The sequence below is a fragment of the Acidovorax sp. genome, assembly GCF_046339755.1.
In the GTDB taxonomy this organism is placed as follows: domain Bacteria; phylum Pseudomonadota; class Gammaproteobacteria; order Burkholderiales; family Burkholderiaceae_C; genus Acidovorax.
The window spans coordinates 1-47,801 of sequence record NZ_JBKDTZ010000260.1; the positions used below are offsets into that span (position 1 = coordinate 1).

The 47,801-nt window shown below is 66.1% G+C and carries 48 protein-coding genes and 1 pseudogene; 6 read left to right on the forward strand and 43 right to left on the reverse strand.

Annotated features, from left to right (window positions below):
• The coding region (locus tag ACK59X_RS22625; RefSeq protein WP_409960628.1) for a cytochrome b at positions 1–1,124 on the reverse strand (1,124 nt) is incomplete at its 3' end.
• Positions 1,125–1,137: 13 nt separating this feature from the next.
• A complete protein-coding gene (petA, locus tag ACK59X_RS22630; protein ID WP_409960629.1) occupies positions 1,138–1,737 on the reverse strand; it encodes a ubiquinol-cytochrome c reductase iron-sulfur subunit in 600 nt (199 codons plus the stop codon).
• A gap of 145 nt (positions 1,738–1,882) precedes the next feature.
• Between petA and mscL the strand changes: the two genes are divergently transcribed.
• Positions 1,883–2,320, forward strand: a complete 438-nt coding sequence (gene mscL, locus ACK59X_RS22635; RefSeq protein ID WP_409960630.1) for a large conductance mechanosensitive channel protein MscL — start codon at positions 1,883–1,885, stop codon at positions 2,318–2,320.
• 16 nt (positions 2,321–2,336) lie between these two features.
• On the opposite strand, the gene pdxA is transcribed toward mscL, so the two are convergent.
• The 3 genes from pdxA to ACK59X_RS22650 are packed head-to-tail and all read right to left on the reverse strand — an operon-like array spanning position 2,337 to position 5,476.
• Entirely contained in the window at positions 2,337–3,368 is a 1,032-nt protein-coding gene (pdxA, locus tag ACK59X_RS22640; protein ID WP_409960631.1) for a 4-hydroxythreonine-4-phosphate dehydrogenase PdxA, read from the reverse strand.
• Entirely contained in the window at positions 3,365–4,126 is a 762-nt protein-coding gene (locus ACK59X_RS22645) for a Nif3-like dinuclear metal center hexameric protein (protein ID WP_409960632.1), read from the reverse strand. The genes pdxA and ACK59X_RS22645 overlap by 4 nt, the downstream gene beginning before the upstream one ends.
• 21 nt (positions 4,127–4,147) lie before the next feature.
• Positions 4,148–5,476, reverse strand: a complete 1,329-nt coding sequence (locus ACK59X_RS22650) for an MFS transporter (RefSeq protein WP_409960633.1) — start codon at positions 5,474–5,476, stop codon at positions 4,148–4,150.
• Between the two features lie 541 nt (positions 5,477–6,017).
• Between ACK59X_RS22650 and ACK59X_RS22655 the strand changes: the two genes are divergently transcribed.
• On the forward strand, positions 6,018–7,172 hold the full coding sequence (locus ACK59X_RS22655; RefSeq protein WP_409960634.1) for a S1C family serine protease: 1,155 nt from the start codon (positions 6,018–6,020) through the stop codon (positions 7,170–7,172).
• A 247-nt stretch (positions 7,173–7,419) separates the two neighbouring features.
• On the opposite strand, the gene tatC is transcribed toward ACK59X_RS22655, so the two are convergent.
• The 9 genes from tatC to ACK59X_RS22700 all read right to left on the reverse strand — a co-directional run bounded on the left by tatC (position 7,420) and on the right by ACK59X_RS22700 (position 13,482).
• Positions 7,420–8,217, reverse strand: a complete 798-nt coding sequence (gene tatC, locus ACK59X_RS22660) for a twin-arginine translocase subunit TatC (RefSeq protein ID WP_409960635.1) — start codon at positions 8,215–8,217, stop codon at positions 7,420–7,422.
• A 62-nt stretch (positions 8,218–8,279) separates the two neighbouring features.
• Entirely contained in the window at positions 8,280–8,741 is a 462-nt protein-coding gene (gene tatB / locus ACK59X_RS22665) for a Sec-independent protein translocase protein TatB (protein ID WP_409960636.1), read from the reverse strand.
• 22 nt (positions 8,742–8,763) lie between these two features.
• Positions 8,764–9,006, reverse strand: a complete 243-nt coding sequence (tatA, locus tag ACK59X_RS22670) for a Sec-independent protein translocase subunit TatA (protein ID WP_409960637.1) — start codon at positions 9,004–9,006, stop codon at positions 8,764–8,766.
• A 106-nt stretch (positions 9,007–9,112) separates the two neighbouring features.
• Positions 9,113–9,469 (reverse strand): histidine triad nucleotide-binding protein, encoded by a 357-nt coding sequence (locus ACK59X_RS22675; RefSeq protein WP_409960638.1) that lies wholly within the window; start codon positions 9,467–9,469, stop codon positions 9,113–9,115.
• A 43-nt stretch (positions 9,470–9,512) separates the two neighbouring features.
• Positions 9,513–10,553: a patatin-like phospholipase family protein gene (locus ACK59X_RS22680; protein WP_409960639.1), complete on the reverse strand. Its 1,041-nt coding sequence runs from the start codon at positions 10,551–10,553 to the stop codon at positions 9,513–9,515.
• On the reverse strand, positions 10,546–10,932 hold the full coding sequence (locus ACK59X_RS22685) for a DUF4870 family protein (RefSeq protein ID WP_409960640.1): 387 nt from the start codon (positions 10,930–10,932) through the stop codon (positions 10,546–10,548). Before ACK59X_RS22685 ends, ACK59X_RS22680 begins: the two co-directional genes overlap by 8 nt.
• Positions 10,929–11,306 (reverse strand): phosphoribosyl-ATP diphosphatase, encoded by a 378-nt coding sequence (locus ACK59X_RS22690; protein ID WP_409960641.1) that lies wholly within the window; start codon positions 11,304–11,306, stop codon positions 10,929–10,931. The genes ACK59X_RS22685 and ACK59X_RS22690 overlap by 4 nt, the downstream gene beginning before the upstream one ends.
• 4 nt (positions 11,307–11,310) lie before the next feature.
• Positions 11,311–11,709 carry a phosphoribosyl-AMP cyclohydrolase gene (hisI, locus tag ACK59X_RS22695; protein ID WP_409960674.1) on the reverse strand — a complete coding sequence of 133 codons (399 nt, stop codon included), beginning with the start codon at positions 11,707–11,709 and terminating at the stop codon, positions 11,311–11,313.
• A 117-nt stretch (positions 11,710–11,826) separates the two neighbouring features.
• Entirely contained in the window at positions 11,827–13,482 is a 1,656-nt protein-coding gene (locus ACK59X_RS22700; RefSeq protein WP_409960642.1) for an RCC1 domain-containing protein, read from the reverse strand.
• Between the two features lie 162 nt (positions 13,483–13,644).
• Between ACK59X_RS22700 and ACK59X_RS22705 the strand changes: the two genes are divergently transcribed.
• The gene (locus tag ACK59X_RS22705; protein ID WP_409960643.1) at positions 13,645–14,328 is read left to right on the forward strand and encodes a response regulator; all 684 of its coding nucleotides are present in this window, start codon (positions 13,645–13,647) and stop codon (positions 14,326–14,328) included.
• Positions 14,321–16,288, forward strand: coding sequence for a 7TM diverse intracellular signaling domain-containing protein (locus tag ACK59X_RS22710; protein ID WP_409960644.1), 1,968 nt, complete (start codon positions 14,321–14,323; stop codon positions 16,286–16,288). Before ACK59X_RS22705 ends, ACK59X_RS22710 begins: the two co-directional genes overlap by 8 nt.
• Positions 16,289–16,317: 29 nt before the next feature.
• Here ACK59X_RS22710 and ACK59X_RS22715 read toward each other — a convergent pair whose 3' ends face one another.
• Genes ACK59X_RS22715 through ACK59X_RS22755 form a run of 9 tightly spaced genes read right to left on the reverse strand, consistent with a single transcriptional unit; the run spans position 16,318 to position 23,158 of the window.
• Positions 16,318–16,893, reverse strand: a complete 576-nt coding sequence (locus ACK59X_RS22715; protein ID WP_409960645.1) for a hypothetical protein — start codon at positions 16,891–16,893, stop codon at positions 16,318–16,320.
• Positions 16,890–17,690 (reverse strand): imidazole glycerol phosphate synthase subunit HisF, encoded by an 801-nt coding sequence (gene hisF, locus ACK59X_RS22720; RefSeq protein WP_409960646.1) that lies wholly within the window; start codon positions 17,688–17,690, stop codon positions 16,890–16,892. Before hisF ends, ACK59X_RS22715 begins: the two co-directional genes overlap by 4 nt.
• 23 nt (positions 17,691–17,713) lie before the next feature.
• The gene (gene hisA, locus ACK59X_RS22725; RefSeq protein WP_409960647.1) at positions 17,714–18,454 is read right to left on the reverse strand and encodes a 1-(5-phosphoribosyl)-5-[(5-phosphoribosylamino)methylideneamino]imidazole-4-carboxamide isomerase; all 741 of its coding nucleotides are present in this window, start codon (positions 18,452–18,454) and stop codon (positions 17,714–17,716) included.
• A gap of 60 nt (positions 18,455–18,514) precedes the next feature.
• Entirely contained in the window at positions 18,515–19,183 is a 669-nt protein-coding gene (gene hisH, locus ACK59X_RS22730) for an imidazole glycerol phosphate synthase subunit HisH (RefSeq protein WP_409960648.1), read from the reverse strand.
• A gap of 53 nt (positions 19,184–19,236) precedes the next feature.
• Positions 19,237–19,872 (reverse strand): imidazoleglycerol-phosphate dehydratase HisB, encoded by a 636-nt coding sequence (gene hisB / locus ACK59X_RS22735; RefSeq protein ID WP_409960649.1) that lies wholly within the window; start codon positions 19,870–19,872, stop codon positions 19,237–19,239.
• Positions 19,869–20,981 (reverse strand): histidinol-phosphate transaminase, encoded by a 1,113-nt coding sequence (hisC, locus tag ACK59X_RS22740; RefSeq protein WP_409960650.1) that lies wholly within the window; start codon positions 20,979–20,981, stop codon positions 19,869–19,871. Before hisC ends, hisB begins: the two co-directional genes overlap by 4 nt.
• Complete coding sequence (locus ACK59X_RS22745) at positions 20,978–21,436, reverse strand: PIN domain-containing protein (protein WP_409960651.1); 459 nt, start codon at positions 21,434–21,436, stop codon at positions 20,978–20,980. The genes hisC and ACK59X_RS22745 overlap by 4 nt, the downstream gene beginning before the upstream one ends.
• Positions 21,433–21,657 carry a CopG family transcriptional regulator gene (locus ACK59X_RS22750; protein WP_409960652.1) on the reverse strand — a complete coding sequence of 75 codons (225 nt, stop codon included), beginning with the start codon at positions 21,655–21,657 and terminating at the stop codon, positions 21,433–21,435. Before ACK59X_RS22750 ends, ACK59X_RS22745 begins: the two co-directional genes overlap by 4 nt.
• Positions 21,658–21,706: 49 nt before the next feature.
• On the reverse strand, positions 21,707–23,158 hold the full coding sequence (locus ACK59X_RS22755) for a PLP-dependent aminotransferase family protein (RefSeq protein ID WP_409960653.1): 1,452 nt from the start codon (positions 23,156–23,158) through the stop codon (positions 21,707–21,709).
• A 153-nt stretch (positions 23,159–23,311) separates the two neighbouring features.
• Here ACK59X_RS22755 and ACK59X_RS22760 point away from each other — a divergent pair, with 153 nt between their 5' ends.
• Positions 23,312–23,686: a DUF2917 domain-containing protein gene (locus tag ACK59X_RS22760; protein ID WP_409960654.1), complete on the forward strand. Its 375-nt coding sequence runs from the start codon at positions 23,312–23,314 to the stop codon at positions 23,684–23,686.
• A gap of 16 nt (positions 23,687–23,702) precedes the next feature.
• On the opposite strand, the gene hisD is transcribed toward ACK59X_RS22760, so the two are convergent.
• From hisD to ACK59X_RS22820, 12 genes are all read right to left on the reverse strand, one after another.
• Entirely contained in the window at positions 23,703–25,085 is a 1,383-nt protein-coding gene (hisD, locus tag ACK59X_RS22765; RefSeq protein WP_409960655.1) for a histidinol dehydrogenase, read from the reverse strand.
• 33 nt (positions 25,086–25,118) lie between these two features.
• Positions 25,119–25,763, reverse strand: a complete 645-nt coding sequence (gene hisG / locus ACK59X_RS22770; protein WP_409960675.1) for an ATP phosphoribosyltransferase — start codon at positions 25,761–25,763, stop codon at positions 25,119–25,121.
• 190 nt (positions 25,764–25,953) lie between these two features.
• Positions 25,954–27,246 (reverse strand): UDP-N-acetylglucosamine 1-carboxyvinyltransferase, encoded by a 1,293-nt coding sequence (murA, locus tag ACK59X_RS22775; protein WP_409960656.1) that lies wholly within the window; start codon positions 27,244–27,246, stop codon positions 25,954–25,956.
• Between the two features lie 31 nt (positions 27,247–27,277).
• Positions 27,278–27,520, reverse strand: coding sequence for a BolA family protein (locus ACK59X_RS22780; protein WP_409960657.1), 243 nt, complete (start codon positions 27,518–27,520; stop codon positions 27,278–27,280).
• 76 nt (positions 27,521–27,596) lie between these two features.
• A complete protein-coding gene (locus tag ACK59X_RS22785; RefSeq protein ID WP_409960658.1) occupies positions 27,597–28,352 on the reverse strand; it encodes an ABC transporter permease in 756 nt (251 codons plus the stop codon).
• On the reverse strand, positions 28,349–29,305 hold the full coding sequence (locus tag ACK59X_RS22790) for an ABC transporter ATP-binding protein (RefSeq protein ID WP_409960659.1): 957 nt from the start codon (positions 29,303–29,305) through the stop codon (positions 28,349–28,351). The genes ACK59X_RS22785 and ACK59X_RS22790 overlap by 4 nt, the downstream gene beginning before the upstream one ends.
• 67 nt (positions 29,306–29,372) lie before the next feature.
• Positions 29,373–29,648 carry a lipid asymmetry maintenance protein MlaB gene (locus ACK59X_RS22795; RefSeq protein WP_409960660.1) on the reverse strand — a complete coding sequence of 92 codons (276 nt, stop codon included), beginning with the start codon at positions 29,646–29,648 and terminating at the stop codon, positions 29,373–29,375.
• A gap of 13 nt (positions 29,649–29,661) precedes the next feature.
• Complete coding sequence (locus tag ACK59X_RS22800) at positions 29,662–30,309, reverse strand: phospholipid-binding protein MlaC (protein WP_409960661.1); 648 nt, start codon at positions 30,307–30,309, stop codon at positions 29,662–29,664.
• A 118-nt stretch (positions 30,310–30,427) separates the two neighbouring features.
• Positions 30,428–31,258, reverse strand: a complete 831-nt coding sequence (locus tag ACK59X_RS22805) for a VacJ family lipoprotein (protein ID WP_409960662.1) — start codon at positions 31,256–31,258, stop codon at positions 30,428–30,430.
• A complete protein-coding gene (gene mlaD / locus ACK59X_RS22810) occupies positions 31,255–31,746 on the reverse strand; it encodes an outer membrane lipid asymmetry maintenance protein MlaD (RefSeq protein WP_409960663.1) in 492 nt (163 codons plus the stop codon). Before mlaD ends, ACK59X_RS22805 begins: the two co-directional genes overlap by 4 nt.
• A gap of 24 nt (positions 31,747–31,770) precedes the next feature.
• On the reverse strand, positions 31,771–32,553 hold the full coding sequence (mlaE, locus tag ACK59X_RS22815; protein WP_409960664.1) for a lipid asymmetry maintenance ABC transporter permease subunit MlaE: 783 nt from the start codon (positions 32,551–32,553) through the stop codon (positions 31,771–31,773).
• Positions 32,550–33,368 carry an ABC transporter ATP-binding protein gene (locus ACK59X_RS22820; RefSeq protein WP_409960665.1) on the reverse strand — a complete coding sequence of 273 codons (819 nt, stop codon included), beginning with the start codon at positions 33,366–33,368 and terminating at the stop codon, positions 32,550–32,552. The genes mlaE and ACK59X_RS22820 overlap by 4 nt, the downstream gene beginning before the upstream one ends.
• A 441-nt stretch (positions 33,369–33,809) precedes the next feature.
• On the opposite strand from ACK59X_RS22820, the gene ACK59X_RS22825 reads away from it, so the two are divergent.
• Positions 33,810–34,655, forward strand: a complete 846-nt coding sequence (locus ACK59X_RS22825) for a hypothetical protein (RefSeq protein WP_409960666.1) — start codon at positions 33,810–33,812, stop codon at positions 34,653–34,655.
• 173 nt (positions 34,656–34,828) lie between these two features.
• Here ACK59X_RS22825 and ACK59X_RS22830 read toward each other — a convergent pair whose 3' ends face one another.
• The 8 genes and pseudogenes from ACK59X_RS22830 to ACK59X_RS22865 all read right to left on the reverse strand — a co-directional run.
• Positions 34,829–36,307 carry a glutamate synthase subunit beta gene (locus ACK59X_RS22830; protein WP_409960667.1) on the reverse strand — a complete coding sequence of 493 codons (1,479 nt, stop codon included), beginning with the start codon at positions 36,305–36,307 and terminating at the stop codon, positions 34,829–34,831.
• Positions 36,308–36,360: 53 nt separating this feature from the next.
• Positions 36,361–41,097: pseudogene (locus tag ACK59X_RS22835) on the reverse strand (glutamate synthase-related protein).
• Between the two features lie 178 nt (positions 41,098–41,275).
• Positions 41,276–41,980, reverse strand: coding sequence for a transposase (locus ACK59X_RS22840; RefSeq protein WP_409960668.1), 705 nt, complete (start codon positions 41,978–41,980; stop codon positions 41,276–41,278).
• Between the two features lie 101 nt (positions 41,981–42,081).
• On the reverse strand, positions 42,082–43,014 hold the full coding sequence (locus ACK59X_RS22845; RefSeq protein WP_409960669.1) for a class I SAM-dependent methyltransferase: 933 nt from the start codon (positions 43,012–43,014) through the stop codon (positions 42,082–42,084).
• Positions 43,011–43,616, reverse strand: a complete 606-nt coding sequence (locus tag ACK59X_RS22850) for a DUF1415 domain-containing protein (RefSeq protein WP_409960670.1) — start codon at positions 43,614–43,616, stop codon at positions 43,011–43,013. Before ACK59X_RS22850 ends, ACK59X_RS22845 begins: the two co-directional genes overlap by 4 nt.
• 88 nt (positions 43,617–43,704) lie before the next feature.
• Positions 43,705–44,877, reverse strand: coding sequence for a deoxyguanosinetriphosphate triphosphohydrolase (locus ACK59X_RS22855; RefSeq protein ID WP_409960671.1), 1,173 nt, complete (start codon positions 44,875–44,877; stop codon positions 43,705–43,707).
• Positions 44,878–45,010: 133 nt separating this feature from the next.
• A complete protein-coding gene (gene aroB / locus ACK59X_RS22860; protein WP_409960672.1) occupies positions 45,011–46,162 on the reverse strand; it encodes a 3-dehydroquinate synthase in 1,152 nt (383 codons plus the stop codon).
• A gap of 168 nt (positions 46,163–46,330) precedes the next feature.
• Positions 46,331–47,801: putative Ig domain-containing protein (locus tag ACK59X_RS22865; RefSeq protein WP_409960673.1), on the reverse strand; the 1,471-nt coding region annotated here is incomplete at its 5' end.

The window sequence follows — 47,801 nt, forward strand, 5'->3', positions numbered from 1 at the left end:
ACGCCCCAGAACTTGGCGTCGATGGCCAGCATCAGCGCAGCCACCATCAGGGCAGCGACCACGGCACCGGCCTTGATGAAGCTCGGGATCCGGAGTTTGACCGAAGCCAGCACGGCGCCACCGACCACGCACAGGATCAGCGCATACATCATTTCGCTGGTGATGGCGCGCAGCATCGAGTAAAACGGCGTGAAGTACCAGACCGGCGCGATGTGCGCAGGCGTCTTCAGCGGGTCGGCCGGAATGAAGTTGTTGTACTCGAGGAAATAGCCGCCGAACTCGGGGGCGAAGAAGATCACCGCCGTGAAGGCCATCAAGAAGACGCAGACACCGAAGATGTCGTGCACCGTGTAGTAGGGATGGAAAGGCACGCCGTCCAGGGGCTTGCCATTGGCATCCTTGGGGGCCTTGGGGCCCTTGATCTCCACGCCGTCTGGGTTGTTGGACCCCACATCGTGCAGCGCCAGCAAGTGGGCCACGACCAGGCCCAGCAGCACCAGCGGCACGGCGATCACGTGGAAGCTGAAGAAGCGGTTCAGCGTGGCATCACCGACCACGTAGTCTCCCCGGATCAGCAGTGCCAGGTCCGGGCCGACGAAGGGAATCGCGGCGAACAGGTTCACGATCACCTGGGCGCCCCAGTAGGACATCTGGCCCCAGGGCAGCAGGTAGCCCATGAAGGCTTCGGCCATCAGGCACAGGAAGATCGCGCAGCCGAACACCCAGACCAGCTCGCGCGGCTTGCGGTAGCTGCCATAGATAAGCCCGCGGAACATGTGCAGATAGACCACCACGAAGAAGGCCGAGGCCCCCGTGGAGTGCATGTAGCGGATCAGCCAGCCCCAGGGCACATCGCGCATGATGTACTCGACCGACTCGAAGGCCTTGGCCGCATCGGGCTTGTAATGCATCACCAGGAAGATGCCGGTGACGATCTGGATCACCAGCACCAGCAGCGACAGCGAGCCGAAGATGTACCAGAAGTTGAAGTTCTTCGGAGCGTAGTACTCCGACATGTGCACGCGGTAGGCATCGAAGGCCGTCGGGAACCGGTTCTCGAACCAGTTGGTGGTCTTCGCCGCTATCGAGGCGTTGGGGGAGATTTCCTTGAATTCGTGGGCCATTTTTGTGTCTCCCTCAAGCCTTCTTGTCTTCGCCGATCAGCAGGCGGGTGTCCGACAGGTACATGTGGGGAGGCACCTCCAGGTTGTCCGGCGCCGGCTTGGTCTTGAAGACCCGGCCGGCCAGGTCGAACGTGGAGCCATGGCAGGGGCACAGAAAACCGCCCTTCCAGTCATCGGGCAGCGACGCCTGCGCGCCGGTCTGGAACTTGTCCGATGGCGAGCACCCCAGGTGCGAGCAGATGCCCACCGCCACGAGGATCTCGGGCTTGATGGAGCGGGCTTCGTTGCGGGCGTACTCGGGCGTGAGTTCCGAGGGCTTGCGCTCGGACTTCGGATCGGCCAGCTGGCCATCAAGCTTGGGCAGCTCGGCAAGCTGCTCGGGCGTGCGCTTGACGATCCAGACGGGCTTGCCACGCCATTCCACGGTGACTTTCTCTCCGGGCTTGAGCGCGGAAATATCCACCTCGACGGCGGCACCTGCCGCCTTGGCCCGCTCGGAGGGCTGGAAAGTACTCACGAAAGGAACGGCGGTCGCCACGCCGCCCACCGCACCAGCGCAGCCAGACGCAATCAGCCACGTCCTTTTGCTGGAGTCGATTGGGGTGTCACTCATGGGGGTCCTTGATGTACATCGCTATTGGGGTCAACCGCGAATTGTAGCGGAGTGAAAAGGGTCATTCCACGCGGGCAGTCCGCCTTGACAGGGGACAGACCTGGGCAATACTCGCCTTCTTGTCTATTCTCAAGAGGGGTTATCCATGGGCATTGCACAAGAGTTCCGGGAATTTGCCGTCAAGGGCAACGTGATCGACTTGGCAGTGGGCGTCATCATCGGCGGCGCCTTCGGCAAGATCGTGGATTCGGTGGTTTCCGACCTGATCCTGCCCGTGGTCGGGCTGGTGTTCGGCAAGCTTGATTTCTCCAACCTGTTCATCGTTCTGGGCAATGTGCCGGCCGGCACCGCGATGACACTCGACGCCCTGAAGAAAGCCGGCGTGCCGGTGTTTGCCTACGGCAACTTCATCACCGTGGCGGTGAACTTCTTCATCCTGGCCTTCATCATCTTCATGATGATCAAGCAGATCAACCGCCACAAGCGCGAAACCCCGCCCGCGCCAGCAGCGCCGGCCGCGCCGCCCGAAGACATCGCCCTGCTGCGCGAAATCCGCGACAGCCTCAAGAACCGGGCACCCTGAGCACCCGCGCGCATGGCTAGCGCGCCAGCTGGCGCGCCATGCGCACTGCCTCCACCAGGCTGCCGGCGTCGGCGATGCCCTGGCCAGCGATGTCAAAGGCCGTGCCATGGTCGGGGCTGGTGCGCACCAGGGGCAGGCCCAGGGTCACGTTCACGCCCTTGTCGACGCCCAGGTACTTCACGGGGATCAGGCCCTGGTCGTGGTACATGGCCACCACCACGTCGAACTCGCCCGGGTGCCCTGGTGCATGGCGCGCACGCATGAAGACCGTATCGGGCGCGAACGGGCCATGCACGTCCATGCCTTGCGCCCGCGCGGCGGCGATGGCCGGTGCGATGACCTGCATCTCTTCACTGCCGAAGAGCCCGCCCTCCCCCGCATGCGGGTTGAGCCCCGCCACGCCGATGCGCGGCGCGCGGCCCAGTGTGCGCAGCAATGCAGCGTGGGTGATCGCCAGTGTCTGTGCCACGTTGCCAAGCGTCACCGCCTCGATGGCATCACGCAGCGACACGTGGATGCTCACCAGCACCGTGCGCAGTTCATCGTTGGCCAGCATCATGCGCACCGGCATGGCCGCCAGGGGCACCCCCTGGTGCCGCGCGGCCTCGGCCTGCAGCAGTTCGGTATGGCCCGGAAAGTCCACACCAGCAGCCGACAGCGCCTCCTTGTGCAGGGGGGCCGTGACCAGTGCTGCCACCTCACCACACAGCGCGGCGCGGGCGGCCCATACCACACAGTCGGCGGCAGCCCGGCCCGCTTCGGCACCGATCTGCCCCCAAGGCTGCGGCCCTGGCAAGCCAGGCAGAGGCAACACGGGAATGCAGCGCGGCGGCAGCTGCAGGGCCTCGGCAGGCGATGCGATCTGCGCCACGGGCACGGACGGCAGCCCAGGGCGTTCGATGCACTGCGCGGCCCGGCGCAGCGTGGCCAGGTCGCCCACCACAAAACCGCCGTGCAGCTCGCCGGGCGCGTCGCGGAAGGCCTTGGCGACGATCTCCGGGCCGATGCCGGCCGGGTCGCCCTGGGTGATGGCGATGGCAGCGCTCATGCGGGGTTGTCCACCTCGATGAAGAGATGCTCCACACCCGCCTGCTGGGCCACATGCGCGGCCACGGCAGGAGCACCATAGCGCTCGGTCGCATGGTGGCCTGCGGCGATGAAACACACGCCCGTCTCTCGCGCCAGGTGCGCCTGGGGTTCGGAGATCTCCCCGGTGATGAAGGCATCGGCACCGGCGGCAATGGCCGGCTCGAAATAGCCCTGGGCCCCACCCGTGCACCAGGCCACGCGGCGGATCGGCCTGCGCGTGGCCGCCTCGGGCTGCGCCAGCGTCACGGAGCGCCCCAGCGCTGCGGCCACATGGTCTGCCAGGGCCTGGCCATCGGCGAACTGCGCACCCGCCACACAGCCCAGGTCCTGCTCGCCAAAGCGCGCATCGGCCGCCAGGCCCAGCACGCGGCCCAATTGCACGTTGTTGCCCAGCTCGGGATGGGCATCGAGCGGCAGGTGATAGGCAAACAGGTTGATGTCGTGCGCCAGCAGCAGCTGAAGGCGCCGCTTCATCCAGCCGACCACGCGGCCGTCCTGCCCACGCCAGAACAAGCCGTGGTGCACGAAGATGGCGTCAGCGCGCGCATCGATGGCGGCCTCGATCAGCGCGCGGCTGGCCGTGACACCGCTCACGATGCGGGTGATGCTTTCCTTGCCCTCGACCTGCAGGCCGTTGGGGCCATAGTCCTTGAAGCGCGCGGGCTGCAGCAGCCCGTCGAAGAGGGCCAGGAGTTCTTGTCGCTGAATGCTACTCATGCCCCGATTGTGCCAAGACCCTCAGGCTTTGGACGGTTGCCAGCCCTTGATGGCCAGAGGCCACAGCAGTCCGATGGCCGCACCCAGCACGCCCATGGCGGCCACATAGTGGGCCGGCGCCAGCGGGTCCACTTGCTGCCAGGTGGAAATCAGCACGGGCGTGAGGCCGCCGAACACGGCATAGGCCATGTTGTAGGCAAAGGACAGGCCGGTGAAGCGCACGGGCGCCGGGAAGGCACGCACGCCCACCACGGGCAGCAGCGAGATGCTGCCGACGAAAAAGCCCACCAGCGCATAGGACCAGACCAGCGAGGCTTCGGTGCCGGGCAGGCCCAGGTAGAACAGGTAGGCCGTGGCGGTCAAGCCGCCCCAGCCCAGCACCATGGCCGTGCGCGTACCGGCCTTGTCGGACAGCCAGCCCCAGAATACGCAGCCGATGGTCAACGTCACCGTCGCCAGGGCATTCGCCTTCATCGCAGCGGCGGGCACGACATGGACCACCGTCTGCAGGTAGGCGGGCGTGAACCACACCACCACCACCACGGCCGTGGACAGCACCCAGGTCATCAGGGCCACGAGCACGCAGGCTTCGCGGTGGTCGCGCAGGATGGTTTTGAGTGGCAGTTCCCGGTCCGCGGCCTTGCGGGCCTGCATCTCGCGGAAGATGGGGGTCTCTTCGAGGAACTTGCGCAGGTATACCGACACCAGGCCGAACACTCCGCCCAGGATGAAGGGGATGCGCCAGGCCCAGTCGTGCACCTCGGCCTGGCTGTAGGTGGTGTTGAGCCACACGCCCATGATGGAGCCCAGGAAAATGCCTCCGGTGATACCTGATGTGAGGGTGCCGATGGCGAAGCCGTAGTTCCTGGCCGGCGCATGCTCGGCCACGAACACCCAGGCGCCAGGCATCTCGCCGCCGATCGCGGCACCCTGCAGCACGCGCATGGCCAAGAGCAGCAGTGGCGCCGCAATGCCGATGGTGGCGTAGGTCGGCTGGATGCCGATGACCAGGGTGGGCACGGACATCAGAAAGATGGACAGCGTGAACATCTTCTTGCGGCCCAGCTTGTCGCCGTAGTGGGCGATCACGATGCCGCCCAGCGGCCGCGCCAGGTAGCCGGCGGCGAAGATGCCCAGGGTCTGCAGCTGGCGCATCCATTCGGGCATGTCGGCCGGAAAGAACAGCGAGCCGATGACGTTGGCAAAGAAGACAAAAACGACGAAGTCGTAGAACTCCAGCGTCCCGCCCAGTGCGGACAGGCCCAGGGTCTTGTAGTCGCTGCGGTTCAGGGGGCGATGGGAAAGGCCGGCGGACGCGGACGCGCCGTCCGCCGCGGTGATCGAGGTCATGGGAAAGGCTCCAGAAAATGCGTGCACAGGACTGCGGGGTGCGGCGGCAGCGGTGGCATGCCGCAGGCCATCGTTCGTCGGCAGTTTCCGGATGGAGGAGATTGTCGTGGGTGGCCGCGCGGGTAGCAGGCCACAGGAGAACACAGGCAGCGGGAGCAGTCGTGGCGCCATTTTAGGGTTTTCCCTTAGACCGTGCCATCGCAACCCGCTATGCCCCCTCCCACCACTCAGAACGTGTTCACGATCTTTTCGAGGCCGCGTTGCTGCGCAATCGGGATGAGTGGATGCTCCGGATGCGCCGCGTGCGCTCGTGCCCATGCAAGCAGCCGGGGCGCCAACATTCCGAATTCATCGGCCCGATTTCGCCCCAACCCTTCGGGCAAGTGCCTTGCCGCGCCTTGCATCCCATCCCGGCAAGGTACTTGCGCGGCCCCGAAAAGATCGTAAACACGTTCTCAGGCGCCCACCCGGCCTGCGCGGCGCCGCCCGGCAGGCAATGGCGCACAATGGCGGTCCCTGTAGACCCCCTGGCCCCCACTCCATGAAGCGCATTTGGCTGCTGTTTTCCCAAACCGTGACGGTGTTCGTCGCGGCGTATTTCGTCGTGGCCACCCTGCAGCCCGGCTGGCTGGGGCGTGGCAACGTGCGCTCCGGTGCGGGCATCGCCCTCATTGAAGCACCTGCCAGCACGGCCGCCGCAGGCCAGCCCGCGGCCGGCAGCTTCAGCGCGGCGGCGCGCAAGGCAGCACCCGCCGTGGTGAGCATCAACACCAGCAAGGCCGTGCGCCACCCGCGCAGCAATGACCCGTGGTTCCAGTTCTTCTTCGGTGACCAGAGCGGCCAGCAACAGCAGGCGGGCCTGGGCAGCGGCGTGATCATCAGCCCCGATGGCTACATCCTCACCAACAACCACGTGGTGGAAGGCGCGGACGAAATCGAGGTCACGCTCACCGACAGCCGGCGCGCCCGCGCGCGCGTGATCGGCACCGACCCCGACACCGACCTGGCCATCCTCAAGATCGAACTCGACAAGCTGCCCGTGATCGTGCTGGGCAACTCGGATACCCTGGACGTGGGCGACCAGGTGCTGGCCATCGGCAACCCCTTCGGCGTGGGCCAGACGGTGACCAGCGGCATCGTCAGCGCGCTGGGGCGCACCCAGCTCGGCATCAACACCTTTGAGAACTTCATCCAGACCGACGCCGCGATCAACCCCGGCAACTCGGGTGGTGCGCTGGTGGATGGCAACGGCCACCTGATGGGCATCAACACCGCCATCTACTCGCGCTCGGGCGGCAGCATGGGCATCGGCTTCGCCATCCCGGTGTCCACGGCGCGCCTGGTGCTCGACGGCATCGTCAAGGACGGCCAGGTCACGCGCGGCTGGATCGGCGTGGAGCCCAACGAGCTCTCGCCCGAGCTGGCCGAGACCTTCGGCGTGAAAGCCTCCGAGGGCGTGATCATCACCGGCGTGCTGCAGGATGGCCCTGCGGCCCAGGCCGGCATGCGCCCGGGTGATGTGATCGTGAAGGTGGACGGCAAGAACGTGGGCAATGTCTCCGAGCTGCTCACCGCCGTGGCAGCCCTCAAGCCCGGCACGGCCGCTCCGTTCAACGTTCGGCGCGCCGATACGCTGGTGGAATTGAGCATCACCCCGGGCCTGCGCCCCCGGCCGCAACGCAATGTGAGAAGGTAACCCCTGAGGCGCTTCGCGCCTTCCCCCTGAAAGGAGGGCGCCCCCAGCGCAGGCGCTGGATATGCCGCCTTCGCGGCGGGGCGGCCCTTGCGCGGGAGTACTGGCATGGGCCGTGCCGGCTTCCACGGCTGGAGCGGCCATTGCAATGCCGGATGGGGCCGCCTGCAACACCCATAAAAAAAGCAACTGGCGCTCTCGCGGCAGTTGCTTTCTTCATGCCCCTCGGGGGCTGCAGGTCTGATTCCGGTCAGGACGACGACGAAGCGGCTTCATCGGCCTCTTGCGGCGCCTTGGTGTGCTTGATGAAGATCTGTGCGGCCCAGATGCCCACTTCGTAGAGGATGCACATGGGCACGGCCAGCGCGAGCTGGGAGACCACGTCCGGGGGCGTCACGATGGCCGCCACGACGAACGATGCCACGATGAAGTAGCCACGAAAGCTCTTGAGCTTCTCGACGCTGACGATGTTCATGCGCGCCAGCACCACCACGGCGATCGGCACCTCGAACGCCAGGCCGAAGGCCAGGAACATCGACAGCACGAAGCTCAGGTAGGCCTCGATGTCAGGCGCGGCCGTGATGCTCTTGGGCGCAAAGCTCTGGATGAAGGCGAACACCTGGCCGAACACGAAGTAGTAGCAGAACGCCACGCCCACGAAGAACAGCAGCGTGCTGGAGACCACCAGCGGCAGCACCAGCTTCTTCTCGTGCGAATACAGGCCCGGCGCTACGAAGGCCCAGACCTGCCACAGCACGAAAGGCAGCGCCAGCAGGAAGGCCGACATCAGCAAAATCTTGAGCGGCACCATGAAGGGCGAGATCACCGAGGTGGCGATCAGCGTGGCGCCCTTGGGCAGATGGGCCACCAGGGGCGCCGCCAGGAAGTCGTAGAGCGCGCCAGGGCCGGGAAAGAAGAACAGGATCGCCGCCGCGATGGCGATGGCGATGATGGCCTTGACCAGCCGGTCGCGCAGCTCCATCAGGTGCTGCACGAACGGCTGCTCGGTGCCGGCCAGCTCGTCTTCTTTGGAGGGAGTTTCGGACATGTTGGATTTTCAGGGGCGTGGGGGCCGCCCATGCAGCGCGCACCAGAGGCAGCGCTGCATCGTCAATGGAATTTCTGGGGCCGGTAACGGGCGACGCGCGCGGCGCCGGACTGTGCCTTGGTGCGCACACCGCTGCGCGACTTGTACCACTGGGGGGTGGCGCCGCGCTTGAGGCGCCAGTTCTTGCCCGGGTGCTTGTAGGCAGGTACCACCACCGAGGTTTCGAAAGGCTCGGCGGCGCTCATGTCCGTCGCCGCAGCCCAGTCCTTCTCGAATTCGCTGGCGCCGGTCTGGATGGACTGCTGCACGTCGCGTGCGGCGCCTTCCACCGTGTCCTTCATCTTGCGCAGCTCGTCGAGCTCCATGGACCGGTTGACCTCGGCCTTGACGTCGGACACGTAGCGTTGCGCCTTGCCCAGCAAGGTGCCCACCGTGCGCGCCACGCGCGGCAGCTTCTCGGGGCCGATGACGATCAGCGCCACGGCGCCGATCAGCGCCATCTTGGACAGGCCAATATCAATCATGAAGCAGGTGTCCGCTCAGCGGTCAGCTCTTTTGCTTGGCTTCGACGTCGATGGTGGTCTTGTCAGCCGCCTGGCTGGCAGTCACCTGGCCAGCAGGCGGATTGACGGCACCGCTCTCGGCCGTGGAACCGTCCTTCATGCCGTCCTTGAAGCCCTTGACGGCGCCCCCGAGGTCCGAGCCCATGTTCTTGAGCTTCTTGGTGCCGAAGACCATGACGACGATCAGCAGCACGATCAGCCAGTGCCAGATGGAAAAAGAGCCCATGGAAAATCTCCTAACGTATTGCAATCATTTTAGACCCCGGCCGTGACCGGAGTTCACACACCCTGCTTTGGTACAGGGGTCTATCGTGGAAGACCGTCAGTTCGCGTCAGCCTTTGAGCCACGGGCGGGGGCCGCCCATCACGTGGATGTGCAGATGGTGGATTTCCTGCCCGCCTTCAACCCCCGTGTTTACCACGATGCGGAAACCGCCCTCGGGGTAGGGATTGCAACCCTGCTCCTGGGCCAGCTTAGGCGCCAGGACCATCATGCGCCCCAGCACACCGGCGTGCTCGGCCGACACCTGGGCCATGGACGGAACGTGCAGCTTGGGCACCATGAGGAAGTGCACCGGCGCCGATGGATGGATGTCGTGGAAGGCAAAGACCTCCTCGTCCTCGTAGACCTTCTTCGAAGGAATCTGGCCCGCGGTGATTTTGCAGAAAAGGCAGTTCGGATCGTGCATGGTGGAAAAAGGAGAGCGGAAATCTGGCTGCACGAAGGCAGATTCACGAATTGTCGGCGATCTTGATGCTGGGTCGCACGCCCACATCCCGGCGGTGTGCCTTCATCCAGGCCTTGCCCGCATCGCGCCCCAGCGTGAACAGCTGGCGCACGAAGGCCGTGTCGGCGCGCACCTTGCTGTCGGCGCCGAAAGGGGCCAGCACCGCGCCCCCGTCGATGCGGTGCATCAGCACGTTCTTGTAGCGGCGCGCATCGAGCTTGCCCTCGGCCAGCAGCCGGCGCACGAATTCGATGGCGCGCAGTTCGGCCAGCAGGCTGGCATTGAAGGTGACTTCGTTCATGCGCTCCATGATCTCTTGCGCGGTGCCCGGCACCTCGCGGTGCTCGATGGGGTTGATCTGCACCAGCAGGATGTCCGATGCCTCGGTCTGGTAGATCAGCGGGTGCAGCGCCGGGTTGCCCGAATAGCCACCGTCCCAGTAGTGCTCGCCATCGATCTCCACGGCCTTGAACACCATGGGCAGGCAGGCCGAGGCCATCACGGCGTCGGCACTCAGGCGCGGGCCCGAGAAGATCTCGCCGCGCCCGGTGCGCACATTGGTCGCGCACACGAACACCTGGGGAACCACGCTTTCGATGCTGGCACGCCCGGAGCACAGCAGGCCGAAATCGACCTCGCGCTCAAGCAGCTGGCGCAGCGGGTTGAATCCAAGCGGGTTGGTCTGGTAGGGCGAGAACCACTGGGCCATCATGCCCATCAGCGGGTTGGCTGCCGACAAGGGCGTGCCCCAGGTCAGGCTGCCCAGCGAGCCCACACCCTCCCACAGCCGGGCGAGCGACTCGCGCGCCAGGGCGCAGCCCGCGGCACGCGCCTCCACCGGGTCCTTGTGGGCCTGTGCGGCCTGGGCAAAGCCATGCGCCAGGGCCACGGCGTTCATGGCCCCCGCGCTGGTGCCGCTGATGCCATCGAACTGCCACTGCCCGTCTTCGAGCAAGGCATCGAGCACACCCCAGGTCAGCGCGCCGTGCGAGCCCCCACCCTGCAGGGCCAGGTTCAGGCGCCGCAGCACATGGGGCTCAGGCATCCACCACCTGGTTCTTGCTCATGGCCAGCATGCCGCGCACGATGCGGTACAGGAACCACAGCGAAATGATGCCCCAGGCGATCCAGCCGGGCAGGATGAAGACCAGCCACAGCCACGAGGTCAACGCATACAGCACCCCTGCCCAGATCACGGAGCGGATGCGCCAGGAGAAATGGTTTTCCTGCCAGGTGCCCTGTGCATCGCCGCGCTTGACCAGGTCGATCACCAGCGCGATGACCAGCAGCAGGGCACTGGCCTGCGCGCCGGGCAGCACCGCACCCAGCGCCACGACCAGATGCAGCGCATAGCTGATCCAGCCGATGTTTTTGAGGCTTTCGGCCTTCTGGTCGCTGGTTTGCACGTCGATGATGTCGTTCATGGGAACCCTTTCTCCTCTCCGGCACGCGCAACCGCCTTGCGCAGGGCTTTCTCCTCGATGCCGCTGGTGCCCTCGCGGCGTTCGAGCTCGGTGAGCACATCGGCCGGCGTCAAGCCATAGTGGGCCAGCGCGACCATGGAATGGAACCACAGGTCGGCCACCTCGTAGACCAGCTTGCTGGCATCGGCACCATGGTCCACGTCCTTGGCGGCCATCACCACCTCGGTGGCTTCCTCCCCGATCTTCTTGAGGAAGGCATCGGGCCCCTTGTGCAGCAGGCGCGAGACATAGCTCTTTTCGGGGTCGCCCCCGTTGGCGGGCTTGCGGCTCTCGATGACGGCGGCCAGGCGCGCGAGGGAATCGTTGGAACTCATGGTCTTACTTGTAGATGGATTCGGGGTCTTTCAAGACCGGATCGACGGGCGTCCATGCGCCGCCCTTGAGCACGCTGAAGAAGCAGCTGTGGCGGCCGGTGTGGCAGGCGATGCCAGGCGCGTGGCCCAACTGGGTCACCTTGAGCAGCACCACGTCGTTGTCGCAGTCCAGCCGGATCTCGTGCACGGTCTGCACGTGGCCCGATTCCTCGCCCTTGAACCACAGCTTGCCGCGCGAGCGGCTGAAGTACACGGCGCGGCCGAGTTCGGCGGTCTTTTCCAGCGCCTCGCGGTTCATCCAGGCAAACATCAGCACGTCGCCCGTGCCCTGCTCCTGCGCGATCACGGGCACCAGGCCCTGCGCATCCCATTTCACTTCATTGAGCCAGTTCATGGCCCGGATTGTCGGCGATTTGAATGACCGACCCCGGACATGGCATTGCCAGCGCCCGCGCAGGCCAAAGACCCGGGCCCCGCCGGCATTTGCAGGCGGGGCCCGGGCCGGGTCAGCGCAGCCCCTTTAGCGCAAGGTCAGGACATTGGAGTAGCGCCCCGCGCGCAGCATTTCGTAGAGCGCCGCCAGGGAATTCACCCCCAGGCCATACCCCAGGTAGAGGTTGCTGCCCGCCAGGGCACTCAGGTCCATGCCCTTGATGTCGAGCACCGGGGCCGACACCGGCAGGGCGCCTGTGTACAAGGCCGCCAGGCTGGGCACGAAACTGACCGTCGCGCCGTCGAGCATGAGCAGGCGGCCATCGGGCAGCAGCAGGGCCACGAAGATGGCGCCGGGCTGCCCCGCATGGGCGGCAGGCAGGGTGACACCGGCCTTGGCCGTGAGCTGGTTCAGCGGGCCGCTCTGGGCCGTGCTGAAGGCGGGTTCGGTGCCAGGCGCCGGCGTGCCGGTGCCCGGGTTCGTGCCGCCCGGGTTGCCGACATTGCCCGGATTGCTGCTGTTGTCCACGCCGGCATTGGGCGCAATGCGCGTGGGCGTGCTCACGATGCCGTTGGCAGTGGTCACCCCGTTGCCCAGAACCCCATTGTCGGTGCGGCCCCAGGTGTAGACCGAGCCATCGGGCATGAGCGCGGCCGCGGCGAAGGCCCCAGTGAAAACGTACGACACCGGACCGGGCAGGCCCTGTACCCGCACCGGGCCCGCCTTGGCGTTGGCCGGCACGGAATCCCACTTGGTGGACACGGTCGTGCCGTCCCCCAGCAGGCCCCGCTCCCCCTGGCCGCAGGCGAACACGGCGCCCGCCCCGTCCACGAACAGCGCGGCACCACCACCCGCAGCGATCTGGCGCAGGTTGCTCAGGTTCTTGATGGTGTAGGGCTGGGTGGCAGCCAGCGCGCTTTCCTGGCCACAGGTCAACATCCCGGAGTTGGTGTCGCCCCAGGCCAGCGCCTGGCCGTTCTTGATGCCCAGATACAGGCCCGCCGCATTGCCGGTGGCGGTGGCATCGATGAACGCCAACCCATTGGGCTTGAGCGCCGTGGCGGGCAAGGGGTCCGACGCCGCGGTCACCGCCTGCAGGGGGTTGTCGCGCACGCTGTTCCGGCCCCAGCCGACCAGGCTGCCGTCCTGCTTGCGCCCGATCATCTGCGTGCCTGTCACGGCCAGTTGCACGATGCCTGTGGCCCCTGCCACGGGCAGGGGCTGGCCGCGCTGCTGCAGTGTGGTGGGGCCGATCCCCAGGTTGCCATTGCCGCTGTCATAGCCCCAGGCCCAGATCTGGCCGCTGCTGTCCGTGGCATAGAGGGAATAGCCATTGGTCGCGGCCAGCACCGAGACAATGCCCGACAGCCCGGGCACCTGCACCGGTTCGTAGCGGAACTGCCCGCCCGAGGTGTCGGAGCCGATCAGGCCGTCCGACACATTGCCCCAGACCCATACCGTGCCGTCGGACTTCACGGCGGCCGACAGCGCGCCACCGGCCGTCACGGCCACCACGTCGTTGCCAAGGGACGCGATCTTTGCAGGCGCGGGGTTGTTGCGGTCGGCCTGGCCGCGGCCGAGCTGGCCCGAGTCACCGCGCCCCCAGGACGTGACGCTGCCATCGGCGTTGAGCAGCAGCATGTGGTAATCACCGAGGGTGATGTGCGGGACGGCGGCGATGGCCGGCGCCGCCAGGCCCACCAGGGCGCCAGCCAGCGCGATGGTCCGAAGCAAAGCAGACATGGAGGAACTCCTGCGAGGTGAAGGTGGAGCCGATTCTTCCGCGCCAGGCGCCCAGCGTCTGTCCCTCGAACAAGGGACAAAATGCACCAGATGCAAGCAGCTGTGACAGCGCTCGCCGCGTATCATGAAACGCACCGCCGCGCGCCCAAGGCCTCTTTGCCCATGTCCGCTTTGCTCTCTGTCCTCGTGATCGAGGACGATCCCCAGTTCAGGCAACGCCTGTGCGACAGCATCGCCGCCGCGCCGGACCTGCGCCTGGTCGGCGCCGCGGGCGATGCCGGTTCGGGCCTGGCGCTGCTGGCCCGCCACCAACCGCAGGTGCTGCTGCTGGACCTGGGGCTGCCCGACCTGAACGGCATTGAAGTGATCACCCGCAGCACCGACGTGGCCCCCCACTGCGAAGTCGTGGTGGTCACCGTCTTCGGCGACGAAGCCCAGGTGATGCAGGCCCTGGCAGCGGGAGCCACCGGGTATGTGCTCAAGGACACGCCCGCCCTGGACCTGGCCGAGCTGGTGCGTGCGGTGCATGCGGGCGGCAGCCCCATCAGCCCGGTGATCGCCCGGCGGCTGCTGACCCGGCTGGCCCCGGCGGCCTCCTCGCGACAGCGCCAGGGAGCACCCGAAGCCGCGGCCAGCGATTCCGATGCGGGCCTGCTGAGCGAACGCGAGTGCGAGATGCTCGGCTTTGCCGCCAAGGGCTACAGCTACCGCGAAATGGCCCAGATGATGGGGGTGACGCAGCAGACCGTGCTCACCTACGTCAAGCGCAGCTACCGCAAGCTGCAGGTACACTCGCGCGCCGAGGCAGTCTATGAAGCCCGCAAGCGCGGGCTGATGAATGACTGACGGGCTGCTGCGCGCCTGGGCGACCGGCTGGCTGCAGCGGGCCCTGGCATGCTCGCTGGCCCTGGTGGCGATATGGGCACAGGCAGAGCACCCACCCACAGCCCCCGATGCCTCCGACGCCATGGTCACCCAGGTGGAGCGCTGGGTCCCCGCTGCCGAGGCAACCCCATCAATCGGCCCACCGGGGAAGGATGCAGCAGGCCAATGGCAATCGGTTGACCTGCCCCAGGCCGTGCAGCGCAATCCCACCACCCGCGCAGCGGTCAACCTGCCCGTGCCCACGGTCTGGTACCGCACCGCATGCCCCGTGCCCGAGGCCCAGGAAACGCTGGCCCTGTACCTTCCCCGCGTGAGCGGCGGCCCCTTGCAGATCTGGCTGCGCACAAACCAGGCCACGCGGCAGTTGTTGGACAACAGCCCGGCCTGGCCTTCGCAGTGGAACCAGCCCATCGTGCTCAGGCTGCCCAGCGCCGCATCCCGGCAGGCCGGCCCTTGCCATCTGTTCCTCGCGCTGCCTCCGCGTGCGGACGGCAGCTACGCCCTGAGCCGGCTCTGGATGGGCCCCGAGCCCGAGATCCAGGGCCTCTGGGCGGCCCGCCAGCGCTGGGTGGTCACCGTGCCGCTGGCGGCCAGCACCACACTGCTCATGCTGGGGCTGTTTGCCCTGGCCTTCTGGTGGCGCCGACGCCAGGACACGGCTTATCTGTACTTCGGGCTGGCATCGCTGGCCTGGTGGTTTCGCAACCTGCACTACGGCATCGAGCTGCCGCAGGACCTCGACGCCCTGCGCTGGTTCTGGTGGGCCACCGATGCGTCCATGACCTGGGTCATGCTGCTGGTCTACCTGTTCTCGCTGCGCTTCGCGGCGCGCGGCTTTCCGCTGGTGGAGCGGATGCTGCTGGGCTTTGCGCTGCTGGTCTCGGCAGCGTCCATGCCCATCCTGCCCTGGGCGCTCGACACTCCGCTGCTGCTGCACGCGGCCAACACGCTGGTTGCGCTGGGCGTGACCCTGCTCATTGCCTGGTCGGCCTGGCGCGGCAGCCGCGAACTGCGGGTGCTGGCCGTGGCCCTGTGCATCTGCCTGGGCCTGGGCGTGCACGACCTGGCACTGCTGCAGTTGCGCATGTCCCCTGAAAGCCTGTACCTCATGCCCTACGCCATGATGCTGGTGCTGGGTGCCTTCCTGTACGCCGTGAACCGGCGCTACATCGGGGCCCTGGAGCATGCCGAAGGTGCGGCCGCGGAGCTCGCGGACAGGCTGGCCGAACAGCAGCGTGCGCTGCGGGCCAACTTCGCCTTGCTGGCCGAGGTGGAGAACGAGCGCGTGCGCCTGGCCGAGCGCCAGCGGCTCACGCGCGACATGCACGACGGCCTGGGCGCGATGCTGGTGTCGTCCCTGGGCCAGATCGAGCAGGGCCGCCTGTCGCAGGGCGAGATGGCCCAGGTGCTGCGCGAATGCCTGGAAGACCTGCGCCTGACCATCGATTCGATGGAGCCCATCGACCAAGACCTGACCACCCTGCTGGCCACCCTGCGCCAGCGCGTGGGCCATCGCCTGGCACAGGGCGGCATCACCCTGCACTGGCACATGGACGACCTGCCGCCGCTGCCCTGGCTGGATGCCCCCGCCGCGCTGCACGTGCTGCGCATCGTGCAGGAGGCGCTGGCCAATGTGGTCAAGCACTCCGGGGCCCGCAACGTAACGCTGTCGGCCACGCAGGGCGCAGAGACGGGGGTGTGCGTGCAGATCCAGGACGACGGGCGCGGGCTGCAGGCGCGCTCCGACGGGCACCAGGGCCGCGGGCTGGGCCACATCGAGGAGCGCGCGCGCCAGCTCGGCGGCCGGGCGCGGATTTTTTTGGGTGACCGGGGCGGCACCGTGGTGCAACTGTGGCTGCCGCTGCAAGGTCCGCCCCCCACTGCAGAGGGCTTCAGGCATTCGCGCTGGCCGACCGCGTAGGCAACACCAGTGGCGGCCCACTCAAGGCATCAAGGCTTGGCGACCGTCAGGAACACCCATTTGCGGTCCCAGTTCTTGCGCCCCAGGTACTTGATGGCCATGGCATAGCGGCCCGGGGGCAGGAAGTCCTGGGTGAGCGTGTCCTGCTGCGTGACCACCGGCTGGCCGTTGACCCGCACGTCCTGGCGCGCCACCATCTCGGGCTCGCTGTCCAGGTCCTGGCCATCGAGCGCGTAGACCGTGACGTCGGGCTCTTCCTTTTCCTCGCCTACATGGGGCAGGCCCATGGCGTTGGGGCGCGTGAGCACGTCCAGCGCCACCTGGCCATCCACCGGATCGCGCACGATCCAGTAGACGTCGCGCACGTTCTCGTTGAGCTCGGCCAGCAGGGCCTTAAGCTTGTCGAACTCGGCCTTGTCGGTGATCACCTGCACGGCCTTGCCGCCGATGGTGGCATCGAAGCAGCGGCCGATGCGGTCCACACAGGGCAGGCGGTCGAAGTAGCCGCGTGCGTAGGACGGCGCCGGCACCTGCTGGGCACTGGCGGGCATGGCGGCCCAGCCCATGCACAAGGCCATGGCGGCCGTGGCGAGGGCCTTTTTCATAATCGTACCGGGATGCCCCGTGCCGCCATGTGCGCCTTGGACTGGCCCACGGTGTACTCGCCGTAGTGGAAGATGCTGGCGGCCAGCACCGCGTCGGCGCCGCCGAGCTGGATGCCATCGGCCAAGTGGTCGAGGTTGCCCACGCCGCCCGAAGCGATCACGGGCACGCTGACGGCGTCACTCACGGCACGCGTGAGCGCCAGGTCGAAGCCGGCCTTGGTGCCGTCGCGGTCCATGCTCGTCAAAAGGATCTCGCCCGCGCCGCGGCGCGCCATCTCGGTGGCCCAGGCCACGGCGTCCAGGCCGGTGTTCTTGCGGCCGCCATGGCTGTAGACGTCCCAGCCCGGGCCCACGGGTTGGCCGTCAGTGCCGATGCGCTGTGCATCCTCGTCGGAGCGGCGCTTGGCGTCGATGGCCACCACGATGCACTGCGCGCCGTACTTGGCCGACACCGCGTCGATCACCTCGGGGTTGGCAATGGCGGCGGAGTTGAAGCTGGTCTTGTCGGCACCCGCGTTGAGCAGGCGGCGCACGTCTTCCACAGTGCGCACGCCCCCCCCAACGGTGAGCGGAATGAACACCTGGCTGGCCACGGCCTCGATGATGGGCAGGATCAGGTCGCGCCCGTCGCTGGTGGCAGTGATGTCCAGGAAGGTGAGTTCGTCGGCGCCCTGGGCGTTGTAGCGCGCGGCGATCTCGACCGGGTCGCCTGCGTCGCGCAACTCGACGAAATTGACGCCCTTGACCACGCGGCCTCCGGTCACGTCCAGGCAGGGAATGATGCGTTTGGCAAGCATGTGGTCAACGGCCCCGTATGGGCCTATCCATTGAGTTCATCAGCGCGCGCCTGCGCCTTGGCGAAATCGAGGTCGCCACTGTAGATGGCGCGGCCGCAGATCACACCTTCCACGCCCTCGCCCTCGACGGCGCACAGCTGCTCGATGTCGGCCATGTTGGACAGGCCACCCGAAGCGATCACCGGGATGCTCAGCGACTGCGCGAGCTTGACGGTGGCATCGATGTTGATGCCCGAGAGCATGCCGTCGCGGCCGATGTCGGTGTAGATGATGGACTCGACGCCCCAGTCCTCGAACTTCTTGGCCAGGTCGACCACCTCGTGGCCGGTGAGCTTGCTCCAGCCGTCGGTGGCGACCTTGCCGTCCTTGGCATCCAGGCCCACGATGATGTGGCCGCCAAAGGCGCTGCATGCGTCCTTGAGGAAACCTGGGTTCTTCACGGCCGCGGTGCCGATGATCACGTAGCGCAGGCCGCCGTCGATGTACTTTTCGATGGTGTCCAGGTCGCGGATCCCGCCGCCGAGCTGCACCGGGATGTCCTCGCCCACTTCCTTGAGGATGGACTTGATCGCCGTGAAGTTCTTGGGCACGCCGGCGAAGGCACCGTTCAAGTCCACCAGGTGCAGGCGGCGCGCGCCGGCCTCCAGCCACTTGCGCGCCATGGCGGCGGGGTCTTCACCGAAGGTGGTGGATTGGTCCATATCGCCTTGCTTGAGGCGTACACAGTGGCCGTCCTTGAGGTCGATGGCGGGAATGAGCAGCATGGTGGGTTCGGGTGGAAAGGGGCGAGGCCGGGCTCGGCCCGAACAGGGTGGTTGGGGGTTTCAGGGATTCCAGTGAAGGAAATTGCGGTACAGCGCAAGGCCGTGCTCCGCACTTTTCTCGGGGTGGAACTGGGTGGCGAAAATATTATCGCGTGCAACGGCCGCGGCGAACACACCGCCGTAGTCTGCCTCGCCCGCGCAATGGGCCGCATTCTCGGGCCGCGCGTAGAAGCTGTGCACGAAATAGAAGTAGCTGCCGTCGGGCACGCCGGCCCAGACCGGGTGCACCGCGCCCGCGTGGTGCATCTGGCGCACCTGGTTCCAGCCCATCTGCGGCACCTTGAAGCGGCTGCCATCGGGCTGGGTACGGCCGGCCAGATCGAACTTGCGCACCTCGCCGGGGATCAGCGAGAGGCCTGCGGTGTCACCCTCGGCGCTGTGGTCCAGCAGCATCTGCATGCCCACGCAGACGCCGAACATCGGCTTGGCGGCAGCGGCTTCGAGCACCGATTCGAGCAGGCCCGAATCGCGCAGCTCGCGCATGCAGTCGGGCATGGCGCCCTGGCCCGGCAGCACGATGCGCTGGGCGGCGCGCACATCCTCGGGGCGCGAGGTGACGAGCACGGTCCAGCCCGAGCCCTGGGCCGCGGCCTGCACGGCCTGCGAGACCGAGCGCAGGTTGCCCATGCCGTAGTCAACCACGGCGACGGTTTTAGCTTCCATATTCATAGCTATCAGCGCTTGTTCAAAAAGCGATGGTGGCCTTTTTCAGCGGGTGAAGATCAGAGACTGCCCTTGGTGGACGGAATGGTGCCGGCCGCGCGCGGATCGCGCGTGAGCGCCGCGCGCAGCGCACGGGCAAAGGCCTTGAACACCGTTTCGCACTGGTGGTGCGCGTTGATGCCCTTGAGGTTGTCGATGTGCAGGGTCACGCCCGCATGGTTGACGAAGCCCTGGAAGAACTCGTAGGTGAGCTGCGTATCGAAACCGCCGATGCTGCCGGCCGTGAACGGGATGTGCAGGTGCAGGCCGGGGCGGCCCGAGAAGTCGACCACCACGCGGCTCAGCGCTTCGTCCAGCGGCACGTAGGCGTGGCCGTAGCGGGTGATGCCCTTCTTGTCGCCCACGGCGCGCGCGAAGGCCTGGCCCAGGGTGATGCCCACGTCTTCGACCGTGTGGTGTCCATCGATGTGCAGGTCGCCGGCACAGTCGATCTCCAGGTCGATCAGGCCATGGCGCGCGATCTGGTCGAGCATGTGGTCGAAGAAGCCGATGCCGGTGTGCAGCTTGGCCTGGCCGGTGCCGTCCAGGTTGATGCGCACGGTGATGTGTGTCTCGGCCGTGTTGCGGGTGACCTCGGCGATGCGGTCGGCCGTGGAGTCGGCCGGTGCGGAAGGTACGAGTGCAGAAGAAGTCATAGGGAGGCTTGGAGCGCAGCGAGCATCCGCGCATTGTCGTCGGCATTGCCCACCGTGAGGCGCAGGCAGTTGGCCAGCAATGGGTGCATTGTAGAAACGTTCTTGACCAGGACCTTGCGCTTTTTCATGCCTTCATAGGTTGTGGCGGAATCGGCCACACGCAATAGAACCATGTTGGCCTCGCTGTCCCAGCATTTTTCGACGCCCGGCATGGCCTTGAGGGCCTGCACCAGCAGGGTGCGCTGGGCGCGCAGCTCGGCCGCCTGCCCGGCGAACACGTCGGTGTGCTCCAGGGCGAACAGCGCCGCCTCGCAATTGAGCACGCTCACGTGGTAGGGCGGGCGCACCTTGTCGATCTCGGCCACCACGGCGGCCGGGCCGATGAGGTAGCCCAGGCGCACGCCGGCCAGCCCGAACTTGCTGAGCGTGCGCATGAGCAGCACATGGGCATTGCGCGCGGGCTCGGCGCGCATGCGGTCGATGAAGGTGCGGCTGGCGAAGGGCTGGTAGGCCTCGTCCATGACCACGAAGCCGCCCACGGCGCCCACTGCGTCGACGATGCGCTGCACGGCGCCCTCATCCCACAGCGTGGCCGTGGGGTTGTTGGGGTAGGCGATGTAGGTGATGGCGGGGCGGTGCTGGGCAATGGCGGCCAGCATGGCCGGCTCGTCCAGCTCGAAATCGGGGGTGAGGGGCACACCCACGAAATCAAGGCCCTGCAGTTGCGCGGAGAGCGGGTACATCACGAAACCAGGCATGGGCGCGAGCATGGTGGCGCGTGCGCCGGGCTGGGCGCAGGCCAGGGCCAGCAGGGTGATGAGCTCGTCCGACCCGTTGCCCAGCACGATGCCATGGCCTTCGGGCATGCAGGCGTACTTCGCCAGCGCGGTCTTGAGGTCATTGAGGCGCTCACCCGGGTAGCGGTTGAGCGCCAGCGCGCCCAGGCGCTGGCCCAGGGCCGCCTGCAGATGGGCCGGCAGGCGGAAGGGGTTTTCCATGGCATCCATCTTGAGCATGCCGGTGGAGGGCTGCACGCCATAGGCGTGCATGGCGCGCACATCGGCACGGATGCGGTTCAGGGCGGCGGTGAGGCTGGCGGGAGTGGTCATTCGGCGGTGTCCAGTTCGTTGGGGGCCACAAGAAAAGGGTTGATGCAGCGCACGGCGTCCAGCAGCTGGTCATGCGGCAGGGCCTCGGTCAGCAGGTAGCGGCAGCCCTGCTGGTGGGCGGAGGAGATGATGAGCGCGTCCCAGTAGCCCAGGCGGTAGCGGTCCTGCAGGTCCCAGGCGCCATCGACCGTATAGGCGTCGAGATGGGGCGGCAGCCACACGCGCAGGCGGCGCACCTGGGCACGCACAAGTTGCACGGTGCGCGGGCCCTCGAAGCGCTGTATGGCCTGGTTGTACAGCTCGTTGAGCACCTGCGAGCTGATGCGGCCGCAGCGCGTCTGCCAGCAGAAAGCCAGCCATTCGCGCGCCCGGGCCTGGCGGGCGGGGTCGCGCTCGTCCACGCTGGCCAAGAGCAGCTCGGTGTCGACGAAGAGGGGGACCGTGCCGCTGCTCATCGCCGGAACAGGGTTTCGCGCGGCACGTAGGGGCCGCTGGACGCGCCCCAGCTCTCGAAGCCCAGCGCCTCGCGCATGGCCTGGGCATAGGCGTCTTCCTGGCGCATCTTTTCGGCCAGCCATTCGCCCAGCAGGCGCGAGACGCTGCTGCCACGCTTGGCGGCCTCGACGCGCACCCATTCGGCAACGGTGTCGTCCATGGTGATGGTGACATTCTTCATGGGTAGAATATTACACGAACTTCGTGCAACACGAAGTTCGTGTGAATTTTCAGGCGGCTTTTCGCCCCGTGGATGCCAACAGGCAGCAGGCCATGTCGCCCACCGTGCGCAAGGCCTGCAGATGCGACGGCGTCCAGTCGCTGCCCACCCCGATGCGCAGGCAGTTGCGAAAGCGCCCGCTGGCGCTGAACACCGTGCCGGGCGCAACCAGGATGTTCTTTGCCAGGCAAGCCTCGTGCAGCTGCACCGAGTCGAGTGCGCGCGGCAGCTCCACCCACAGCAGCATGCCGCCCGGTGGATCGCTGACCCGCGTACCCGAAGGAAAGTGCGCGCCGATGATGTGGCGCACCCCATCGAGCCTCGCGGCCGCAGCAGCGCGCAACTGTCGCATGGCGGCGGCGTGGCCGCTCTGGTTGATGAGATCGGCCAGCGCCAGCTCCAGCACGGCCGATTGGCCGCCGGCCTGCATGTCCTTGATGCTGCGCAGCTGCTCGGTCCAGCGCCCGGCCTCGACCCAACCCAGGCGCAGGCCGGGCGCCAGGGTCTTGGAGAAGGAGTCGCAGAGCATCACATGGCCCGTGGTGTCGTAGGACTTGACGGTGCGGCGCATCTCGTCGGACTCGGCCAGGTCGTTGTAGATCGCATCCTCGATCACCGCCATGCCATGGCGCGAGGCCATCTGCGCCAGGCGTCGGCGCTCGGGCTGGGGCATGCAGCTGCCCAGCGGGTTGCTCAGCGTGGGCACCACCATCAGCGCCTTGACGGGCTGGGTATCGAGGGCCAGCTGCAGGGCATCGAGCGAGATGCCATGGCGCGGATGCGTGGGAATCTCGAGCGCCTTGAGGTGCAGGCCCTGCAGCACTTCGAGAAACGAGAAATGCGTGGGCGACTCCAGCGCCACCACGTCGCCCGGCTGGGTGGCTGCGCGCAGGCACAGGGCGATGCTGTCCATGCAGCCGCCGGTGATCAGGATGTTCTCGGGGTCCAGGCTGCAGCCCAGGCCCACGGCGTAGCGCGCCAGGGCGCGCCGGGCCTCTGGGTGCCCAGCGGACGTCGGGTAGGTGCACAGCAGCTGGCGGTTGCGCTGCACGGCGCGCACCACGGCGCGGCGCACGCGGTCGGGGTTGAGCATGTCGGGGCCGGGCGTGCCGCTGCTGAAGGACACCATGTCCACCGGCTGGGCATGGCCCATGATGCGCTGGCCCAGCCAGTCCACCGAGACCTCGCGCGGGCGGCGCAGCGGGCGCGGGATGGTGGGCTCGGGCAGGTTCACGGGGCGGGACGCGACAAAGAAGCCCGAGCGCGGGCGCGCGGTGATCAGGCGCGCGTCTTCCAGCCAGTGGTAGGCCTGAACCACGGTGCTCTGCGCCACGCCGCGCTGGCGCGCCAGTTCACGCACCGAGGGCATCTTCTCGCCGCGGGCCAGGGTGCCGTTGCGCACCAGTTCGGCCAGCTGGGCCGCGATCTGCAGGTACAGGGGCGTGGTCTCTTGGGCGTCCATGGCTGCATTCTGTACTGGCCTGCCGAACAGCAGGCAATACAGATGGCCACGATTCCGTACGACACAGAGTGCTGCCGCAGCACATCTGTACTGCTTCAGCTCGGCGCGGGCTGTGGCTGGCGGCCCGGCGGGGGCCGGCGCACAGTACAAGGCATGAACACCCTGCCACCCCCCTGCCCCCGTCCTCCCACTGTCCAGCCAGCCCGGCCCGAGGCCCTGGCCCTTCGGTGGAACCGCCAACCTCTGCCGCCACCGCAGGCCGTGCAGACGCTCGAATTCCGCGCGGGCGAGACCGCCCTGCTGGAAGTGGAACAAGGCCGCGTCTGGGTCACCTGCGATGGGCTGCTCGAAGACTATTTCCTCGAAGCCGGACAGCGCCTGTCGTTCACCGGCCCGGTGCGGATTCGCGTCAGTGCCGAAGGCCAGCGCCCCGCTCTATTGAACTGGGCGCTGCACCGCCAGCCAGCCACCGCCAGCCGCCCAACAGCGGCTTCGGCCACCGGCGGCATGCAGCTGCGCGCAGCCTGACGGAAGCTGGATACGGTCAGCCCCGTGCTGGCGGCACGGGCGTGAGCCGCAGTTCAGCGGCGCGCGCGTGGGCCTGCAGGCCTTCGCCGTAGGCCAGTTCCGCCGCCACCGTGCCCAGCACCTGGGCGCCGGCCGCGCTCACTTCGATCAGGCTGCTGCGCTTCTGGAAATCGTACACCCCGAGCGGCGAGCTGAACCGCGCCGTGCCGCTGGTGGGCAGCACGTGGTTGGGGCCGGCGCAGTAATCGCCCAGACTTTCGCTGGTGTAGGCCCCGAGGAAGATGGCACCCGCGTGGCGCAGCAGCGGCTCCCAGCGGTGAGGGTCGGTGCTGCTCACCTCCAGGTGCTCGGGGGCGATGCGGTTGCTGATGGCGCAGGCTTCCTCCATGCTGCGGGTGTGGATCAGCGCGCCGCGGCCGTTCAGGCTCTTGGCGATGATCTCGGCGCGGGGCATGGCGGGCAGCAGGCGGTCGATGGCCTCCTGCACGGCATCGAGGTAGGCGGCGTCAGGGCACAGCAGGATGCGCTGGGCCAGGTCGTCGTGCTCGGCCTGCGCGAACAGGTCCATGGCCACCCAGTCGGCAGGGGTGCTGCCGTCGGCCAGCACCAGGATTTCGCTGGGGCCGGCGATCATGTCGATGCCCACGGTGCCGAACACGCGCTTCTTGGCGCTGGCCACGTAGGCGTTGCCCGGGCCGGTGATCTTGTCGACCTTGGGCACGGTGGCCGTGCCATAGGCCAGGGCCGCCACGGCCTGGGCGCCGCCGATGGTGAAGGCGCGCGTGACGCCGGCCACGTAGGCGGCTGCCAGCACCAGCTCATTGCGTTCGCCCTTGGTGGACGCCAGTTGCGCGCCCGAGCCCCCGGTGGCCACGCTGCCGCGCACGGGCGTGGGCACGACCATGATGATCTCCTGCACGCCGGCCACGTGGGCGGGAATAGCGTTCATGAGCAGGCTCGACGGGTAGGCCGCCTTGCCGCCGGGCACGTAGATGCCCACCCGGTCCAGCGGCGTGACCTTCTGGCCCAGCAGGGTGCCGTCCTCGTCGCGGTAGCTCCAGCTTTCGCCCGAGGCCTTCTTCTGCGCCTCGTGGTAGCTGCGCACGCGCCTGGCAGCGGCCTGCAGGGCGTCGCGCTGCGCGGCGGGAATGGCGTCGAAGGCGGCCTTGAAATCGGCCTGCGTGAGCTCCAGCGCTGCCATGTCGGGCGCGGCCAGACCGTCGAAGCGGGCCGTGTAGTCGAGCACGGCGGCGTCGCCGCGCGCCTGCACGTCGGCCAGGATGTCGGCCACGCGCTGCTCGATCGCTGCGTCCGTGTCGGCGGACCAATGCAGGCGATCGCGGAAGGCGGCTTCGAAATCGGCGCTGTCGGTACGGAGGCGGACGGGCTGGGCTTGCATGGCGTTTTCTATCGCAGTGGGAGGGGAATCAGTTCAGGTGCGGGCTGCGGTGGCCGAAGCAAACGCATCGATGATGCTGCGCAGCGGCGCCTGCTTGAGCTTGAGCGCCGCCTGGTTGACCACGAGGTAGGAGCTGATGTCCATGATGCGCTCGACCTCGACGAGGTGGTTGGCGCGCAGGGTGTTGCCGGTGGAGACCAGGTCGACGATGGCGTCGGACAGGCCGATCAGCGGCGCCAGTTCCATGCTGCCGTAGAGCTTGACCATGTCCACGTGCACGCCCTTGGTGGCGAAGAAGTCGCGCGCGATGGAGGTGTACTTGGTAGCGACCTTGAGGCGCGAGCCCTGCTTGACCGCGCGCTCGTAGTCGAAATCGCTGCGCACGGCCACGCTCACGCGGCACTTGGCGATCTGCAGGTCCAGCGGCTGGTACAGACCCTGGCCGCCGTGCTCGATGAGGGTGTCCTTGCCGGTCACGCCGATGTCGGCGCCGCCATATTCCACATAGGTGGGCACGTCGGTGGCACGCACCAGCACCACGCGCACGTCGGGGCGGTTGGTGGGCAGAATGAGCTTGCGCGACTTCTCGGGGTCTTCAAGCACCTCGATGCCTGCAGCCTCCAGCAGCGGCAGGTTCTCGTCGAAGATGCGGCCCTTGGACAGGGCGAGGGTGATCATGGTCATACGGGTTCTCTGAAAAGGGGCGCCAGTGTCGTGAGTTAGAAGTTCGTTGAAGAAAGAAATCTGCCGAAATCGCTGCCAGGCTAGGCGCAAAGCACAGCCATGCCGGGTGGCATGGCGCGCATTTGTAACGACGCATGGCGGGGATTGTCGGTAGATTTATTCAACGAATTTCCAACTCGCGACCCTAAGACATGCGCTCGATGTCGGCGCCGATGCCGCGCAGTTTCGCTTCCATGCAGTCGTAGCCGCGGTCCAGGTGGTAGATGCGGTCCACCACCGTCTCGCCGTCGGCCACCAGGCCGGCGATCACGAGGCTGGCCGAGGCGCGCAGGTCGGTGGCCATGACCGTGGCGCCCGACAGGGGCGGATGCGCGGCCTCGGGCTTGCCCAGGCCCTCGATCACGGCGACCTTGCCATCGGTCTGGATGCGGGCGCCCAGGCGCACGAGCTCATCCACGTGCATGAAGCGGTTCTCGAAGATGGTCTCGGTCACCGTGGAGGTGCCCTGCGCCACGCAGTTGAGCGCCATGAACTGGGCCTGCATGTCGGTGGGAAAGCCCGGGTATTCGGTAGTTCGGAAGCCCTGGGCGCGCAGTTGGCCGGCGCCGGGGCTCTGGATGCGGATGCCGCCGTCCAGCGCCTGCACCTGGGTACCGGCCTCGCGCAGCTTGTCGATCACGGCGTCCAGGTGGTCGGCACGGCCATGGCGCAGCACCACGTCGCCGCCGGTGGCCGCCACGGCGCACAGGAAGGTGCCGGCCTCGATGCGGTCGGCCACCACCCGGTGGGTGCAGCCAGAGAGGCGCTCCACGCCCTGGATGCGGATGCGGCTGGTGCCGTGGCCTTCGATCTTCGCGCCCATGGCGATCAGCATCTCGGCCAGGTCCACGATCTCGGGCTCCTGCGCGGCATTCTCCAGCACGGTCTCGCCCTCGGCCAGCGCGGCGGCCATGAGGAAGTTCTCGGTACCGGTCACGGTGACCATGTCGGTGGTGATGCGCGCGCCCTTCAGGCGCGTGGCACCCGCGGGCAGCTTGGCGATCATGTAGCCGTGCTCGACCACGATCTCGGCCCCCATGGTGGCCAGGCCCTTGATGTGCTGGTCCACCGGGCGCGAGCCGATGGCGCAGCCGCCGGGCAGGGACACGGTGGCCTCGCCAAAGCGCGCCAAGAGCGGCCCCAGGGCCAGCACCGAGGCGCGCATGGTCTTGACCAGCTCGTAGGGGGCCTCGGGCGTGTTCAGGGCACTGGCATCGATGCGCACGGTGCCATCGCTGGCGCGCTCGGCCGCAACACCCATGTTGCGGATCAGGGTGAGCATGGTGCTCACGTCCTGCAACTGGGGCACATTGAGCAGGGTGACGGGCTCGGCCGTGAGCAGTGCCGCGCACAGCTCGGGCAGCGCGGCGTTCTTGGCGCCGGAGACCAGCACCTCGCCCTGCAGGGTGCGGCCGCCACGGATGAGGAGTTTGTCCATCACGAAACCTGGAGGAAAAGGGGTTGGAGGATCAGCGCGGCTGCGCCGCCCATTCGGCGGGCGTGAAGGTCTTCATCGACAGGGCATGTACCTCATCGGTCTGCATGCGCGTGCCCAGCGTGGCGTACACGCGCTGGTGGCGCTGGATGAGGCGCTTGCCCTCGAAGTCCGCCGAGACGATGGTGGCATACCAGTGGCGGCCATCGCCCTGCAGGTCGATGTGCTCGCAGGCCAGGCCGGCGGCAATGAGGTCTTTGAGTTGGTCGGCGGTCATGGTGGGGCGTGGTTGTCTGCGTCCGTGCAGGGGCGCTAGGGTACATCGAACCGCCCCGGGGCGGTTCGATGCCGGTTCAATGGCGGATCTTGTAGCCTGTGCGCAGCAGGTGCACGGCCAGTGCGCTGACCGCCAGCCAGGCCACGCCGACAATGCCCAGGCTGAGCCAGGGCGAGGTGTCGCTCTGGCCGAAGAAGCCGTAGCGGAAGCCGTCGATCATGTAGAAGAACGGGTTCAGGTGGCTCACGGTCTGCCAGAACGGCGGCAGCGACTGGATGGAGTAGAACACGCCCGACAGGAAGGTCATGGGCACGATCACGAAGTTCTGGAACGCCGCCATCTGGTCGAACTTGTCCGCCCACAGGCCGGCGATGAGCCCCAGGGTCGCCAGCAGCGCAGCGCCCAGGAAGGCGAAGGCGATGATCCACAGCGGCGCGGCGAACTCCGGCCGTGCGAAGGCGATGGTGACGATGAACACGCCGAGCCCCACGACCAGCCCGCGCACGATGGACGAGCCCACATAGGCCACGAACCAGGCCCAGTGCGACAGCGGTGTGAGCAGCACGAACACCAGGCTGCCCATGATCTTGCTCTGGATCAGGCTCGACGAGCTGTTGGCGAAGGCGTTCTGCAGCACGCTCATCATCACCAGGCCGGGCACCAGGAAGGCGGTGTAGCTGATGCGCTCGTAGACCTTCACATGGTCCTCGAGCACATGGCCGAAGATCAGCAGGTACAGCACGGCGGTGAGCACCGGCGCGGCCACGGTCTGGAAGCTGACCTTCCAGAAGCGCAGCACTTCCTTGTAGAACAGGGTCTGCCAGCCGGTCATGCGTGCACCTCCACGGGGGCCGCGGCAGGCGCTGGCGGAGGATGCGACGAGGAGGTACCCGCCATGACCTGCAGGAACACGTCCTCCAGGTCGGGTCGGCGGATCTCCATGTCATGCACCTCGACACCGGCCACGCGCAACGCGGACAGGTGCTCCTCGATCTCGCGTGCGTCGTGCGCCGGCAACTGCACGATGCGGCCCGTGACGCGCGCCAGGCGCGCGAGCGCAGGCGGCAGGTCCACATCGGCCTTGAATTGCAGCACAGTGCCCGAGGCCGACTTGAGCTGGTCGCTGGTCTGCGCCAGCGCCACCACCTGCCCAGTCTTGAGCATGGCGATGCGGTTGCACAGGGCCTCGGCTTCTTCGAGGTAGTGGGTTGTGAGCAGCACGGTGTGGCCCTGCTTGTTCAGGCGGGCGACGAATTGCCACAGAGTCTGGCGCAGCTCCACGTCCACGCCCGCTGTGGGCTCGTCGAGCACGATGATGGGCGGCTTGTGCACCAAGGCCTGGGCCACCAGCACGCGGCGCTTCATGCCGCCCGAGAGTTGGCGCATGTTGGAATTGGCCTTGTCCGTGAGGCCCAGGTTGTGCAGCAGCTCGTCGATCCAGTCGTCGTTGTTCTTGACGCCGAAGTAGCCGGACTGGATGCGCAGGGCCTCGCGCACGTTGAAGAAGGGGTCGAACACCAGCTCCTGCGGCACGACGCCGAGCTTGCGGCGCGCTTCGGCGAAGTTGGACTGCACGTCGCTGCCTTGCACGAGCACGCGCCCGCCGCTGGGCCGGGCCAGGCCGGCGAGGATGCTGATGAGGGTGGTCTTGCCGGCCCCATTGGGGCCGAGCAGTCCGAAGAACTCCCCCTCCTCGATGTCCAGGCTGACCTGGTTGAGTGCCTGGAACGGGCCTTTGGGGGTGTCAAAGGTCTTGGAGACGGCTTGGAATGAGACTGCGGGCATGAGCCCGTGATTTTACGGCCTGGTGCACAAACGTGCTGTGCCGGCCCCGGGAGCCCCTGCCAGGGCGTCAGGCCGAGGGCAGCAGATCGGCCACGCCGTACAGGCCGGCCATGCTGGCCAGCGCAGCGGGCAGGCCCTGCACGGCGAAAGTCTTGCGGTCGGAGAGCGCCTCGCGCCGGCACTCGAGCAACACCGCCAGCGCGGAGGTGTCGAACACGGCCAGCGCCTGGGCATCCACCACCACGCTCGGCTCCTTGTGCACCTTCAGGCCCTGCAGCAGCATGCGCAGGCACGCAGGTGCCTGGCGGTGCGTCAGTTCCTGCGGCAGGACCAGAACCGGCATGGCAGATCCCGCGTCAGCCCTTGGTGCCGGCATTGGACTTGTTGCGCGCCTCGAGCGAGGCGATCAGGCCGTCAACGCCCTTGGCATTGATTTCCTGTGCAAACTGGCCCTTGTAGGTTTCCACCAGCCACACGCCCAGCACGTTGAGGTTGTAGATCTTCCAGCCGGCGCCATCTCCGGGCGTCTTTTCCAGGCGGTAGTCGAGCTGGATCGGGTCGCCCCGGCCCACGATCTCGGTGCGCACCAGCACGTCCTTGTCCGCAGGATCGGCGCGCAGGGGCTTGACCTGGATGCTCTGGTCGTTGACCTGCGCCAGAGCGCCCGCATAGGTGCGCACCAGCAGGATCTTGAACTCGTCCTGCAAGCGCTTTTGCTGCTCGGGCGTGGCCTGGCGCCAGCCTGGGCCCACGGCGGCGGCCGTCATGCGGCGGAAATTCACGTTGGGCATGACCGTCTTGTCCACCAGCGCGATCACCTTGGCGATGTCGCCGCCCTGGATGGACTTGTCTGCCTTAACCGTGTTGAGCACGTCGGTGGACAGGCGCTTGATCAAGGCGTCGGGCGCCTCGTCGGCCGCGGAGGCCGCCAGCGGCAGGCCCAGGGAAGTCACGGCCACCAGGGCCAGGGCCATGTGGCCCAGGAATCGTCGGTTCATCATCATGTCGTTTTCCTTCATGGTGCGGGCAAGGCACCCTTGATTTCATTGTGGGCGCGAAGGGCCCGCCATGTGCTTCTGTCCGGTAGCGGGTTGCAAGCAAGTGCAACACCCCGCTCGGCCCTCAGCGGGTCTTGGCATCGGCGGGTGGTGGCTCCTCGGGCAGCACGCCGTCCTTGGCGTCGCGTTCGCGTTCGCTGTCGTCCTTGTCCTTGTCGTACGGGACCGCCCCTGCCTGGCTGCGCACCTGCAGGAACACGTCGCGCGTGAAGCTGTACTTGTCGAGGGCAGCGCTGTCGAGGACCGAACCTGCACGCAGCAGGTTGGCACGCGCATCCACGGCGCGAAGGGCATACAGCGAGTTGCGGGCGGAGGTCGGGTCCACATAGCGCACAGGGTTGCCCACCATGTCGACCGGCAGGGCGAAGGTGTCGCGCACGGTGGAAGGACCCAGGATGGGCAGCACCAGGTAAGGCCCGGTGTCCATGCCCCAGCGGCCCAGGGTCAGGCCGAAATCCTGGCGGTAGCGGTCGATGCCGATCTCGCTGGCCACGTCCAGCACGCCGCCCAGGCCGAAGAATGTGTTCACGTTGACGCGCATGAAGCTCGATGCGGCGCCTTCCAGGCGCAACTGCAGCACGTTGTTCACGAAGGACCACACATCGGTCAGGTTGGCAAAGAAGTTGCTCACCCCGGTGCGCACGGGCGCGGGGGTGACTTCCTTGTAGGCTGTGGCGACGGGCTTGAGCACGATGGCGTCGACCTGCTCGTTGAACTTCGTGACGCCGCGGTTGTAGGGTTCCAGCGGGTCGCGCGGATCGGTGCGGGGACCGCTCGCGCAGCCGACCATCAGCACCAGCCCGAGCATTGCGGCCATGGCGCGCCCGGCTCGCAGGAGCCCGCCCGCGGGGTGTTCATCATGGCGGGCCGTGCCCGCTTGCATCCTGTTCATCATTTTTTGCTACCACCTGCCCCTGCGGGCTTACTGCCGTCTTCGGCTTTGCTGTAAAGAAATTGTCCAATCAGGTTTTCGAGCACCACGGCGGACTGCGTGGCCGTGATCGTGTCTCCCGCTGCGAGGTTCTTTTCGTCGCCACCAGCCTCGATGCCGATGTACTGCTCGCCCAGCAAACCGCTGGTCAGGATCTTGAGCGAGCTGTCCTTGGGAAACGCATAGCGATCCTGCATGGCCAGCGTGACGCGCGCCTGGAAGGTCTTGTCGTCGAAGGCGATGGACTCCACGCGGCCTACCACCACGCCCGCACTGCGCACGGCTGCCTGGGGCTTCAGGCCTCCGATGTTGTCGAAGCGGGCGATGAGCTGGTAGCCGCGCTGGAAATTGAGGGTCAGCAGGTTGGCCGACTGCAGGGCCAGGAAGACCAGCGCCGCGATGCCAAGCATCACGAACAGGCCTACCCAGACATCATTTTTGGAGCGTTGCATGGTTGCGATCTCTTTGCTTATTTCTTAGATGCTGAACATCATGGCGGTGAGCAGGAAGTCCAGCCCCAGCACCGCCAACGAAGCCATCACCACCGTGCGCGTGGTGGCGCGCGACACGCCCTCGGGCGTGGGCTTGGCGGAGTAACCCTGCAGCAGGGCCACGAAGGTCACGGTGACGCCAAAGACGACGCTCTTGATGACGCCGTTGCCCACGTCGCGGAACACGTCGACTCCGCCCTGCATCTGGCTCCAGAAGGCGCCGGGGTCGATGCCGATGAGCACCACGCCGACGATCCAGCCGCCGATCACGCCCACGGCGCTGAATACCGCCGCCAGCAATGGCATGGTGATGACACCAGCCCAGAAACGCGGCGCCAGGATGCGGCGCACCGGGTCCACGGCCATCATCTCCATGGCGCTGAGCTGTTCGCCCGCACGCATGAGGCCGATTTCGGCGGTGAGCGAAGTGCCGGCCCGGCCAGCGAACAGCAGTGCCGTGACCACGGGACCCAACTCGCGCACCAGCGAGAGCGCGACCAACATGCCGAGCGCCTCGGACGAGCCGTAGCGCTGCAGCGTGTAGTAGCCCTGCAGGCCGAGCACGAAGCCCACGAACAGGCCCGACACCGCGATGATGGCCAGCGAGAAGTTGCCCAGAAAGTGCACCTGGTCGCGCACCAGCGAGGGCCGCAGGAAAGTGGCACCGAACAGGCGCAGCAGGCGCGCGAACAAATGGGCCGCGGCCCCGATGTCCGCGAGCTTGCCGCGCACGGCCAGGCCCACGTCGGAGGGGTTGTACCAGCTCACAGGCCGATCCCTCCTGCGGGACCGAAGTCCTGCTCTGCGGTGGGGCCCGGGTAGTGGAAGGGCACGGGCCCCGTGGGCAGCGCATGCACGAACTGGTGTACCAGCGGGTCGGTGCTGGCCCGTACTTCGTCGGGCGCGCCCTGCGCAGCCACCACACCTTCACCGAGGATGATGACATGGTCGGCCAGGCGGAAGGTTTCCTCCAGGTCATGCGAGACGATGATGCTGGTAAGTCCCATGGCATCATTGAGCTGGCGGATGAGCTGGGCGGCCGTGCCCAGGGAGATGGGGTCCAGGCCCGCGAAGGGTTCGTCGTACATGACGAGTTCGGGGTCCAGCGCGATGGCACGGGCCAGGGCCACGCGCCGCGCCATGCCGCCCGAGATCTGGCTGGGCATGAGGTCGCGCGCGCCGCGCAGGCCCACGGCGTTGAGCTTCATGAGCACCACGTCGCGGATCAACTCTTCCGGCAGGTCCGTGTGCTCGCGCAGCGGAAAGGCCACGTTCTCGAACACATCGAGGTCGGTGAACAACGCGCCGAACTGGAACAGCATGCCCATGCGCCGGCGCGCCTTGTACAGGGCGGTTGCGTCCATCTGGCCCACGTTCTGGCCATCAAACAGCACCTCGCCCTGTTGGGCCTGCTGCTGTCCGCCGATGAGGCGCAGCACCGTGGTCTTGCCCCCGCCCGAGGCCCCCATGAGCGCCGTGACCTTGCCGCGCGGAACCGTCAGCGACACGTCGCGCAGGATGGGACGGTCACCGTAGGAGAAGGTGACGTTGCGCAGTTCGGCAAAGGGCGAAGGCTCGGGCATCAAAAAAAGGCACGAAGAAAGGGGAAGTTTGCAAAACACGATTGTCCGCGCGCACGGCAATCGCGGCGCGTCGGACAGCAGCGATGTTAGCCGAATCGCCCACAAACATACATGAATGCATGCATGTTTGCATTGAAGCTGAGAAACGGATTTGCGCAGTTTCTGCGAGGCGTGCCCTTCCCCTGCATCCAATTGTGCTTTGTGAGGCTGCAGTTCAAGGGTACGCAAAGGGGGAATCTTGCACCAACTTGCGCAAGAGCGTTGTGCACTGCACACAAACCCTGTCCAGAGCAACGCTTGCGAGCCACACCCAAAGCCTCGAACCGGAATCGAGTCGACGCAATGACCTCCGAGCGGACGCGCGATTCCACTGCCATCACCGCTATGGGTGCTTGCAGCCAAGCCAAGGCAATCCTAAACTGGTGTAGCAGATAGATACAAATGTCGAAAAACCTGCGACTCCTAAGTGCAGCGCTTCTTGCAGCGGTGTCTATCGCTGATAAGGGCCTGGCTACCCTTCTTCACCGTCCCTACGCCACCATGCTTATTTCAACCCTTCGAAGAATTCTCGCAAGCGCCACTGTGTGCCTGGGATTCGCCTTGCCAGCCGCCGCGCAGATTCCCACGACCTCCAATATCACGGGTACCACGGATTCGCTCAATCTGTCTGTGACCTTGTCTACCGAATCACGCTTCATCGGCAACGGGAAGCTGTATTTTGTGATGCTTCACAACAACCAGTTTTATCTGCTGTCGGAAACCCGGGGCTTCATTCCCTACACGGGTAGCGAGATCCCGGAATACAAGACCATCGGAAGCAGCAAGGAATCGATCACTCTGAACAACTGGAACACACGAGGCCAGCTGGGCGCCGAAATTTTCGTGGGGTATGGCTCCGACTTTTTCGAAATGCTCAGCAGCGGCAGATTCAAGCACGTAGAGACCTTGGAGGACGTGGCGACCCCGATCGATCCCTATACCTCCCTGAATCGTGCCTACAGCTGCTACAACTCGCTAGGCATGTTTGTTGAAACATTGACCTTCAGTTTCAAGATGACAGAGGTCCAGATCTATTCCGGGCAGCGGCTGATCCACACCATACCGGCATGGCAGCATGACGCCAGGGGGCCCACCTATGCCGCCGTCCTCGGCGACGGCAAGGGCCTCTACGTGCTCGGTTTCTACCAACCTCAAACCGGCGGCAAAATACCTTACACCGTCAGCTACGTTCGCACGTACAGAACTTCGGCGGACCTTGATCCCAGCACTGTGAGAGTATGCAACTGAGGTACACCGCCTGCGGATAAGTAGCGACCGTAACCAATGAACAGGGGTCTGACAGGCTGCACCCTACCAAGTACCAGGAAGAAAAAAGCCCGATGCCTGGATGGCATCGAGCCTGTCTTGCGCAGCAACATCTCTCGGCTTGCCGCTGAGCAATCTTCAAAAAGTGCCTTACCTCAGCGCGGCAGGTCCGAATAGCCCATGAGGTACTCGTCCACCGCGCGGGCCGCCTGGCGGCCTTCGCGGATGGCCCAGACCACCAGGGACTGGCCGCGGCGGATGTCGCCTGCCGCGAACACCTTGGGGGCGCTCGTGGCATAGCCGCCATCGAACTCGGTGGTGGCACGGGCGTTGCCGCGCGCATCCTTCTCGACGCCGAAGGCTTCGAGCACGGCAGCGACGGGGCTCACGAAGCCCATGGCCAGCAGCACGAGGTCGGCCTTGAGCACCTTCTCGGAACCGGGGACTTCGACCATCTTGCCGTCCTTCCATTCCACGCGCACGGTCTTGAGGCCGGTGACCTTGCCCTTTTCGCCGATGAACTCCTTGGTGGAGATGGCGAATTCGCGCTCACAGCCTTCTTCGTGGCTGGAGCTGGTGCGCAGCTTGATCGGCCAGTAGGGCCAGGTCATGGGGCGGTTCTCGACTTCGGGCGGCTGGGGCATCAGCTCGAACTGGGTGACGCTGACGGCGCCGTGTCGGTTGCTGGTGCCCACACAGTCGCTGCCGGTGTCGCCGCCACCGATCACGATGACGTGCTTGCCGTCGGCGCGCAGCTGGTTCTTGAGCTTGTCGCCGGCATTGACCTTGTTCTGCTGGGGCAGGAACTCCATGGCGAAGTGGATGCCATCGAGGTCGCGGCCGGGCACGGGCAGATCACGGCTCTGCTCGGCACCGCCGGTGAGCAGCACGGCGTCGAACTCGGCCTGCAGTTGCTCGGGGGTGACGGTTTCCTTGGCCCAGTTGGTGACCTTGGAGCCCTTGCCCAGACCGTCCTTGGCTGCACCGACGAAGACGCTGGTGCGGATGGTGACGCCTTCGGCCTTGAGCTGCTCGGCACGGCGGTCGATGTGCGACTTCTCCATCTTGAAGTCGGGGATGCCGTAGCGCAGCAGGCCGCCGATGCGGTCGTTCTTCTCGAACAGGGTCACGTCGTGGCCGACGCGCGCCAGTTGCTGGGCGGCGGCCATGCCGGCCGGGCCGGAGCCCACCACGGCGACCTTCTTGCCGGTCTTGTGCTTGGACGGCAGCGCCTTGACCCAGCCCTCTTCCCAGGCGCGGTCGATGATCGCGTGCTCGATGGACTTGATGCCCACGGCGTCGTCGTTCACGTTGAGCACGCAGGCGGCCTCGCAGGGCGCGGGGCAGATGCGGCCGGTGAACTCGGGGAAGTTGTTGGTGCTGTGCAGCACGGCGATGGCGCTCTTCCAGTCGGCCTGGTAGACCAGGTCGTTGAAGTCCGGAATGATGTTGTTCACCGGGCAGACGTTGTTGCAGAACGGCGTGCCGCAGTCCATGCAGCGCGCGCCCTGCACCTTGGCCTGGGACTCATCGAGCCCGATGACGAATTCCTTGTAATGCTTCAGGCGCTCGCCGACGGGCTTGTAGCCCGCTTCGATGCGCTCGTACTCCATGAAGCCGGTGGTCTTTCCCATGATTGCGTGTCCTTGTCTATGAATGCTGTGCGGGTGTCGGGTGGGGCCGCGCCTTACTTGGCGGGCACGGCCACGTTCTTGGCAGCCGGGGCCACCGCGGGGGTGGCAGGCTCCTCGAGCACCTTGCGTTCATAAATCTCGGCCAGCGCGCGCTTGTACTCGGTCGGGAAGACCTTGACGAACTTGCTGCGCGATGCTGCCCAGTTGTCGAGCAGTTCGCGCGCGCGCTTGCTGCCCGTCCAGCGGTTGTGGTCTTCCAGCAGCTTCTTGAGCTGCGCTTCGTCGGTCTGGCCGTTGTGCCAGATGGCGCGGGGCACGGTGGCCTCCTGCTCGGAGGAAGGCAGGATGCGTTCCAGCGTGACCATGGACATGTTGCAGCGCGTGTCGAACTGGCCGTCTTCGTCGTAGACGTAGGCGACGCCGCCGCTCATGCCGGCCGCGAAGTTGCGGCCGGTCTTGCCCAGCACCATCACGGTGCCGCCGGTCATGTATTCGCAGCCATGGTCGCCCGTGCCCTCGACGACCGCCGTGGCGCCCGACAGGCGCACGGCAAAGCGTTCGCCGGCCACGCCGCTGAAGAAGGCCTCGCCGGTGGTGGCGCCGTACATGACAGTGTTGCCCACGATGGTGTTGCGCACGGAATCACCGCGGAAGTCGATGCTGGGGCGCACGATGACGCGGCCGCCCGACAGGCCCTTGCCGGTGTAGTCGTTGGCGTCGCCGATCAGGTACAGCGTGATGCCGCGCGTGAGGAAGGCACCAAAGGACTGGCCGCCCGTGCCTTCGAGCTGGATGCGGATGGTGTCGTCCGGCAGGCCTTCGGGGTGGGCGCGGGTCACGGCACCCGAGAGCATGGCGCCCACGGAGCGGTTGACGTTGCGCGCCACTTCGATGAACTGCACGCGCTCGCCCTTGTCGATGGCGGGGCGGCTGCGTTCGATGAGCTTGCGGTCCAGCGTGTGCTCGATGTTGTGGTCCTGCACGTCCACGTGGAAGCGTGGCACGTCGGCGGGCACGTTGGGCTGGGCGAACAGGCGGCCGAAATCGAGGCCGCGGGCCTTCCAGTGGGCGATGCCGGAGCGCATGTCGAGCAGATCGGAGCGGCCGATCAGGTCGTCGAACTTGCGGATGCCCAGTTGGGCCATGATCTGGCGCACTTCTTCGGCGATGAAGAAGAAGTAGTTGACCACGTGCTCGGGCTTGCCCGAGAACTTGGCGCGCAGGGCCGGGTCCTGCGTGGCCACGCCCACTGGGCAGGTGTTCAGGTGGCACTTGCGCATCATGATGCAGCCTTCGACGACCAGGGGCGCCGTGGCGAAGCCGAACTCGTCGGCGCCCAGCAGCGCGCCGATGGCGACGTCGCGGCCGGTCTTCATCTGGCCGTCGGCCTGCACGCGCACGCGGCCGCGCAGGCGGTTGAGCACCAGGGTCTGCTGGGTTTCGGCCAGGCCGATTTCCCAGGGTCCGCCCGCGTGCTTGATGGACGACCAGGGCGATGCGCCCGTGCCGCCGTCATGGCCGGCGATCACCAGGTGGTCGCTCTTGCACTTGGTGACGCCGGCCGCGATGGTGCCCACGCCGACTTCGGACACCAGCTTGGTGCTGATGCTGGCGTGCGGTGCCACGTTCTTCAGGTCGTGGATGAGCTGGGCCAGGTCTTCGATGGAGTAGATGTCGTGGTGCGGCGGGGGCGAGATCAGGCCCACGCCGGGCACGCTGTGGCGCAGCTTGCCGATGTAGGTGGAGACCTTGCCGCCAGGCAGTTGGCCGCCTTCGCCGGGCTTGGCGCCCTGGGCCATCTTGATCTGGATCTGGTCGGCCGAGGACAGGTATTCGGCCGTGACGCCGAAGCGGCCCGAGGCCACCTGCTTGATGCGGCTGCGCAGGGAGTCGCCGTCCTGCAGGGGCAGGTCGACCTCGACGTTTTCGGCGCCGATCACGCTCTTGAGCGTGTCGCCCTGCTTGATCGGGATGCCCTTGAGTTCGTTGCGGTAGCGTGCAGCGTCCTCGCCGCCCTCGCCGGTGTTGCTCTTGCCGCCGATGCGGTTCATGGCCACGGCCAGGGTGGCATGCGCTTCGGTGGAGATGGAGCCCAGCGACATGGCGCCGGTGGCGAAGCGCTTGACGATCTCCTTGGCGGGCTCGACCTCGTCCACGGAGATGGCCTTGGCGGGATCGATCTTGAACTCGAACAGGCCGCGCAGCGTCATGTGGCGCTTGCTCTGGTCGTTGATGATCTGCGCGTATTCCTTGTACGTGTTCCAGCTGTTGGCACGCGTGGAGTGCTGCAGCTTGGCGATGGCGTCGGGGCTCCACATGTGCTCTTCGCCTCGGGCGCGCCAGGCGTATTCGCCGCCGGCGTCCAGCATGGTTTCGAGCACGGGGTCGTCGCCGAAGGCGGCCTTGTGCATGCGGATGGCTTCCTCGGCGATCTCGAACACGCCGATGCCTTCCACGCGGCTGGCCGTGCCGGTGAAGTACTTGCCCACGGTGTCGGTGTTCAGGCCGATGGCCTCGAACAGCTGCGCGCCGCAGTAGCTCATGTAGGTGCTCACGCCCATCTTGGACATGATCTTGGACAGGCCCTTGCCGATGGCCTTGACGTAGTTGTAGATGGCCTTGTCCGGCGACAGGTCGCCAGGCATGTCCTTGTGCATCTCGGCCAGGGTTTCCATGGCGAGGTAGGGGTGCACGGCTTCGGCTCCGTAGCCACCCAGCACGGCGAAGTGGTGCACTTCGCGCGCGGTGCCGGTCTCGACCACCAGGCCGGCGGTGGTGCGCAGGCCTGCGCCCACCAGGTGCTGGTGGATGGCCGACAGGGCCAGCAGCGCAGGGATGGCCACCTGCGTGGCGCTCACGGCGCGGTCGCTGACGATGAGGATGTTGGCACCGCCCTTGATGGCGTCCACCGCCTGCGCGCACAGCGAGGCGAGCTTGGCTTCCACCCCCTCACGACCCCAGTCCAGCGGGTAGGTGATGTCAATGGTGACGCTTTTGAACTTGCCCTGCGTGTACTTCTCGATGTCGCGCAGCTTGGCCATGTCGGCGAAGTCGAGCACAGGCTGGCTCACTTCGAGCCGCATCGGCGGGTTGACCTGGTTGATGTCCAGCAGGTTGGGCTTGGGGCCGATGAACGACACCAGCGACATCACCACGGCTTCGCGGATCGGGTCGATGGGCGGGTTCGTGACCTGGGCGAACAGCTGCTTGAAGTAGTTGAACAGCGGCTTGTTCTTGCCCGAGAGCACGGCCAGCGGGCTGTCGTTGCCCATGGAGCCGATGCCCTCCTCGCCATTGCGGGCCATGGGGGCCATCAGGAACTTGATGTCCTCTTGCGTGTAGCCGAAGGCCTGCTGGCGGTCGAGCAGCGGCAGCGTGGAAGCTTCGGGCGCGGGCGCATCAGCGGCAGCGTCGATGCTGTCGAGCTTGATGCGCAGGTTTTCGATCCACTGCTTGTAGGGCTTGGTGTTGACGACGTTGGCCTTGAGCTCCTCGTCGTCGATCATGCGGCCCTGTTCCAGGTCGATCAGGAACATCTTGCCGGGCTGCAGGCGCCACTTGCGCACGATCTTGTTCTCGGGGATGGGCAGCACGCCCGACTCCGAGGCCATGATGACCAGATCGTCGTCGGTGATGCAGTAGCGCGAGGGGCGCAGGCCGTTGCGGTCCAGCGTGGCGCCGATCTGGCGGCCATCGGTGAACACGATGGAGGCTGGGCCGTCCCAGGGCTCCATCATCGCAGCGTGGTACTCATAGAAGGCGCGGCGGCGCTCGTCCATGGTGGTGTGCTGCTCCCAGGGCTCGGGGATCATCATCATCACGGCCTGGCTGATGGGGTAGCCAGCCATGGTCAGCAGTTCGAGGCAGTTGTCGAACGTGGCGGTGTCGGACTGGTCGGCGAAGCTGATGGGGTAGAGCTTGTGCAGATCGGCCGCGAGCACGGGCGAGGCCATCACGCCTTCTCGCGCCATCAGCCAGGGTTAATTGCCCTGGACGGTGTTGATTTCACCGTTGTGCGCCACGTAGCGGTAGGGGTGGGCCAGCGGCCACTCGGGAAAGGTGTTGGTGGAAAAACGTTGGTGCACCAGGCCAATGGCCGAGACGCAGCGCTCGTCCTGCAGGTCCATGTAGTAGGTGCCCACTTGGTCGGCCAGCAGCAGGCCCTTGTAGACCACGGTGCGGCTGGACATGCTGGGAACGTAATATTCCTTGCTGTGCGTGAGCGTGAGGTTCTGGATGGCGGCGCTGGCCGTCTTGCGGATCACGTACAGCTTGCGCTCCAGCGCATCCTGCACGATCACGTCGTTACCGCGGCCGATGAAGACCTGGCGCAGGATGGGCTCCTTCTTGCGCACGGTGGGCGACATGGGCATGTCGACGTTGACCGGCACGTCGCGCCAGCCGAGCAGCACCTGGCCTTCGGCCTTGATGGCGCGTTCCATCTCCTGCTCGCAGGCCAGACGAGAGGCGTGCTCCTTGGGCAGGAAGATCATGCCCACACCGTACTCGCCGGCGGCGGGCAGCGTGACGTCCTGTTTGGCCATCTCTTCACGGTACAGCGCGTCGGGGATCTGGATCAGGATGCCCGCGCCGTCGCCCATGAGCTTGTCGGCACCCACGGCGCCACGGTGGTCGATGTTCTCCAGGATCTTCAGGGCCTGCGTAACGATGTCGTGGCGCTTGACGCCCTTGATGTGGGCGACGAAGCCGAGCCCGCAGGCGTCATGCTCGTTGGACTTTGAATACAAACCGTGTTGTTGCAGATGCTGGATCTCGGCAGCCGTGGTCATGGCGCACTCCTCATGAATTTTCGCAGGGAAGGCAAGGTTAGTGCATTGCAACATGCAAGGCAAGCATATTAATTGGGGTCAGATTCTTATTAAATTAACCAACCAAAAAAGTCGGAATTAATTGGGGACACATCAATATTGATTTGAGATGGGGCTGTATCCATTGGTTCGACTTGCGTCAGGCCTCCTCGGGAGCCACCGGCATGGGCGGCCTGCCGGGCTTGGCCTTGGTCACCCTGCGGGGGGTAAGTTTCTGCAGGCCGGCGACGAAGTCGGGCTCGCCCAACGCCCATCCGCTCAGCGCGGACTGCGTGAGAGCGTGCAGCTGCTTCTCACCCAGGCCCGCCTGCACCAGCGCGGCATAGGCTGCCTCGCGCGCAAAGGGCGTATTGCCCAGTGCCCAGTACAGCGCGTGGGTGGTGAGCAGCCGGTCGGTGCGCAGGCCCAGCCAGTGGCCGTGGCTGGACCAGGGGTAGTCCGCCGCGCGCTGCACCGTGCCGGCACGCAGGGGGTTGAGGTCGATGTAGACCATGCAGGCCAGCAGGTAGCGCTCGGCCTCCATCACCGTGGAACGGTAGCGCCCTTCCCACAAGGTACCCGTGCGCCCATGGCGCTGGTTGAAGTAGCGCACGTAGCTGCGCCCAATGGACTGCATCATCTGCGGCAGGCCATCGTCCGTGGACGGGGTGGCCAGCAGATGGAAGTGGTTGTCCATCAGCACATAGGCATGCAGGGCCACCTGGAACTTGCGCGCTTTGTCATCGAGCAAGGCGAGCATGGCCTCGAAGTCGGCCCGGTCCAGGAAGATTGCCTGACGGTTGTTGCCGCGCTGGATCACATGGTGGGGGAAGCCGGGCAGGGTCAGTCGGGGCAGGCGGGCCATGGCGCAAGGCGGGTGTTCGGATGGTGTGGGAGAGGTATGATAAACCTGTCCCCATTTTCATCAGATACCGTGCCCGCCGTCCACGGCGCCGGGCGAGCGCTCTACGGCGATGCCGTTTCGGCGCTGTGGCCGGCTTCTGCCTCTGGCTGCAATCCGAACCGCGCAGACATGGCCTGCTCCAACCCCATCTCGCGCAGGATGGCACGCAGGCGTTCCGCAGCACTGCGCTTTTTCTGGCCGGTGTAGCGCGCGATGATGAGCTCGTTCTTCATGCTGTGCTCCCAGCCCACCAGCTCGGTGACCGTGACCTGGTAGCCGCTGGCTTCCAGGTACAGGCAGCGCAGCACATTGGTGACCTGGCTGCCCAGTTCGCGCGTGTGCAGCGGGTGGCGCCACAGTTCGGCCAGCGGCGTGCGCGACAGCTGCAGCGCCTTACCCTGGCGCAGGCAGGCGGCCATCTCGGCCTGGCAGCAGGGCACGAGCACCATGGCGCGGGCGCGCTTTTGCAGGCCGAAGGCAATCGCATCGTCGGTGGCGGTGTCACAGGCATGCAGGGCGGTGACCACGTCGACCTGGGCGGGCAGTTCGGCGGCATCGGCCGATTCGGCCACCGACAGGTTGAGGAAAGACATGCGGGCAAAGCCCAGCTGCCGGGCCAGGGTTCGGGAGCGCTCCACCAGTTCACTGCGGGTCTCGATGCCGTAGATGTGGCCCTGCCCCAGTGCCTTGAAGTACAGGTCGTAGAGGATGAAGCCCAGGTAGGACTTGCCGGCGCCATGATCCGCCAGGCTGGGGGCATGGTCCGCGGTGAACAGCTCGGCCAACAGCGGCTCGATGAAGTTGAACAGGTGGTAGACCTGCTTGAGCTTGCGGCGCGAGTCCTGGTTGATGCGCCCTTCGCGCGTGAGGATGTGCAGCTCCTTGAGCAGCTCCAACGACTGGCCGGGGCGCAGGTCCAATTGCTCGGCGGGCGATGGAGTCAACGGCTTGGCCGCCGGCTTGCCGCCCTGCTTGGGATTGCGAGGCGCGTTCATGCAGCACCCCCGCCGACCTTGGCATCGGAACAGCCCGGCCCCACACCGAGCGCCCGCCACCCCTCCAGGCCCAGCTTCTCAAGCACCTCGATGTTGCGCTCGTAGATGGTCTCGGCCTCGGGGAACACCTCCACAGCGCGGTCGATGCTGTCCTCGCGCAGCAGGTGCAGCGTGGGGTACGGGGAGCGGTTGGTGCAGTTGCTCACATCCTCCACATCCGTCCCCGCAAACTGGAACTGGGGGTGGAAGCTGGCGATCTGCAGCGTGCCGTCGAGCTCCAGCTCGTCGAGCAGGTCTTCCGCCTGGCCCAAAAAGTCGTTGAAATCCAGGAAATCGGCCAGCAGCGGGGTGGGCACGACCAGCAACGTGGTGTCCCGCACATCGGCAGCGATTTCGGCCAACGCGAGCAATTCGGCCCGCAGTTCGTCCAGCAACTGCGAGCGGTCCATGGCATCGCTGACCGCGTAATGGACTTGGCCCTTGACGTGCACGCCCTTGGCGAAGGGGCACAGGTTAAGGCCGATGACGGCACGTTCCAGCCACTGCACGGTGTCGCGGACGGCAGGCAGGGAGACGGCAGGCGTGAGGGACTGGGAATTCATGCAAAGGTGCGGCTGGCGCACAGGAGAAGGGCCCTGATTTTAACGGGCACCCTGCCGACGCGCGCTTCCCCCAAAGAAAGGGCATCCATCAATCGAGCAAGCGCTGCCCCGTCAGCCGCTGATGCTCACGCCCGGCGAAGCGGTCGGTCATGCCAGCAATGAAGTCGGCAACGGCGCGCGACTTCACCGCCATGTCGTCCGTGCTGGCCTGCTGCGCAAAAGCGGGCTTCATCTCCTGCGGCGACTGCAGGTAGGCCGCAAACAGATCTCGCACGACCTGTTGGGCGCGGCCCGTGGTTTCCATGACCTGGGCATGGCGGTACAGGTTCTTGAAAAGAAAGCGCTTGAGCACGACCGACTGTTCGCGCATGGGCTCGCTGAAGCGCACCAGCGGGGGCGACCGTCGCACGGCATCGGCGCTGGTAGGCGCTGCCTGCGCCAGGGCGGCCGAGGTCGCATCGATCACGTCGTAGACCTGCGCGCTCAGCATCAGGCGGATGGCCTCGTAGAGCAGGCGCCGGTGCATCGCCGCATCCTTCAGGTGGGGGTGCGCCGCCTGGGCCGCATGGCGGTACTGGTCGAACAAGGGAACCTCGCGCAGTTGCTCGATGGTGATGAGGCCGGAACGCACGCCATCGTCGATGTCGTGCGCGTTGTAGGCAATCTCATCGGCCAGGTTGCACAGCTGGGCCTCCAGGCCAGGCTGCTCACGGCGCAGAAAACGGCCGCCGACCCCACCGGGCTCTGCATCCTCGATCTGCTGGGCATGGACCTTGGAACAATGCTTGAGGATGCCCTCGCGCGTCTCGAAGGTCAGGTTCAGGCCATCGAAATGCGGGTAGCGTTCTTCAAGTTGGTCGACCACCCGCAGGCTCTGCAGGTTGTGCTCGAAACCGCCATGATCGGCCATGCACTCGTGCAGCGCGTCCTGGCCTGCATGGCCGAAGGGCGTGTGCCCCAGGTCATGGGCGAGCGAGATGGCTTCGACCAGGTCCTCGTCAATGCGCAACGAGCGCGCAATCGAGCGCCCGAGCTGGGCGACCTCCAGCGAATGGGTCAGCCGGGTACGGAACAGGTCCCCCTCGTGGTTCAGGAAGACCTGGGTCTTGTAGACCAGCCGGCGAAACGCCGTGGAGTGCACGATGCGGTCGCGATCCCGCTGGTACTCCGAGCGGGTCGGCGCAGGCGTTTCGGGATGGCGCCGACCCCGGCTCGATGCAGGGTGGCTGGCGTAGACGGCAAGGTCGGATCTGGGGTTCAACAACAGGCTCGCGATAGTTGGTCTTCAACAGATGAGGCCCATTGTGGCCGGGAACGGTAACCGGCGTTTGGCGGGGTGGCGGCGGAAAGAGACAAGGCCAGCCCCCCACTCAATCCAACCCACTGGCTGCCTGCTAAGCGCAGCAGGCGTCGATCACTTCGCGCACCAGCGCGTCGGGCGCCGCGCGGACGACGGCCTTTCCGGGGCCATCGATGATCACAAAGCGAATCTCGCCCGCTTCGGATTTCTTGTCGATGCGCATGAGCTCCAGGTAGCGGCCGGCATTGTCGGAGGCATCGATGACCGGCCCCTTGGTCGGCAGGCCTGCGCGTTCGATGAGTCCCACAAGGCGCTGCACGAAGGCATCGTCCACCAGACCCAGCCGGCGCGAAAGTTCAGCAGCCATCACCATGCCTGCGCCCACGCCTTCGCCATGCAGCCACACACCGTAGCCCATGCCTGCCTCGATGGCATGGCCGAAGGTATGGCCGAAGTTCAGGATGGCCCTGAGGCCACCCTCACGCTCATCCAGGCCCACCACCCATGCCTTGATCTCACAGCTGCGGCGCACGGCATGCGCAAGCGCTGCCCGGTCTCGGGCTCGCAGCGCGTCCATGGAGGTATCGAGCCATTCCATGAATGCCATGTCGGCAATGGGCCCATACTTGATCACTTCCGCCAAGCCGGCGCTCATCTCGCGCGCACTCAGGGTATCGAGCGTGGCCAGGTCGCACACCACCAGCCGGGGCTGGTAGAACGCACCCACCATGTTCTTGCCCAGCGGGTGGTTGATGGCCGTCTTGCCGCCCACCGAGGAATCCACCTGCGCCAGCAAGGTGGTGGGGATCTGCACGAAGGGAACACCGCGCATGTAGGTGGCGGCGGCAAAGCCGGTCATGTCGCCGATGACGCCACCGCCGAGGGCAAACAGCACGGCCTTGCGGTCACAGCCATGCGTGAGCAGGGCGTCGAAGATGCGCTGCAGGGTTTCCCAGCCCTTGAACTCTTCACCATCAGGCAGCGTCACCGTGTGCACGACCGGGTAGCGCTGGCGCAGCGCCTCCACCACCTGCGCCCCGTACAGCGGGCCAACAGTGTCGTTGGTAACCACCAGGGCCGACGTGCCGCCGGGCAACTCCAGGCCTTCCTGCAGTCGGTCAAGAAGGCCTGCGCCAATTTCGATACCGTAGCTGCGATCGCCCAGGTCAATGGCGACTCTATGGGAGGTAGCACCTGCTGGGGATGCGGCGGGGGAAGCGGGGAGCAGATCGGCGGTTTCAAGCATAGGGGCGTAGTTTACGCAGAATGCCGTTCGAATCGCCCGCAGAACGACATTGCAAGCTCTGTCAATAGAAAACCCCGTGGATCCAAGGATCCACGGGGTCTCTATTCTTCTGGCAGGGCGCTCAGCCGATCCGAGAACTTCGAATCTCGCCAAGCGCCCTTTGGACTATCAGGGGCAGGCCGCAGTGTTGGCGCCGATCTGCACAGACACCTGCTGGGTCACGGTCACGGTACCGCGGGTCGCCGTCACCAGGAACCTGGCGTTGCACGATGCAGTGGGGGTGCCGCTGATCACGCCGCTGTTGCCAGTACTGCTGCCTCTCAGGCCCGCAGGCAGAGGTGTCGGAGCAAAGGTCCAGACCACCGGATCCGCTGTATTTCCACCGGAGACCGACAAGCTGTACAGGTACGCCTCGCCGACATTCGCCGGAGGCAGCGCGCACGCGGTGGTCCCGTTGGTTACGCAACCGTTCAAGCTCAGAGGGTTGGGAACTGTCGCTCCACCTGACACCGTGAACTTCACGTTGCCGGACACCTTGGCACCCAAGGCATCCACCACGGTGATCACTGCACTGTAAACACCGGCTGGGCCTTGGGGTGCGCCGCTCACGATGCCATCGCTGCTGATGTTCAAGCCGCCAGGCAATCCAATGGCACTCCACGTATAGGGACCCACGCCGCCTTGGACAGTGAATACGGTCGCAAATGGTATGAAAGCGGTTGCATCCTGGTCAGCCAACGTGGTCAGGGCCAATGGTGCCGCAGCAACATTGTCGACAACCGGTACCGCATACAGGGAAGTAATCGGGTCCTGAATACCGTTGGTGATGTCGTTGTCAAACCGGTCGGTAACAAACTCCAGCACAATGGCTCCAGTGTTAAGCCCGCTGTTCAGCGCGAACGTGCCGATGCCGCCCACTGTGCGCAGTTGTAATACGCTGCCCGACTGGTTTGCTTGCAGCAAGCGCGCGCCGATTGCAGCCTGGCCAATCGGTCGAATGCTGACCTGGAGATTCGGGGCAGATGGCGTAGGAATGGGCTGGTTCGCGTCATCCCTGACAAAGGCCTGGATACCGATATTGTTACGGTAAGGAGTCCGAGGAGTGGCATCCCGGGACAGCAGGACCTGGGGCGCGTCTACCACACCCTTTACGCTGGCGACCTTGCCGGTGGCGGCGCCCACGACAATATCCACACTCGCGGTATACACCTTGGAGTCGCGCGGATCGGTCACCGAGCACACGATGCGGGCCGTGCCCGCTTGGTCATCTGCATGGAAGTGAAAGGACGCACCACCAGAGTTTGCGCCAAGCGTAATCGAACGGTATGCCAAGGGATTGCCATTGTCATCCTCGTGCTCCTCACTACCATCGAGATAGTAAAGGGAACCAGAATCCAAGCCCTGGACAATATTGCACCCAAAAATTTCATCGCCACCAGGAATGGGGTTGGAACCAACTCTCGCATCCACATACAAGGTGGTGGTAAAGGGTGCAGAAGCACCTGACCCGGCCCCAACACCTCCGATGTTAAGAGGCAATTGCGATTTTGCCGTGGTCAACGTAATGCGGTACTGGAGATTGGATTCTCCTCCGCTCCCACCTCCACCGCCGCATGCCGCCAGCGCTGCTGCGGAAGCA

Excerpts from the sequence above, each read along its gene's own strand:
- ACK59X_RS22675 (WP_409960638.1), bottom strand. The coding sequence starts at position 9,469 with ATGCACGATCCGAACTGCCTTTTCTGCAAAATCACCGCGGGCCAGATT.
- ACK59X_RS22830 (WP_409960667.1), bottom strand. The coding sequence starts at position 36,307 with ATGGGAAAGACCACCGGCTTCATGGAGTACGAGCGCATCGAAGCGGGC.
- ACK59X_RS22840 (WP_409960668.1), bottom strand. The coding sequence starts at position 41,980 with ATGGCCCGCCTGCCCCGACTGACCCTGCCCGGCTTCCCCCACCATGTG.
- tatB (WP_409960636.1), bottom strand. The coding sequence starts at position 8,741 with ATGATTGATATTGGCCTGTCCAAGATGGCGCTGATCGGCGCCGTGGCG.
- ACK59X_RS22705 (WP_409960643.1), top strand. The coding sequence starts at position 13,645 with ATGTCCGCTTTGCTCTCTGTCCTCGTGATCGAGGACGATCCCCAGTTC.
- ACK59X_RS22685 (WP_409960640.1), bottom strand. The coding sequence starts at position 10,932 with ATGAACGACATCATCGACGTGCAAACCAGCGACCAGAAGGCCGAAAGC.
- ACK59X_RS22690 (WP_409960641.1), bottom strand. The coding sequence starts at position 11,306 with ATGAGTTCCAACGATTCCCTCGCGCGCCTGGCCGCCGTCATCGAGAGC.
- hisF (WP_409960646.1), bottom strand. The coding sequence starts at position 17,690 with ATGCTTGCCAAACGCATCATTCCCTGCCTGGACGTGACCGGAGGCCGC.
- ACK59X_RS22780 (WP_409960657.1), bottom strand. The coding sequence starts at position 27,520 with ATGACCGCCGACCAACTCAAAGACCTCATTGCCGCCGGCCTGGCCTGC.
- hisA (WP_409960647.1), bottom strand. The coding sequence starts at position 18,454 with ATGCTGCTCATTCCCGCCATCGACCTCAAGGACGGCCACTGTGTACGC.
- murA (WP_409960656.1), bottom strand. The coding sequence starts at position 27,246 with ATGGACAAACTCCTCATCCGTGGCGGCCGCACCCTGCAGGGCGAGGTG.
- ACK59X_RS22795 (WP_409960660.1), bottom strand. The coding sequence starts at position 29,648 with ATGCCGGTTCTGGTCCTGCCGCAGGAACTGACGCACCGCCAGGCACCT.
- ACK59X_RS22755 (WP_409960653.1), bottom strand. The coding sequence starts at position 23,158 with ATGGACGCCCAAGAGACCACGCCCCTGTACCTGCAGATCGCGGCCCAG.
- mlaD (WP_409960663.1), bottom strand. The coding sequence starts at position 31,746 with ATGCAACGCTCCAAAAATGATGTCTGGGTAGGCCTGTTCGTGATGCTT.
- hisB (WP_409960649.1), bottom strand. The coding sequence starts at position 19,872 with ATGACTTCTTCTGCACTCGTACCTTCCGCACCGGCCGACTCCACGGCC.
- ACK59X_RS22710 (WP_409960644.1), top strand. The coding sequence starts at position 14,321 with ATGACTGACGGGCTGCTGCGCGCCTGGGCGACCGGCTGGCTGCAGCGG.
- ACK59X_RS22820 (WP_409960665.1), bottom strand. The coding sequence starts at position 33,368 with ATGCCCGAGCCTTCGCCCTTTGCCGAACTGCGCAACGTCACCTTCTCC.
- ACK59X_RS22825 (WP_409960666.1), top strand. The coding sequence starts at position 33,810 with ATGTCGAAAAACCTGCGACTCCTAAGTGCAGCGCTTCTTGCAGCGGTG.
- hisG (WP_409960675.1), bottom strand. The coding sequence starts at position 25,763 with ATGATCACCCTCGCCCTGTCCAAGGGCCGCATCTTCGACGAGAACCTG.
- hisH (WP_409960648.1), bottom strand. The coding sequence starts at position 19,183 with ATGAATATGGAAGCTAAAACCGTCGCCGTGGTTGACTACGGCATGGGC.
- ACK59X_RS22790 (WP_409960659.1), bottom strand. The coding sequence starts at position 29,305 with ATGCCCGCAGTCTCATTCCAAGCCGTCTCCAAGACCTTTGACACCCCC.
- ACK59X_RS22785 (WP_409960658.1), bottom strand. The coding sequence starts at position 28,352 with ATGACCGGCTGGCAGACCCTGTTCTACAAGGAAGTGCTGCGCTTCTGG.
- petA (WP_409960629.1), bottom strand. The coding sequence starts at position 1,737 with ATGAGTGACACCCCAATCGACTCCAGCAAAAGGACGTGGCTGATTGCG.
- ACK59X_RS22805 (WP_409960662.1), bottom strand. The coding sequence starts at position 31,258 with ATGATGAACAGGATGCAAGCGGGCACGGCCCGCCATGATGAACACCCC.
- pdxA (WP_409960631.1), bottom strand. The coding sequence starts at position 3,368 with ATGAGCGCTGCCATCGCCATCACCCAGGGCGACCCGGCCGGCATCGGC.
- ACK59X_RS22760 (WP_409960654.1), top strand. The coding sequence starts at position 23,312 with ATGAACACCCTGCCACCCCCCTGCCCCCGTCCTCCCACTGTCCAGCCA.
- hisC (WP_409960650.1), bottom strand. The coding sequence starts at position 20,981 with ATGACCACTCCCGCCAGCCTCACCGCCGCCCTGAACCGCATCCGTGCC.
- tatA (WP_409960637.1), bottom strand. The coding sequence starts at position 9,006 with ATGGGCTCTTTTTCCATCTGGCACTGGCTGATCGTGCTGCTGATCGTC.
- ACK59X_RS22750 (WP_409960652.1), bottom strand. The coding sequence starts at position 21,657 with ATGAAGAATGTCACCATCACCATGGACGACACCGTTGCCGAATGGGTG.
- ACK59X_RS22845 (WP_409960669.1), bottom strand. The coding sequence starts at position 43,014 with ATGAACGCGCCTCGCAATCCCAAGCAGGGCGGCAAGCCGGCGGCCAAG.
- ACK59X_RS22650 (WP_409960633.1), bottom strand. The coding sequence starts at position 5,476 with ATGACCTCGATCACCGCGGCGGACGGCGCGTCCGCGTCCGCCGGCCTT.
- ACK59X_RS22745 (WP_409960651.1), bottom strand. The coding sequence starts at position 21,436 with ATGAGCAGCGGCACGGTCCCCCTCTTCGTCGACACCGAGCTGCTCTTG.
- ACK59X_RS22715 (WP_409960645.1), bottom strand. The coding sequence starts at position 16,893 with ATGAAAAAGGCCCTCGCCACGGCCGCCATGGCCTTGTGCATGGGCTGG.
- ACK59X_RS22850 (WP_409960670.1), bottom strand. The coding sequence starts at position 43,616 with ATGAATTCCCAGTCCCTCACGCCTGCCGTCTCCCTGCCTGCCGTCCGC.
- mscL (WP_409960630.1), top strand. The coding sequence starts at position 1,883 with ATGGGCATTGCACAAGAGTTCCGGGAATTTGCCGTCAAGGGCAACGTG.
- hisD (WP_409960655.1), bottom strand. The coding sequence starts at position 25,085 with ATGCAAGCCCAGCCCGTCCGCCTCCGTACCGACAGCGCCGATTTCGAA.
- ACK59X_RS22645 (WP_409960632.1), bottom strand. The coding sequence starts at position 4,126 with ATGAGTAGCATTCAGCGACAAGAACTCCTGGCCCTCTTCGACGGGCTG.
- aroB (WP_409960672.1), bottom strand. The coding sequence starts at position 46,162 with ATGCTTGAAACCGCCGATCTGCTCCCCGCTTCCCCCGCCGCATCCCCA.
- ACK59X_RS22680 (WP_409960639.1), bottom strand. The coding sequence starts at position 10,553 with ATGCCTGAGCCCCATGTGCTGCGGCGCCTGAACCTGGCCCTGCAGGGT.
- ACK59X_RS22655 (WP_409960634.1), top strand. The coding sequence starts at position 6,018 with ATGAAGCGCATTTGGCTGCTGTTTTCCCAAACCGTGACGGTGTTCGTC.
- ACK59X_RS22700 (WP_409960642.1), bottom strand. The coding sequence starts at position 13,482 with ATGTCTGCTTTGCTTCGGACCATCGCGCTGGCTGGCGCCCTGGTGGGC.
- ACK59X_RS22800 (WP_409960661.1), bottom strand. The coding sequence starts at position 30,309 with ATGATGATGAACCGACGATTCCTGGGCCACATGGCCCTGGCCCTGGTG.
- tatC (WP_409960635.1), bottom strand. The coding sequence starts at position 8,217 with ATGTCCGAAACTCCCTCCAAAGAAGACGAGCTGGCCGGCACCGAGCAG.